At 74.3% G+C, this 57,671-nt stretch carries 46 protein-coding genes and 1 rRNA gene (1 of these 47 running past the window's edge); 11 read left to right on the top strand and 36 right to left on the bottom strand.

Going from position 1 to position 57,671, the window contains the following annotated elements; translation table 11 throughout:
* Positions 1 to 382, top strand: the 3' end of a protein-coding gene (locus tag PUR61_RS09045) for an APC family permease (protein WP_329877550.1). Its footprint begins 1,031 nt before the window's first position; only the last 382 of its 1,413 coding nucleotides appear in the window; its start codon lies off the left edge, out of view; its stop codon occupies positions 380 to 382.
* 91 nt (positions 383 to 473) lie between these two features.
* On the opposite strand, the gene PUR61_RS09040 is transcribed toward PUR61_RS09045, so the two are convergent.
* From PUR61_RS09040 to PUR61_RS09015, 6 genes are all read right to left on the bottom strand, one after another.
* Positions 474 to 1,733, bottom strand: coding sequence for a hypothetical protein (locus PUR61_RS09040; RefSeq protein ID WP_329877548.1), 1,260 nt, complete (start codon positions 1,731 to 1,733; stop codon positions 474 to 476).
* A 195-nt stretch (positions 1,734 to 1,928) separates the two neighbouring features.
* The gene (locus PUR61_RS09035) at positions 1,929 to 2,471 is read right to left on the bottom strand and encodes a SigE family RNA polymerase sigma factor (protein ID WP_329877546.1); all 543 of its coding nucleotides are present in this window, start codon (positions 2,469 to 2,471) and stop codon (positions 1,929 to 1,931) included.
* A gap of 96 nt (positions 2,472 to 2,567) precedes the next feature.
* Positions 2,568 to 3,824 carry a type VII secretion-associated serine protease mycosin gene (gene mycP / locus PUR61_RS09030; RefSeq protein WP_329877544.1) on the bottom strand — a complete coding sequence of 419 codons (1,257 nt, stop codon included), beginning with the start codon at positions 3,822 to 3,824 and terminating at the stop codon, positions 2,568 to 2,570.
* Between the two features lie 86 nt (positions 3,825 to 3,910).
* A complete protein-coding gene (locus tag PUR61_RS09025) occupies positions 3,911 to 4,204 on the bottom strand; it encodes a WXG100 family type VII secretion target (RefSeq protein WP_329877542.1) in 294 nt (97 codons plus the stop codon).
* 76 nt (positions 4,205 to 4,280) lie between these two features.
* Positions 4,281 to 4,580 carry a WXG100 family type VII secretion target gene (locus tag PUR61_RS09020; RefSeq protein WP_329877540.1) on the bottom strand — a complete coding sequence of 100 codons (300 nt, stop codon included), beginning with the start codon at positions 4,578 to 4,580 and terminating at the stop codon, positions 4,281 to 4,283.
* A gap of 186 nt (positions 4,581 to 4,766) precedes the next feature.
* Complete coding sequence (locus PUR61_RS09015; RefSeq protein ID WP_329877538.1) at positions 4,767 to 6,446, bottom strand: type VII secretion protein EccB; 1,680 nt, start codon at positions 6,444 to 6,446, stop codon at positions 4,767 to 4,769.
* A 170-nt stretch (positions 6,447 to 6,616) separates the two neighbouring features.
* Here PUR61_RS09015 and eccE point away from each other — a divergent pair, with 170 nt between their 5' ends.
* From eccE to PUR61_RS09000, 3 genes are all read left to right on the top strand, one after another.
* Positions 6,617 to 8,011, top strand: coding sequence for a type VII secretion protein EccE (eccE, locus tag PUR61_RS09010; protein ID WP_329877536.1), 1,395 nt, complete (start codon positions 6,617 to 6,619; stop codon positions 8,009 to 8,011).
* Positions 8,011 to 8,784, top strand: a complete 774-nt coding sequence (locus tag PUR61_RS09005; protein WP_329877534.1) for a hypothetical protein — start codon at positions 8,011 to 8,013, stop codon at positions 8,782 to 8,784. Before eccE ends, PUR61_RS09005 begins: the two co-directional genes overlap by 1 nt.
* A 78-nt stretch (positions 8,785 to 8,862) precedes the next feature.
* Positions 8,863 to 11,172, top strand: a complete 2,310-nt coding sequence (locus tag PUR61_RS09000; protein ID WP_443035138.1) for a MinD/ParA family ATP-binding protein — start codon at positions 8,863 to 8,865, stop codon at positions 11,170 to 11,172.
* Between the two features lie 76 nt (positions 11,173 to 11,248).
* Here the strand turns inward: PUR61_RS09000 and PUR61_RS08995 are convergent, their stop codons facing one another.
* The 10 genes from PUR61_RS08995 to rimP form a co-directional block, all read right to left on the bottom strand.
* Positions 11,249 to 12,193 carry a bifunctional riboflavin kinase/FAD synthetase gene (locus PUR61_RS08995; protein WP_329877530.1) on the bottom strand — a complete coding sequence of 315 codons (945 nt, stop codon included), beginning with the start codon at positions 12,191 to 12,193 and terminating at the stop codon, positions 11,249 to 11,251.
* Between the two features lie 66 nt (positions 12,194 to 12,259).
* A complete protein-coding gene (locus tag PUR61_RS08990; protein ID WP_329877528.1) occupies positions 12,260 to 16,063 on the bottom strand; it encodes a serine protease in 3,804 nt (1,267 codons plus the stop codon).
* A 313-nt stretch (positions 16,064 to 16,376) separates the two neighbouring features.
* Complete coding sequence (truB, locus tag PUR61_RS08985) at positions 16,377 to 17,315, bottom strand: tRNA pseudouridine(55) synthase TruB (protein ID WP_329877526.1); 939 nt, start codon at positions 17,313 to 17,315, stop codon at positions 16,377 to 16,379.
* A 119-nt stretch (positions 17,316 to 17,434) separates the two neighbouring features.
* Positions 17,435 to 18,550 (bottom strand): DHH family phosphoesterase, encoded by a 1,116-nt coding sequence (locus PUR61_RS08980; protein WP_329877524.1) that lies wholly within the window; start codon positions 18,548 to 18,550, stop codon positions 17,435 to 17,437.
* Between the two features lie 2 nt (positions 18,551 to 18,552).
* Entirely contained in the window at positions 18,553 to 18,996 is a 444-nt protein-coding gene (gene rbfA, locus PUR61_RS08975) for a 30S ribosome-binding factor RbfA (RefSeq protein ID WP_329877522.1), read from the bottom strand.
* Between the two features lie 153 nt (positions 18,997 to 19,149).
* Complete coding sequence (locus PUR61_RS08970; protein ID WP_030397729.1) at positions 19,150 to 19,446, bottom strand: DUF503 domain-containing protein; 297 nt, start codon at positions 19,444 to 19,446, stop codon at positions 19,150 to 19,152.
* A gap of 134 nt (positions 19,447 to 19,580) precedes the next feature.
* Positions 19,581 to 22,784, bottom strand: coding sequence for a translation initiation factor IF-2 (infB, locus tag PUR61_RS08965; RefSeq protein ID WP_329877516.1), 3,204 nt, complete (start codon positions 22,782 to 22,784; stop codon positions 19,581 to 19,583).
* Between the two features lie 251 nt (positions 22,785 to 23,035).
* A complete protein-coding gene (locus PUR61_RS08960) occupies positions 23,036 to 23,284 on the bottom strand; it encodes a YlxR family protein (RefSeq protein ID WP_329877514.1) in 249 nt (82 codons plus the stop codon).
* Between the two features lie 145 nt (positions 23,285 to 23,429).
* Complete coding sequence (gene nusA / locus PUR61_RS08955) at positions 23,430 to 24,449, bottom strand: transcription termination factor NusA (RefSeq protein ID WP_329877512.1); 1,020 nt, start codon at positions 24,447 to 24,449, stop codon at positions 23,430 to 23,432.
* Between the two features lie 57 nt (positions 24,450 to 24,506).
* Positions 24,507 to 25,082 carry a ribosome maturation factor RimP gene (gene rimP / locus PUR61_RS08950; protein WP_329877510.1) on the bottom strand — a complete coding sequence of 192 codons (576 nt, stop codon included), beginning with the start codon at positions 25,080 to 25,082 and terminating at the stop codon, positions 24,507 to 24,509.
* A gap of 837 nt (positions 25,083 to 25,919) precedes the next feature.
* Here rimP and PUR61_RS45245 point away from each other — a divergent pair.
* Positions 25,920 to 26,543 (top strand): ferritin-like domain-containing protein, encoded by a 624-nt coding sequence (locus tag PUR61_RS45245; protein ID WP_443035139.1) that lies wholly within the window; start codon positions 25,920 to 25,922, stop codon positions 26,541 to 26,543.
* Positions 26,544 to 26,754: 211 nt separating this feature from the next.
* Positions 26,755 to 27,678 carry an aminoglycoside phosphotransferase family protein gene (locus PUR61_RS08940; RefSeq protein WP_329877508.1) on the top strand — a complete coding sequence of 308 codons (924 nt, stop codon included), beginning with the start codon at positions 26,755 to 26,757 and terminating at the stop codon, positions 27,676 to 27,678.
* On the opposite strand, the gene PUR61_RS08935 is transcribed toward PUR61_RS08940, so the two are convergent.
* From PUR61_RS08935 to dxr, 5 genes are all read right to left on the bottom strand, one after another.
* A complete protein-coding gene (locus tag PUR61_RS08935) occupies positions 27,651 to 28,229 on the bottom strand; it encodes a GNAT family N-acetyltransferase (protein WP_329877506.1) in 579 nt (192 codons plus the stop codon). The two genes, PUR61_RS08940 and PUR61_RS08935, sit on opposite strands and share 28 nt — an antisense overlap.
* 88 nt (positions 28,230 to 28,317) lie before the next feature.
* On the bottom strand, positions 28,318 to 29,211 hold the full coding sequence (locus tag PUR61_RS08930) for a GNAT family N-acetyltransferase (RefSeq protein WP_329877503.1): 894 nt from the start codon (positions 29,209 to 29,211) through the stop codon (positions 28,318 to 28,320).
* A 134-nt stretch (positions 29,212 to 29,345) separates the two neighbouring features.
* Positions 29,346 to 30,506, bottom strand: a complete 1,161-nt coding sequence (gene ispG, locus PUR61_RS08925; protein WP_329877501.1) for a flavodoxin-dependent (E)-4-hydroxy-3-methylbut-2-enyl-diphosphate synthase — start codon at positions 30,504 to 30,506, stop codon at positions 29,346 to 29,348.
* 138 nt (positions 30,507 to 30,644) lie between these two features.
* Positions 30,645 to 31,949, bottom strand: a complete 1,305-nt coding sequence (locus PUR61_RS08920; protein ID WP_329877499.1) for a M50 family metallopeptidase — start codon at positions 31,947 to 31,949, stop codon at positions 30,645 to 30,647.
* Between the two features lie 92 nt (positions 31,950 to 32,041).
* On the bottom strand, positions 32,042 to 33,286 hold the full coding sequence (gene dxr / locus PUR61_RS08915; RefSeq protein WP_329877497.1) for a 1-deoxy-D-xylulose-5-phosphate reductoisomerase: 1,245 nt from the start codon (positions 33,284 to 33,286) through the stop codon (positions 32,042 to 32,044).
* 137 nt (positions 33,287 to 33,423) lie between these two features.
* On the opposite strand from dxr, the gene PUR61_RS08910 reads away from it, so the two are divergent.
* Complete coding sequence (locus PUR61_RS08910; RefSeq protein ID WP_329877495.1) at positions 33,424 to 34,089, top strand: NAD(P)H-binding protein; 666 nt, start codon at positions 33,424 to 33,426, stop codon at positions 34,087 to 34,089.
* 129 nt (positions 34,090 to 34,218) lie between these two features.
* Here the strand turns inward: PUR61_RS08910 and PUR61_RS08905 are convergent, their stop codons facing one another.
* The 3 genes from PUR61_RS08905 to PUR61_RS08895 form a co-directional block, all read right to left on the bottom strand.
* Positions 34,219 to 35,661, bottom strand: a complete 1,443-nt coding sequence (locus PUR61_RS08905; protein WP_329877493.1) for an aldehyde dehydrogenase family protein — start codon at positions 35,659 to 35,661, stop codon at positions 34,219 to 34,221.
* A 147-nt stretch (positions 35,662 to 35,808) separates the two neighbouring features.
* Positions 35,809 to 37,374, bottom strand: a complete 1,566-nt coding sequence (locus PUR61_RS08900) for a PucR family transcriptional regulator (RefSeq protein ID WP_329877492.1) — start codon at positions 37,372 to 37,374, stop codon at positions 35,809 to 35,811.
* A 147-nt stretch (positions 37,375 to 37,521) separates the two neighbouring features.
* A complete protein-coding gene (locus tag PUR61_RS08895; RefSeq protein ID WP_329877490.1) occupies positions 37,522 to 39,621 on the bottom strand; it encodes an ATP-binding protein in 2,100 nt (699 codons plus the stop codon).
* 239 nt (positions 39,622 to 39,860) lie between these two features.
* Between PUR61_RS08895 and gabT the strand changes: the two genes are divergently transcribed.
* Positions 39,861 to 41,201, top strand: a complete 1,341-nt coding sequence (gabT, locus tag PUR61_RS08890) for a 4-aminobutyrate--2-oxoglutarate transaminase (RefSeq protein ID WP_329877488.1) — start codon at positions 39,861 to 39,863, stop codon at positions 41,199 to 41,201.
* Positions 41,202 to 41,514: 313 nt separating this feature from the next.
* The gene (locus tag PUR61_RS08885; protein ID WP_329877486.1) at positions 41,515 to 42,378 is read left to right on the top strand and encodes a phosphatase PAP2 family protein; all 864 of its coding nucleotides are present in this window, start codon (positions 41,515 to 41,517) and stop codon (positions 42,376 to 42,378) included.
* 5 nt (positions 42,379 to 42,383) lie between these two features.
* Here PUR61_RS08885 and PUR61_RS08880 read toward each other — a convergent pair whose 3' ends face one another.
* A complete protein-coding gene (locus PUR61_RS08880; protein WP_329877485.1) occupies positions 42,384 to 42,722 on the bottom strand; it encodes a DUF2218 domain-containing protein in 339 nt (112 codons plus the stop codon).
* Positions 42,723 to 42,965: 243 nt separating this feature from the next.
* Here PUR61_RS08880 and PUR61_RS08875 point away from each other — a divergent pair, with 243 nt between their 5' ends.
* Positions 42,966 to 43,589 (top strand): MarR family winged helix-turn-helix transcriptional regulator, encoded by a 624-nt coding sequence (locus tag PUR61_RS08875; protein ID WP_329877482.1) that lies wholly within the window; start codon positions 42,966 to 42,968, stop codon positions 43,587 to 43,589.
* Here PUR61_RS08875 and PUR61_RS08870 read toward each other — a convergent pair.
* Positions 43,483 to 44,421, bottom strand: coding sequence for an EamA family transporter (locus PUR61_RS08870; protein WP_329877574.1), 939 nt, complete (start codon positions 44,419 to 44,421; stop codon positions 43,483 to 43,485). The genes PUR61_RS08875 and PUR61_RS08870 overlap by 107 nt on opposite strands.
* 119 nt (positions 44,422 to 44,540) lie before the next feature.
* Here PUR61_RS08870 and PUR61_RS08865 point away from each other — a divergent pair, with 119 nt between their 5' ends.
* Positions 44,541 to 45,467, top strand: coding sequence for a LysR family transcriptional regulator (locus tag PUR61_RS08865; RefSeq protein ID WP_329877480.1), 927 nt, complete (start codon positions 44,541 to 44,543; stop codon positions 45,465 to 45,467).
* A 54-nt stretch (positions 45,468 to 45,521) separates the two neighbouring features.
* Here the strand turns inward: PUR61_RS08865 and PUR61_RS08860 are convergent, their stop codons facing one another.
* The 10 genes from PUR61_RS08860 to rrf form a co-directional block, all read right to left on the bottom strand.
* The gene (locus PUR61_RS08860) at positions 45,522 to 46,286 is read right to left on the bottom strand and encodes a ZIP family metal transporter (RefSeq protein ID WP_380362144.1); all 765 of its coding nucleotides are present in this window, start codon (positions 46,284 to 46,286) and stop codon (positions 45,522 to 45,524) included.
* 272 nt (positions 46,287 to 46,558) lie between these two features.
* Positions 46,559 to 48,229 (bottom strand): restriction endonuclease, encoded by a 1,671-nt coding sequence (locus tag PUR61_RS08855; RefSeq protein WP_329877476.1) that lies wholly within the window; start codon positions 48,227 to 48,229, stop codon positions 46,559 to 46,561.
* A 113-nt stretch (positions 48,230 to 48,342) separates the two neighbouring features.
* Positions 48,343 to 50,286: a hypothetical protein gene (locus tag PUR61_RS08850; protein WP_329877474.1), complete on the bottom strand. Its 1,944-nt coding sequence runs from the start codon at positions 50,284 to 50,286 to the stop codon at positions 48,343 to 48,345.
* Positions 50,287 to 50,606: 320 nt separating this feature from the next.
* Positions 50,607 to 50,921: a cupin domain-containing protein gene (locus tag PUR61_RS08845; RefSeq protein ID WP_329877473.1), complete on the bottom strand. Its 315-nt coding sequence runs from the start codon at positions 50,919 to 50,921 to the stop codon at positions 50,607 to 50,609.
* Positions 50,922 to 51,129: 208 nt separating this feature from the next.
* Entirely contained in the window at positions 51,130 to 51,786 is a 657-nt protein-coding gene (locus PUR61_RS08840; RefSeq protein ID WP_329877572.1) for a YigZ family protein, read from the bottom strand.
* A gap of 128 nt (positions 51,787 to 51,914) precedes the next feature.
* On the bottom strand, positions 51,915 to 53,204 hold the full coding sequence (locus PUR61_RS08835) for a DUF6986 family protein (RefSeq protein WP_329877472.1): 1,290 nt from the start codon (positions 53,202 to 53,204) through the stop codon (positions 51,915 to 51,917).
* A 214-nt stretch (positions 53,205 to 53,418) separates the two neighbouring features.
* Positions 53,419 to 55,110: a DUF2637 domain-containing protein gene (locus PUR61_RS08830; RefSeq protein WP_329877471.1), complete on the bottom strand. Its 1,692-nt coding sequence runs from the start codon at positions 55,108 to 55,110 to the stop codon at positions 53,419 to 53,421.
* Between the two features lie 195 nt (positions 55,111 to 55,305).
* Complete coding sequence (locus PUR61_RS08825; protein ID WP_329877469.1) at positions 55,306 to 55,971, bottom strand: response regulator transcription factor; 666 nt, start codon at positions 55,969 to 55,971, stop codon at positions 55,306 to 55,308.
* Positions 55,923 to 57,326: a sensor histidine kinase gene (locus PUR61_RS08820; protein WP_329877467.1), complete on the bottom strand. Its 1,404-nt coding sequence runs from the start codon at positions 57,324 to 57,326 to the stop codon at positions 55,923 to 55,925. Before PUR61_RS08820 ends, PUR61_RS08825 begins: the two co-directional genes overlap by 49 nt.
* Positions 57,327 to 57,586: 260 nt before the next feature.
* A 5S ribosomal RNA gene (gene rrf / locus PUR61_RS08815) occupies positions 57,587 to 57,671 on the bottom strand; the annotation flags it as partial.

The raw sequence follows: 57,671 nt of genomic DNA, 5'->3' as shown, positions 1-57,671 counted from the left end.
CCTGGGCCGGTTCGGTTCCCCGTGGGTCGCCACCCTGGCCGTCGGCCTGCCGGGCGCCGCGCTCTGCTTCGTCGAGGGCGAGCTGCTCAGCGAGATCACCGGCGTCGCCGTCACCGGGATGTACCTGCTGGTCGCGATCGCCGCGCTGCTCTCCCGCCGCGACCGGCACAAGCACGCAGCCGCCTGGCGGATGCCGCTCTGGCCCGCCGTCCCGGTGGTCCTGATCGTCGTGCTGGTCTACATCATCACCCAGCTCGACACCGTGCCGCTGCTGTGGACCGGCGGCATCACCGCGGCCGCCACCCTCTACTGGCTGTTCTACCTGCGCCCCCGGCAGGACACCCGCTGGGTGATCAGCCTCCCCGAGGACCAGCAGGGCTGATCCGGCCGGAACCCGACCTCCCCCCTCCCCCACGCGGCAGTGCCCCGGGCCCCCCGGCCCGGGGCACTGCCGTGTCGTGGCCCGGCCGCCGCTACTTCTTGAGCTTCCACTGCGGGGCCGTGGCGACCGCCTTCAGCTGCTCGACGGTCAGCGCCGGGGTGGCCCGGGTGACCGGGGTGCGCAGGCCGGCGCTGTTGAAGGCGCTGATCACCACCCGCAGGCCGTCCGCGTGGAGGGTGTCGACCGTCCACATGCCGCCCTGCTTGAGGACGGTCACCCGGGTGCCGTCCGGGAGCCTCTCGGCGTTGCCGAACAACAGCTCGACCGCATTGTCATGGCTCCCGTCCTGCACGTTGACCTGCACCAGGGACTTGCCCTTGCCGTCGTCCACCACGAAGTCGGCGAAGCCCGGCTGGCCGCCGGTCTCGGTCTGCTTCAGACCGGCCGGCAGCAGCCCGGCGGTGATCGCCAGGATCTCGTCCTTGCCGTACTCCTCGGTGTCGCGCGGCTTCACCGGCGCCGGGAGGGGGATGCCCGCGACGATCCGGTCCCAGGACTTGCCGGTGACCACCGCCGTCAGCTGCTCGGGCGTCAGCGGCGGGGCGGGCCGGGAGACCGGCGCCCCCTTCGCGGCCGGGGCGTTCCACTCGGTCAGCTGGACCATCCGGCCGTCCTGGCCGACCAGCCGGGCGAACCACCGCTTGGTCTCGGCCCGGTTGTCGGGGTACTCGTAGCCCTGGAACACGGTCAGCGAGCCGCCGCCCGGCAGGGCGGTCGAGGTGCAGGCGTCGAACCGCATCGCCTTCCGGTCCGGGCAGCCGTTCTCCGTACGGCGTGCGTCGCCCTCCCCGTACCGGTCCAGCGAGAGGCTCAGCACGGACCCGCCCTTGCCGTCGTCGAAGAGCAGCGGCCCGGCGGCATCACCGGTGACCTTGCCCGCGGGCAGCAGGGTCCGGAGGACGGCGATCGCCTCGGGGACGGAGTAGGCGCGGGCCGGGGCCCCGTCCTGGCCTCCCTGGCCTCCCTGGTCGCTCTGGTCGCTCTGGTCGGTACCGGTGCCGGTGCCGGTGGCGCTCACGCTCGCGGTTCCGCCGCCCGCCGCGGGTGCGGTCTGCGGCGCGGTGGCCGGGGAGCCTCCGGTGCCGCCGGTGAGGTACATCGCGCCGGTGCCAACCAGGGCCAGCGCGACCGCGCCGCCCAGCGCCGCGGTGGCCGAGCGCCGGCGGCGGAGCCGGCGGCCCCGGGCCAGGCCACCGACCGCCAGCGCCTGCCGGCCCTCGCCTCCGAAGCCCTCACCCGTGCGGGTCATGGCGAAGAGAAGATCATCCTCGAACCTGTCCTGTTCGGACATGCGTGATCACCGTTTCAATAGGTGGCGGGTGGTGGCGGGTGGCACCGGGCGTCGGTGCGAGCGCGGGGCCGGGGGCGCCGGGCAGCGGTAGGGCGGGGGGCTCGGTGTGTGGTGTGCGGTGAGCTGTGTGCGGTGAGCTGTGTGCGGCGTGCGGTCAGGAGACGTCCGGAAGCGACAGGAAGCGTCAAGGATCGGTCATCGAACGGCGAGCTCGGCCAGCGTCTCCCCGAACTGCGCCCGCAGCCGGGCCAGCGCCCGCGTGGTCCGGGTCCGGACCGCTCCCGAGGAGACGCGCAGCACCTCGGCGGTCTCCTCGACACTGCGATCCTCCCAGTAGCGCAGCACCAGCACCGCCCGGTCCTTGGGCGGCAGCCCGCCGAGCGCGTCGAGCAGGGTCAGCCGCAGCGCGCGGTCCGCCTCCCGGCCCGCACGCTCGGGCAGCTCGCCGGTGGGCCGCTCCCCGCTGGAACGCCGGCGCTGCTGGGCGAGGAAGGTCCGCACCATGACGGTGTGGGCGTACGCGCCGGGGTTCTCGACCTGGTACCGCCCGCCGGTCCAGGCACTGCGGCGCCACAGCACGTACATCCGCCCGAGGGCCTCCTGGACGAGGTCCTCCGCGTAGTGGGTGTCCCCACTGGTGAGCAGGCACGCCGAGCGGTACAGCCGCCCCGTGTGGCCCGCCACGAGCTCCAGGAACTCCCCGTCCTTGGCCTCGCGCGTGCCCCCGGTCCGTCCCATCCGACGTGCCTCCCCCGCCCGCTCGCTCCCCCGACACGGGAGGGATGCGATGAGCGGGGCCGGATGTTACAACCCGACCGGAAAAGATTCCGGAACTCAGTCCGAGGGCCGGCGGCGGTGGTCGCGGAGCACCACGGCGCCGCCGATCACCAGGGCCACCAGCAGGGCGCCGACACCCAGCACATAGGTGGCGGTCCGGCCGTCCCGGTCGGCCCGGGTCTCGCCGAGGCCGGGCGGCCGCGGCACGATCGGGGCGGCGGCCAGCCGGACCGGCGGATCCTCGGTGGCCCGGTCCGGCGGCGCGACGGGCGCGGTGGCCACGGCCTTCACCGGGTCGACGACGCCCCACCCGACGTACTCGTTGGGCTTGTGGTCGGTACGCTGCGCGGTCTGCTCGATCCAGGCCCGCACCTGGCTCGGCCGCCAGTCCCCGTGCGCGCCGACCAGCAGCGCGGCCAGCCCGGCCACGTACGGCGCGGCGAAGCTGGTGCCGTTGTCCACGCACTGGCCGCCGCGCGGGACGGTGGAGAGCATGTCGACCCCGGGCGCCGCGACGTCCACGAAGTCGCCGTACTGGGAGAAGTAGGTCCGCTCGTTGTTTCGGTCCGAGGCGCCGACGGCGAGCACGGTCGGGAAGGCCGCCGGGTAGGTGTCGCCCTTCCTGCCGTCGTTGCCGCTGGAGGCCACCACCACCGCGCCCCGGCTCTCGGCATTCTCGATCGCGGCCTTCAGCTCGGCGTAGCCGACGAACCCGCTGTCGCCCGCGCCGCGCACGTCCTGGGAGATGTTGACGACCCTCGCGCCCTGCCGGACGGCCGAGTCGATCGCCTCGACCAGCGAGTGGACGTCCCCGTTGCCCTCCGCGTCGTTCTGCCGGATCGACAGGATGGTGGCGCCCGGGGCGATGCCGACGAAGCCGGTCTGCTCGCTGCGCCCGGCGGCGATGATGCCGGCGACCTTGGTGCCGTGCCCGACCAGGTCGTTCTTGCCGCCGCCCTCGATCCGGCGGCCCTCCTTGTCCTTCAGCAGCGATCCGCCGTCGATCACCCGGTGCGCGAGCTGCGGGTTCTGGTCGTCCACCCCGGTGTCGATGACCGCGACCAGCACCCCCGCGCCGGTGGTCGCGCCGCCCTGCCAGAGCTCGTCCAGCACCATCCGCTGCAGGGACCACGGCACGGCCTGCACGTTCGGCGCGGACCTGCCGCAGTCCCCGGCCGCGGCGATGCCCGGTCCGGCGGCGGCACCCGGTCCGGCGGCGACCGACGGGGCCACCGCCGGGCCGCCGAGCACCGCCAGCGACGCCAGCGCCACGGCCGCCGTCCGGTACCTGCCCGGCACCCTGCCACCCCTCATGTCGTCCACCCCGGTTGCGCGCCAGGGGCGGGTGCCCGCCGGGCAACCCGCCCCTCGTCGAGTCGTGCTCGGGCCGCAGCCCGCCGTCAGCCCGTCCAGAGGGTGGCGTTGCGGTTCTCGGTGTTCTGGTAGCTCTCGGCCGCCTTGTCCAGGGAGTTGGCGATCTGCGCCAGCACCTGCTGCAGGTGCGCGGCGCGCTCGTCCCACTTCGTCTGGTGGGCCTGGTAGCCCTGCTGGGCGACGCCCTCCCAACTGGTGGCGATTTTGGTGACACCCGCCTTCAGCTCCTCAAGCTGGGCGTTGACCGTCTGCGCGGTCCGCCGAACCTCGGAACTGGCGCTCTTGATGGTGCTGAAGTTGACGAGAATGTGTTCGGCCACGATGTCTCCTAGTCGAGGCTGCGAAGCACCCCATCACCCGAGGGGCGCGTCGCCGGGTGAGCGGACGGAACGGGGATCAGACCGTGCCGGCGCCGAAGGTCGCCTGCTGCTCCGCGTCGGCCTGCGCGTACTTCTGGGTCGTGAGCTCGATCGCTTCCTTGATCGCCACCAGCGACTTGTTGAGCTCCTGGGCGTCCGTGTTGAACTGGCCCTGGAGGTTCGTGTACGCCTGCGCGGCCTGCCCCTGCCAACCGCTGGTGATCGAGGTGACCAGGTTGTTGAGGCCGTTGATCTCGGTGTTGATCGCGCCGATGACCTCGTCCATGTGCTTGGCGAACGCCAGCATCTCCTGAGCGGTCGTCCTGAACTGACCCATGCTCCACCGTCCCCCACGAGACAGACCCTGTGTCCGGGGCGCCGGTTCCGAGCCCCCCGCGCATCACCGGTGTGATGTCCTGCAGCACTGTAGTCGGCACACGCAGCTCACCCAACCTCGCGCGGGGGCCGGTTACCAAGCCATGACATCACGTCAGTTTCCTTGCCCTGAAAGGCGATAGACCGATCATGCGTTCTGCTGCTGAGCTGCGCTCCTGGCATTGAGCGCCGGGCCGGCCGGCACCAGGTTCGACCACTGCCGGGGGACGGGGGCCGGCTGCAGGCCCTGGTAGCCGAGCCGGGCCTGGTTGCCGCCCGCCTCCTCCGGCCGGCCCGCCGCGGCCGGGGCCCCGGACTGTCCGGACGAGGCCGACGAGGCCGACGAGGCCGACGGGACCGGCTGGGCCGACGCCGCGGCCTGATCGCCCTTGCCGCTGTCGCCGCTGGCCGGCACCGCGTACCGCAGGCCCGTCTCGGTGATCAGGAAGTCGGTGCCGGAACCGTCCGTCCCGTTGTCCAGCGCCCGGTAGAACAGGCCGTGGCCGGGCGTCACGTGCGCCGACGCCGCCCCGTTGCCGTACCGCGCCGGATAGTCCGTGCCGGCCCAGACGCTGCGCCGCGGGGACCTGCCGTCCTCCGCCACCCCGTCGAAGGTGCTGCAGACCACGGCCCTCGCGCCCTTCTGCGCCTGCCAGTCGTTGACCGGGGCACCCGTCCTGGTGGGCCAGTCGGCGGCGCCGTCGGCCGTCAGCGGAGTGCTGCTGTTGAGCGCGGCGTGCTCGGCCGGGGTGATGTCCTCGATCCGCGGGTTCCGGTTGGCATCCTGGTCGTACAGCGGCTGCAACAGCGGGTTCTGCCTGATCAGTTCGGCCTGGAACGGGGTGATCAGCAGCAGCCGGCTCCTCCCCACCACGTAGTGCCGGTCACCGAACCGGACCAGCCGGCCCACCTTGCGGTTCTCCGGATTCTGCAACGCCACGGAGGAGTTGGGGGCCTTGGTGTCCGGCACCAGCCCGTCGATCCGCGGGAAGACGATGTCACTGCCCGGCGCCAGCGTGTCCAGCCAGTCCTTCTTCACCTTCTGCGGGTTGGCGGTCGCCCCGAAGACCGCCCCCATCAGCTGCGTCCGCGTGGCGTCCGAGTCCTCCGGACCGCCGATCGCGTGCCTCCGGCCCTTCGAGTCCACCAGGAACAGCCTCAACCGCCCCCCGCCCGCACCGGCCTGCCCGGAGCGGGCCGCCACCTGCGGGTCGTCCGCCTGCTGCACCAGCAGCGCCTGGTCGACGTCGAGCAGCCGGTCCGGAGCCTCCAGCGCCCGGGCGTCGGCGCCGCCCGCCACGAAGACCGCCTGGTTGACCGTGTTCCCCCCGTCGTCCGCGCCCGGACGGTCGCAGACCGACCACTTCATCGGCCGGCTCGCGTTCTCCCTCGACGGCAACTTGTCCGGGGCGTAGGGGATGCCGATCGTCGGGCCGTGGTTGGGGTACTTGTCGAGCACCCCGTCGGCGACCACCACCACCTTGGCGCCCACCGGCAGCACCAGCCGCGCCGACGACATGTTCAGCACCTGGTGCAACCGCTTGGTCCGGCCGTCCGGATCGGTCAGCACGACGTACCGGGTGGTGCTCTGCTTGCCCTGGACGATGAACCTGCCCTCGTCCCAGCCGAGCGGCGCGCTCGGCCGGAACACCCCCCAGAGCCCGAAGCCACCGACCACCAGCGCCCCGACGACCACGCTCGGCAGGACCGCCCTCACCGGACGCGGCGCGTCCTCGTCGCTCCCCCCGCCACCGGGCAGGAGGAAGGCTCCGACCGTGCGCCTGCGGGCGAAGGTGTAGGCGTTCAGCTCGTCCCGACGCGATGCCATGCTCGTCGTCCCCCCTGTCAGACCGACCTGCCCCGTGGTCCGCATCCGCCGGGCGAGAACGTGCTCGAACCTCTACGATGCGGCAGCAGACGGTGAGTACGGTACGGGCACGGATCGCGAACGTGCCAGCGGGACAAGACAACTGACTTAGCGAAAGGGGCCACCGGGGGATGCCAGGCCAGACCGCTCCAGGACGTCGCAGTACGGCACGGAACAGCGGACCACGCCGCCCCGGACCCCGCCCGCGACCCGGCCCCGGCACCTCCGCCGCCCCGACCCGCCCCGACCCGGCCGACGGCCCCGTCCCGGTCCGCATCCACCCCCGCCCCGGGCTCCTGGGCGGTCGCCTGGCGCTCCACCAACTGGTGCTCGTCGAGGTCGCGTCGGCACTGGCCGCAGTCGGCTGGACAATCAGCCGACCGGTCGCCGCCGCGTTCGGCGCGATCGCCCTGGCCCTGCTCGTGCTCGCGGTCGTCCCGGTCCGCGGCCGCACCGCCCCCGAGGCGCTGCGGGTCCGGGCCGCCCTGCGGGCCCGCCGGAAGCGCGCCCGGGCCGACGCACCGCCGGCCGGCACCGACCCGGCGCTCGCCCCCGCGCTGGAGCTGGAGCCCGCGCTGCGCACCTGCACCCACACCACCGAGGCGGCCTTCGGCGGCCGTCCGGTCCGCCGGGAGACCGGCATGGTCGGCGACGGCACCTTCCTGAGCACCGTCCTGCTCGTCCAGACCAAGGAGCGCCCGCTGCGCCCCGCCCGCACCGCCCGGCCGCTCCCCCTGGACGTCGTCTGCTCCGTGCTGCGGGTGGACGACATCACCCTGGAGTCGGTCCAGCTGGTCCAGCACACCCGGCCGGCGCCCGCGCCGCACCTGCCCGAACAGTCGCTGGCCGCCCGTGCCTACCGGGAGCTGCCGGACGGCGCAGCCACCCCCGGCCTGCGGCTCACCTGGGTGGCCCTCAAGCTCGACCCCGAACGGGCGGCCACCGCGGTGCGCGCCCGGGGCGGCGGCGAGGAGGGCGCCCGCAAGGCACTCCAGCGGGTCACCGACCAGCTCGCCGGGCGTCTGAACAGCGCGGGCTTCGACGCGACCGTGCTCGACGAGCGCGAGCTGGTCGCCGCGCTCTCCACCTCCGCGTGCGTCAACCCCCTGGCCACGGCCGGCCGCCAGGGCGCGGGCGGCGGCGGCAGCGGGCGGCGCACCCAGGAGGGCAACCGGTTCTGGCGGGTCGACGACCGCTGGCACAGCACCTACTGGATCTCCCGCTGGCCGCAACTCGGCCGCCCCGGCGGCGCCCCCGGCCGGATCGCCGTCCCCGACCTGGTGAACCTGGTCACCGGCGCACCCGCGCTGGCGAGCACCTTCAGCCTCACCGCCGGGCACGGCACCGGCGGCTCGGTGACACTCAGCGGCCACGTCCGGGTGACCGGGCGCAGCGAGAGCGAGGCCGTCCGGATCGGACGCCGGGTCGAGGCCCGCGCGCAGGGCGCCGGCCTGGGGCTGACCCGGCTCGACCTGGAGCAGGCCCCCGGCGTGCTCGCCACCCTCCCGCTGGGAGGTACCGCCTGATGGCGTACCAGGGCTACCGGCCGACCGGTGCGCCGACCGGAGCCGGGCGGCGGCCGAGGATCCCGTCCCGGCTGCTGCCCGGCTTCGGGCTTCGCGGCCCGCGGCGGGAGAAGCACGTGCTGGCCGTCGGGGATCTGGCCGCGCTGGCCTTCCCGGTCGGCGACGACGGCGTACTGATCGGCCAGGACGTGCACCGGGCGCAGCCCGCCGTGCTCGGACTGTTCCGGCCCGGCGCCTACGACCTGGTCCTGGTCGGCGGCGTCTGGACGGCTCAGGTCATCGCGCTGCGGGCGGCCGCCACCGGCGCCCGGGTCGCCGTGGAGACCGCCCGCGCCCACCTGTGGGGCCCGCTCGCTCAGGCCGCCGGCGGCGGTCAGCCGTGCGTCACCGTCCACCAGGTCGGCAGACTCGGCCCGCAGGGCGCCTCGGTCACCTCGCCGGTCCTGGTGGTGCGCGACCTCGGCGCCCGCCCGCCCGGCAGCCGGCTCTCCGCCACACCCTGGCAGACCACCCTGACCGTGCTGCCGTACCTGGGGCCGAACGCGGCCCGGGTGCTCAACGCGGCCGACCTGGTCGGGGTGCAACGGGTCTCGCCGCAGGAGGCGGAGCTGATCGGCCGGGTGCTGTCGCTCGGCCCGCCCGAGGTCGGGGCGCTGCCCACCCTCGCCGAGGACCTGACGCTCTGGACGACCCGGATGAGCCGGCAGTACGTACGGGTCGTCGCCGGGCAGGCGGAACGGCAGGTCCTGGGCGGCCCGCGGCGGATCGACTGACCCGGCCGATCCCGGTCGCGGCCCGGTCGGAGATGAGATACCGCCTTCAGTGGGGGGTGGCTCACGGCCTAGGCTGTGATGCGGCAACGGCACCGCGAACGTGCGGCGGCGAACACGAGGGAGCCTCAGGTGAGTAGCGATCGGGACGGCGTCTACGTCGGCGACAACGCGGCGGAGGACGACGACGACTGGTCCGACGCACCCGACTACACTCCCCCGTCCTGGTACGTACAGACGGACGCCCCGGGTGCTCCGGCGGCTCCCGGTCCGGCTCCGACGCCTGCCCCCGCCCCTGCCCCCGCCCCGACGGCAGCGGCTCCGGTGGCGCCGCCCGCTCCGGCTCCGGTGGCCCCCGCGCCGGTGGCGCCCGTTCCGGCCGCCGAGCCCGCTCCGCAACCCCAGCCGCCGGTCCAGCCCCAGTTCCAGCCGCAGCCGGCGCCCGCGCCGGCCGTCCCGGCCGCACCCACCGCCGGGATAGCGGCGCCGCACCCCCCGTTCGCCGCTCCGCCGACCCACCCGGCCGTGCCCGCGCCCGCCCCGGTTCCCGCCCCGTACGCGGAGCAGCCGCCGGCCGTCGCCCAGCCCTGGCCCGCGGCCGACCCGTCGGTGCAACCGCAGCCCTACCCCGGTGGACCCCACCCGCCTGCGCCCGCCCCGGCGCCGCTGCCGGCGCAGCCGGCCCTGCCGTACCCGGACCCGCAGCAGCAGGCCCAGGGGTACCCGCAGGCCCAGCCCCAGCCTCAGCCGTACTCCCAGCAGGCCCAGCAAGCCCAGCAGGTGCAGCAGTCGCAGGACCCGCAGGCCGCCGCCTGGGCCGCCGCGCAGCAGGCCGCCCAGCAGGCCCCGGCTCCGCAGCCCGGCCCGCAGGCCGGCCCGCAGGCCGCCGCCGACCCGCGCGCGGCCGGCTGGCCCCAGCCGAACGCCTACCAGCAGCAGCCCCCGCAGCCGGGCCCTGGCCTGCCCGCCCAGCCCTGGCAGCAGCAGCCCGACGCCCCGCAGGCGCCCGCCGCGATGCAGCAGTCCGGGGCCCCGCAGCAGACCGCGCACGGCGCCCCGCTCGGCTACACGGCCGCCGTCGAGCTCTCCTCGGACCGCCTGCTGCGCAGCCAGCCGAAGCAGCAGCGCCAGCAGCCGCGGTTCCAGTTCGGAGGCAAGGCCGCCGCCGCCGAGAAGTCCCGCAAGCTGGAGATCATCCGCACCCCGGTGCTCAGCTGCTACCGGATCGCCGTGATCAGCCTCAAGGGCGGCGTCGGCAAGACCACGACCACGACCGCCCTCGGCGCGACGCTGGCCAGCGAGCGCCAGGACAAGGTGATCGCGATCGACGCCAACCCGGACGCCGGCACGCTCGGCCGCCGGGTCAAGCGGCAGACCGGCGCGACCATCCGCGACCTGGTGACGGCCATCCCGCATCTGCGCAGCTACATGGACATCCGTCAGTTCACCTCGCAGGACCTGCACTCGGGCCTGGAGATCCTGGCGAACGATGTCGACCCGGCCGTCTCGACGACCTTCAACGACTCGGACTACCGGCAGGTCATCGACGTGCTGGGCCGCCAGTACCCGATCATCCTGACCGACTCCGGCACCGGCCTGCTGTACAGCGCGATGCGCGGGGTGCTGGACCTCGCCGACCAGCTGATCATCGTCTCCACCCCCAGCGTGGACGGCGCCTCGTCCGCCTCGACCACGCTGGACTGGCTCTCCGCGCACGGCTACGCCGATCTGGTGCAGCGTTCGATCACCGTGGTCTCCGGGGTCCGCGAGACCAGCAAGATGATCAAGGTCGAGGACATCGTCGCGCACTTCCGGACCCGCTGCCGGGGCGTGGTCGTGGTGCCGTTCGACGAGAGCCTGGCAGCCGGCGCCGAGGTCAACCTCGACATGATGCGGCCCAAGGTCCGCGAGGCGTACTTCGACCTCGCCGCGCTGGTCGCCGAGGACATCGTCCGCGCCCAGCAGGCCGCGGCCCAGCAGGCGAGCTGGCAGCACCCGGGCGCACAGCAGTACGCCGCCGCACCGCAGCCCTACGCCCCGCAGCAGCAGCCGGCCCAGCAGCCCGGCCCGCTCCACCCGGACCCGCAGCAGCAGCCGTACCCGCACCAGCAGCCGGTGCAACCGTGGCAGCAGCCGGGCCCCCAGCCCGTCCCCGGTGCTCCCTGGGCGCAGCCGGGCCAGACCCCGCCGCCGGCCGGCTACGGCTACCCGCCGCAGGGGCCGCCCCAGCCGGCGCCGGAGTGGCAGCAGCCGCAGCAGCCCGCGCCGCCGGGCGGTGGATACGGCTACCCCCAGCCCGACGGCGGCCAGCCGCCGCCGCCCGCCGGGTACGGCTACCCGCCGCCGCCCGCACCGCCCCAGCAACAGCAACAGCAACAGCAACAGCAGTAGAAGCAGTAGGAGAGCGCACCGCGCGCAAGGGCCCGCCGACCGGAGTCGGCGGGCCCTTGCGCGCGGATCCGGCGGGTCAGCCGGCGTCGGTCAGCTCGCGCGACCGCTTCACGTCGTCGGCCATCCGGTCCAGCAGCGCCTCGATCGAGTCGAACTTCTCCATCCCGCGCAGGTAGACGAGGAACTCGACGGCCACGTGCAGCCCGTAGAGGTCCAGCCCGACCCGGTCGATGGCGTACGCCTCGACGGTCCGGGCGGTGCCGTCGAAGGTCGGGTTGGTGCCGACCGAGATGGCCGCCGGCATCCGCTCGCCGTCGGCCGTCAGCCAGCCCGCGTACACCCCGTCGGCCGGGACGGCGCTGTGCGGCACGGTGTCCACGTTGGCGGTCGGGTAGCCCAGCTCACGGCCGCGCTGCGCGCCGCGCACCACCTCGCCCTCCACCCGGTGCGGGCGGCCCAGCACCTCGCCGGCCCCGGCCACGTCGCCCGCGGCGACCAGCCGGCGGGTCAGGGTCGAGGAGAACGGCTCGCCGTCGCCCGCCGCCCCGCGCACCCGGAGGTCGACGACCTCGACGCCGCAGTCGGCCGACCGGCCCAGTTCGGCCAGCAACGCGACGTTGCCGGCCGCCCGGTGGCCGAACCGGAAGTTCGGCCCCTCGACGACCAGGCACGCGTGCAGCGCGTCCACCAGCACCTGCCGGAAGAACTCCTCCGGGGACTCCTTCGAGAACTCGGTGGTGAACGGCAGCACCAGGACGGCGTCCACGCCGAGCGCCTCGATCAGCTCCGCGCGGCGCGGCTGCGGGGCCAGCAGCGCCGGATGGCTGCCCGGACGAACCACCTCGCTCGGGTGCGGGTCGAAGGTGACCACGACCGACCGGACCCCGAGCTCGCGGGCGCGCTCGACCGCCCGGCCGATGATCAGCTGGTGCCCACGGTGCACTCCGTCGAACGAACCGATGGTGACGACGCTGCGTCCCCAGTCACCGGGGATCTCCTCCAGGCCACGCCAGCGTTGCACCCTGACCGCTCCTTGTTCCGTACGACGCGTACCTTCTGTACGCTCAAACGCTCAAAACCCGAACCCCTATAGCGTGCCATGCGCCTGTCCCGAGTTCGGCACCGGAAGGCGGGTTGGACGCACCGCCGGGTGCCGGGCCCCGGTGCCGGGTGTACGAAGCGCCCCCGTCCCGGACCCCGGGCCGACCCCCCGCCCGGCCTCGGCAGCCGCGTCCCGCGGGTCCCGGCCCGCCGCCACCAGGTCGCGCAGCCGGTCCAGGCGGGGACCGGCGGGGCGGGCGGGCCTGCCGCCCGCCGGCCACCGTGCCAGCAGCAGCGCGAACGCCGCCGACCCGCCGGCGCAGCGGACCAGCAGCCCGTCCGCGTCCGGCAGCCCGGCCGCCGCCCGCACCAGGACGGCCCGGGCCCTGACCGGCCGCTCGGCCGCGCAGTGCTCGGCGAGCGCGGCCACGGCGGCGGCCAGCACCTCCGGATCGCCCTCGGTGGCCAGCAGGGTGTCCAGCAGCTCACAGCGCAGGGCGTCCGCCACCGGGTCGGCCACCGGACGGGACAGCACCTCGGCGAACGGCCGCCGGACGGCCACCGCCCGGGCCGCCAGACCACTGCTCAGGAGCACCCGGAGCTCCAGCCGGGCGGCCGCGCCCTCGACGGCCCCGCCCGCCAGCCTGCGGCCGAGGTAGTCGACCGCCACCGGCCCGGCCAGGGCCGGACGCTCGCGCAGCAACCGGGCCACCAGCTCGGCGCCCCGCCGGACGGCCAGGGGTGCCCGGGCGTCCGCCAGCACCCGGAGCGTCCCGGCGACCGGGGCCGGTCGGCCTGCCTCATCCGCCCGGCCTGCCGGACCCGTCCGACCCGCTGGCCCCTCCGGCCCGCCCAACCGGGCGGCGAGGGCGGCGAGGACCGGCTCCGGGTCGCTCTCCAGGGCCGGCGCCAGCACCGCCGCGGTGAGGAAGCGGTCCTCCCCTCGCCGGTACGCGGCCAGCGCCGCCGGGAGGTGGGCCGTCCGGGTCCGCCCGTCCCGGACCAGCAGGGCGAGCGCGGCGCCGTGCAGGGCCGGCTCGTCCTCCCGGGCCAGCAGGGTCAGCGCGGTGAACCGCAGCAGCTCCGGCCCGGCGCCGCTCGCGTGCGGGGCGGTGCGCAGCGCGTGCACGGCGGCGGCGACATGGCGCTCGGGGCGCCGGTCGTGGCTCCAGCGGTCCACCGCCCGGCAGAGCGCCGAGGGCTCCTCGACGGCCAGGACGGCGAGGAGCGCGTCCGCCCTCGGATGAGCGGCGCCGGCCAGCGCCTCGGTCAACTCGTCCAGGGCCAGGGCACGGTGGGAGTACAGCAGATCGTGGACGAGGTCCGCGACAGTGCTGCCGGGGCGGACGGGCAGGCCCCGCGGGTCGTCGAACCAGGCGCAGAGCAGCGGGAGGGTGCCCGCCGGGTCGGCACGCAGCCGGTCGGCCGTTGCCGCGAGGAAGCCCCGGTCGGGGCCGTCGGCGACCACCAGCCTTCGGTACAGCGCGAGTTCACGCTCGACGGGCAGGCGCAGGCCGGCCCAGAAGTCCGGGCCGAACCGGCCGAGCCCGGCCTCCGGAAGCCGCTCGAACCCGCCCTCGGCCGCAGCGCGTTCGACGATCCGGTCGGCCAGCTGGTCGAGCAGGGCGCGGTGCTCGGCGAGATCGGGGCTGGCGGCCAGACCGGCGATCAGCAACCGCCCGGCCCACCAGCCGGGTTCACTGCCGGGCGGGCGCAGGTCCAGCGCCCGCCAGATCCGGTGCAGCCACGGGTCCAGCGCCGGCGCGCCCCAGGTGTCGGCGATCCGCCGGAGCGCGGCGGCCACGGGACCGACCCGGGAGCGGGACACCGTCCGGGCCTCGCCGGCCGGGCGGGTGTCCTCGGTCTCGCCGAGCAGCAGCCGCAGTGCCTCGTCCAGGTCCAGGTGCCGCCCCTGCAGCCAGTCGGCGAACTCGCCGTGCGCGAACCGGTAGCCCGGTCCGGCCGGCACGAACAGCCCCTCCGCCAGCACCGCCGCCGCCCAGCCGCCGGCCACCGGGAACAGCTCCTCGAACACCGCCCGGCCCAGCCCGCCCTGCTCGGCGCCCAGCATCCGCCGGGCCGCCTCGTGCACCCGGCCGGCCACCGCCGCCGCCAGCCGCCGCACCCGCCCGTGCCCCGCCCGGCGGACGGCACCCCTGCGGTGGGCTCCCGACCGGCGGGGCCGCCCGTCCTCGGCGAGCCGCTGCGCCACCCGCAGGCAGCACAGGTCGAGACGGGCGCCGAAGAGCTCGCCCCGCCGGGCGGGCTCCCCCCGCAGGCCCTCGGCCCACAGTTCCCCGGCCAACCGGACCGCGAGCGGGTGACGGGCGTCCGCCTCCTCCGGCCACCCCGGCGGCAGCCCGTACCGCCGCCGGACCCGGTCCGCCGCCTCGGCCGGGAGCGGCCCCAGCCGGCGGACGGCGACCCGGACGGCGGGGGAGGACGGCGGCGACCCGCCGTACCGGGCCGCCGCTCCGCCCACCGGGACCAGGAAGTCCCCCGTTCCGCCGCCCGGCGCCAGCCGCTCCCATGCCTCGTCCCCGCAGGCCGTGAGCAACCGCGCGCCACAGGCCGCCAGCCACCGCGCGGTCACCCGCAGCCAGTCGGCGTCGAGCGGCACCGGCGCCTCCTCCGGCCCGTCCAGCACCACCAGCAACGGCCGCCCGGCCGCCGCGCAGAGCCCGGCCGCCGTGCCCGGTCCCGGCGGCGGTGTGCCCGGTTCGGCCGCCCCGGCGAACGCCCGCTCCACGGCCTCCGCGAGCGAGGCGTCCCCGGCGCCCAGATCGGCGCCGCGCAGCCACAGCGTGGGCCGGGGCCGTTCCCCGCCGCCGCGCCGCACGGCGAGGGCCGCCAGCTCGGTGCTCCGCCCCGACCCGGGCGCCCCGACCAGCGTGACGATCCCCGCCCCCGCCGGGCCCCCGGGTGGACCGGCCCACCCGTCCGGACCGTCACCGGCGGCGCCGCCGTCCTCGCCGTCACCGGGCCACTCCCCCAGCCCGTCCGGCCGGTCCACCCGGTCGGCCGCCAGCCCGGACACCCGGCCCGGCCCCGCGCCGGCGGCGGCCAGCTGGGCCGCGGCCAGCCGCAGCACCCCGGCCAGGTTGAGCGCGCCGCCGTAGGCGGGCACCCCGGCCGCGTTGCGGGCCAGTACCTCGGCCAACTCCGAGCCGCCGTACCCGGTGTCCGCTCCCGCACCCGCCGCACCCGGGCCGGATCCCGGCCCCGCCACCGGTACGGCGACGGGTGCCCCGGGCCGGCCGGGGGCCCGCAGCGCGGGGGCGACCACCGCGACCACCGCGCCGGTGCGGGCGTCCAGGACGGGCGCGCCGGCCGGCACCACCGCCGCGTCGCCGGGCGGCGGCACGTCGAGCAGCAGCGCGCCGGCGATCAGGTGACAGCCGCCCGCCCGCGCGTAGAGGGCCCCGGTGGTCTCGGCGACGCCGCAGCGCAGCAGCACCGTCCGCCCGTCGGGGCGGCCGTCCGCCCAGACCGGTACGGGCACCAGCAGGACGTCCCCGGCCTGCGCCGCGGGGGGCGCCGTGACCGGCAGCGGCGGCACGGGGACACCGCCGACCGCGTCGGTGCGCAGCAGGGCGAGGCCGTACCCGGGCAGCGCCCGGACGTGGTCCGGGCCGAGGACCCGGGTCTGGCCGCCGGGGGTGTGCAGAACGATCCGGTCGAGTCCCTCGACGGTCTCGTGGGCGGTGAGGACGGTGCCCTGCAGGTCGACCACGAAGCCGAGTCCGCGCGGGCGCCCGTCCCGGTCGCGGATCCGCAGCAGCCGGTGGCCGGTGTCGCCCGCCGCCCCGTCGTCCGCCGGCAAGCCCAGGAAGCCCAGCAGTCCCGGCATCGAGCAGCCCCTCCCGGCAGGGCCGGCCGGCCCCGGAGTGGACTCGTCGCGGCGACCTGTCCGCCGCCCGGGAGCCTGCCCGGCCCCGGTGCGGGCCGACCACACCCACGCCGTTCACGACTGCCGTTCGCCTCGCGCGCTCCCCCGTGCGGGTGAACTCCGGGCGGTACGAACCCCTGCGCGCCCCCGCCCGCCCCCTCCGCCCTCCGCCTCGCACGACCGGTCGCCGAGAGACCGTGGCCGGAAAGCACGGAACCCCGGAAGCCCCGAGCCCGAGGGCCCGGGGCTTCCGGGGCCCTGCCCCGGGCCGTCCTCAGCCCACGAAGACGGCGACCGGCCTGGCCTGGCCGCCCTTCTCCTCCACCAGCGCGAGGAACCCGCCGTCCGGCCCGAACACCGCGATCGGCCCGCCCACGTCCAGGCCCGGCGCCTTCAGCCGGGCGCCGTGCGACAGCTGCTTCGCCTGGTCGGCGTCCAGGTCCCAGCGCGGGAAGGCCGCCGCGGCGGCCTCCCCGATCGGCAACACCTCCAGCGGCGCGCCGGAGCCGTCGGAGCCCCCGGTGACCGCCTCCTCCAGCTCCTCCAGGGTCCGCGCCGACTCCACCCCGTACGGGCCGACCCGGGTGCGCCGCAGCGCGGTCAGGTGGCCTCCGACACCGAGCGCCGCGCCGAGGTCGCGGGCCAGCGCCCGGATGTAGGTGCCGGAGGAGCACTCCACGGTGACGTCCAGGTCGATCACCGGCGTGCCGTCCTCGGCGACGGCGGCGCGCTGCTCGTGGACCGTGAAGGAGTGGATCGTGGTCGGTCGGGCGGCCAGCTCGAAGTCCTCGCCCTCGCGCACGCGCGCGTACGACCGCTTGCCGTCGATCTTGATCGCACTGACCTTGGACGGCACCTGCATGATCTCGCCGGTGAGGGCGGCGATCCCGGAGTCGATGTCCTCCCGGCGCACCGCGTCGGCCGGGGCGGAGGCGGTGACGTCGCCCTCCCGGTCGTCGGTGACGGTGGTCTGACCGAGCCGGACGGTGGCCTCGTAGGTCTTGGCGGTGAGCATCAGGTGGCCGAGCAGCCGGGTGGCCCGTTCGACCCCGATCACCAGCACGCCGGTGGCCATCGGGTCGAGGGTGCCGGCGTGGCCGACCTTCCGCGTCCCGGCCAACCACCGCAGCTTGGCGACCACCCCGTGCGAGGTGATGCCCTCCGGCTTGTCGACGATGACCAGGCCGTCCGGACCGGTGCCTTTGCGCTTCATCAAGTTCTTTCTCTAAGGATGGTCAACTACACGGGACGGGCCGCGTCCGGGCCGGCCGAACGGGCCGGCCGTGCCGGACCGCCCCCCGGCGCCCCGCGCGCCGTCCCCACGGCGGCCGGTCACACGGGCCGCAGCGCGCCCCGGAACCGCTCCACCACCGCGGTGACATCCTCCCGGACGGAGAATCCGGCCGCGAAGGTGTGCCCGCCACCGCCGAGCGCGGTGCAGGCCGCCGCGACGTCCACCGCGCCCTTGGAGCGCGAGGAGCCGCGCAGCGTGCCGTCCGGGTCCTGCTTGAGCACCAGCGCCACCTCGGCCTCGGCCGGGCGGCGCAGGATGTCGATCAGGCCCTCGATCTCCTCGACGGTGACACTGAAGAGCACCAGGTCCTGGTAGGGCACCCAGGTCCACACCAGGCCGAGCCCGCCGGCCGCGGCCGGCTCGTAGACGGCCCGGTCGAGCGCACCGGCCAGCACCTTGAGGTAGCCGAAGGAGGAGGTGTCCCACAGCTGCCGCGAGATGAGGTCCTGCCGGATGCCGGTGGCCAGCAGCCGCGCGGCGAGTTCGTGGGTGGCGGGCGTGGTGGCCCGGTACTTGAACGAGCCGGTGTCGGTGGCGACCCCGGTGTAGAGGCAGGTGGCCAGGTCCTGGTCGAGTTCGACGCCGAGCCGGCGCAGCAGCTCGTCCACCAGGACGGCGGTGGCCGGGGCGCCCGGGTCGATCAACTGGTGGGTGCCGAACCCGGGGTTGGAGGCGTGGTGGTCGAAGACCACCAGCACGGGCGCCGCGAAGGCCTTCCCGTGCAGCAGCCCCAGCCGGCTCTCCGCGGCGACGTCGAAGCAGAGCACCAGGTCCGGGGCCTCGGGCACCTCGGAGGCCGGCACGATCAGTTCCCGGCCGGGCAGGAAGGCCAGCGACTCGGGCACGACCTGCGGGTCGTCACCGAAGGAGACCCGCACCTCCTTGCCGAGGCCGCGCAGCGCCAGCCCGGCCGCCAGGGCGGAACCGAGCGCGTCGCCGTCCGGGCAGATGTGGCAGATCAGGTCGACGGAGCGGGCCCGCCCGATCTCCGCGACCACCTGCTGCCACACCAGCTCGAAACCGCTCTCCTCGGCACGCGGTCCCGGAAGCACCGCGAGGGCACCCTCCACCGTGTCGGTGGAGGATGCCCCCGTGGCCGTACCGGCCGTGGCCGTACCGGTTGTCGAACCGGCCTCCGCCGGCTCACCCGCCATGACTACTCGTCCTCGTCGTCACGCTCGGACGCCGGAACCTTGTACGGGTCCGCGTCACCGGCGTAGACCGCGCCCGCGGCGGTGGTGCGCACCGCCGCGTCGATGGCCCTGGCCCGGTCGAGCAGGTCGTCGATGTTCCGGGCGTTCTCCGGCAGTGCGTCCGCGATGAAGGTCAGCGTCGGGGTGAAGCGCACCCCGGTCTGCTTGCCGACCTCGGAGCGGAGCACGCCCTTGGCGCTCTCCAGCGCGGCGGCCGTGGCCTCGCGCTCGGTGTCGTCACCGTAGACGGTGTAGAAGACGGTGGCCTCGCGCAGGTCGCCGGTCACCCGTGCGTCGGTGATGGTCACGAACCCCAGCCGGGGGTCCTTGATCCGCCGTTCCAGGGTCTGGGCGACGACCACCTGGATGCGGTCGGCGAGCTTGCGCGCCCTTGCGGTGTCGGTCACGTTGCCTCCTCGTGCAGTGGGCCGGGTGGTCGGGCATGTTGCGCGCCCGTCGGGGCCCCAGCCCCAAAGTACCGGCCCGCGCCCAGCCTTGTGGGCGCTCTCGGTCCTGATCTGTGTGAGAACGGCGACTCGCGCCGGTCTGCTCCGCAGATCTCATTCGTCGTCGTCGTTGTGGTAGCGCCTCCTGGCGGAGAGCAGCTGAACCTCGGGGCGGCCGGCGACCAACCGCTCACAGCTGTCCAGGATCTCGGTGACGTACCCGGCTTCGCCGGACACCACCGCGAGGCCGATCTCGGCCCTGCGGTGCAGATCCTGGTTCCCGGTCTCGGCAGCGCACACGCTGTACTTGCGCTGCAGTTCGGCCACGATGGGCCGTACGATCGACCGTTTCTCCTTGAGCGAGTGGACGTCGCCCAGCAGCAGGTCGAAGGTGAGTGTTCCCACGAACATGTGTGACAGGTCCAGCCGACCTGAAGGCCTCGGTGACAGCCCGGGAGCGGGCTGGTCTACGAGGACCCTACACAGCGAGACCGGGGCCGGTCGACGGGAATTCCACCCGCCGACCGGCCCCGGACACCACTCGCTTACGCGCGCGGCTTCTCGCGCATCTCGTAGGTCTCGATGACGTCCTCGACCTTGATGTCGTTGAACGAACCGAGCGTGACACCGGCCTCGAAGCCCTCGCGGACCTCGGTCGCGTCGTCCTTGAAGCGGCGCAGACCCTCGATGGTGAGGCTCTCCGCCACGACCTTGCCGTCGCGGATGAGGCGGGCCTTGGCGTTGCGGCGCAGCAGGCCCTCGCGGACCAGGACACCGGCGATGTTGCCGAACTTGGAGGAGCGGAACACCTCGCGGATCTCCGCGGAGCCGAGGCGAACCTCCTCGTACTCCGGCTTGAGCATGCCCTTGAGGGCGTTCTCGATCTCCTCGATCGCCTGGTAGATGACCGAGTAGTACCGGACGTCCACGCCTTCCTTGTCGGCCGCGGCGCGCGCACGACCCTCCGCGCGCACGTTGAAGCCGATGATGATGGCGTCCGAGCCCATCGCCAGGTCCACGTCGGACTCGGTGATGGCACCCACACCGCGGTGCAGGACCCGGAGCTCGACCTCCTCGCCGACGTCCAGCTTGACGAGGGCGTCCTCAAGAGCCTCGACCGAACCGGAGACGTCACCCTTGATGATGAGGTTGAGCTGCTCGATGGAGCCGGCGGCGATGGCCTTGTCCAGGTCCTCCAGGGACACCCGGACCCGACGCTGCGCGAAGGCGGCGTTGCGGTCACGGGCCGAGCGCTTCTCGGCGATCTGGCGGGCGGTGCGGTCCTCGTCGACGACGATGAAGCTGTCGCCGGCGCGGGGCACCGAGGTCAGACCGAGCAGCAGCACCGGGCGGGACGGGCCGGCCTCGGCGACGCTGTTGCCGTTCTCGTCCAGCATCGCGCGGACGCGGCCGTAGGCGTCGCCGACCACGATCGAGTCGCCGACGCGGAGGGTACCGCGCTGCACGAGCACGGTCGCCATGGCGCCGCGGCCCTTGTCGAGGTGGGCCTCGATGGCGATACCCTGCGCGTCCTGGTCGGGGTTGGCCCGCAGGTCGAGCGAGGCGTCCGCGGTGAGGACCACGGCCTCCAGCAGCTGGTCGATGTTGAGACCCTGGCGCGCGGAGATGTCGACGAACATGGTGTCGCCGCCGTACTCCTCGGCCACCAGGCCGAACTCGGTCAGCTGACCGCGGACCTTGGTCGGGTCGGCGCCGTCGACGTCGATCTTGTTGACGGCGACCACGATCGGCACACCCGCGGCCTTGGCGTGGTTGAGCGCCTCGACCGTCTGCGGCATGACACCGTCGTTGGCCGCGACCACCAGGATCGCGATGTCGGTGGACTTGGCACCACGGGCACGCATGGCGGAGAACGCCTCGTGACCCGGGGTGTCGAGGAAGGTGATCGGGCGCTCTTCGCCGTTCACCGTCGTCGCCACCTGGTAGGCACCGATGTGCTGGGTGATGCCACCGGCCTCGCCGGCCACCACGTTCGACTTGCGGATCGCGTCCAGCAGTCGGGTCTTACCGTGGTCGACGTGACCCATGACGGTGACGACCGGCGGGCGCGCGGCCAGCTGGTCCTCGTCGCCCTCGTCGGCACCGAAGTCGATGTCGAACGACTCCAGCAGCTCGCGGTCCTCGTCGTCCCGGCTGACGATCTCCAGGACGAAGCCCATCTCGTCCGCCAGCAGCTGCAGCGTGGCGTCGGAGACCGACTGGGTCGCGGTGACCATCTCACCGAGGTTGAACATGACGGAGACGAGCGCGGCCGGGTTGGCGTTGATCTTCTCCGCGAAGTCCATCAGCGAGGCGCCGCTCGACAGGCGAACGGTCTGACCGTTGCCGCGAGGCAGCATCACACCGCCGACGGACGGGGCCTGCATGGCCTCGTACTCCTGGCGCTTCGCCCGCTTCGACTTGCGACCACGGGCCGGACGGCCACCGGGGCCACGGCCGAAGGCACCCTGCGTGCCACCGCGGGCACCCGGGCCACCGGGACGGCCGCCGAAGCCACCCGGACGCGGGCCGAAACCGCCGCCGCCACCCGGGGCACCGCCACCGGGACGGGGGCCGCCGAAGCCGCCACCCGCCGGACGCGAGCCCGGACCTGCCGGACGACCGGCGAAACCGGGACGGGCGCCACCGGCACCACCCGGACCACCCGGACGGCCACCGGGGCCACCCGGACCACGGCCACCGGGGCCGGGACGCGGGCCCGGACCGGCCGGACGCTGCGGCATCATGCCCGGGTTCGGACGCGGCATGCCCGACGGGGTCGGACGCGGGCCGGCCGGACGCGGCATGCCGTCGGGACGCGGGGCGCCACCCGGACGGGGGGCACCGGCACCCGGGGCACCGGGAGCGCCACCGGGACGCTGCGGACGGTCGCCACCGGGGCGCGGGGCGCCACCGGCACCGGGAGCGCCACCGGGACGCTGCGGACGGTCGCCACCCGGACGAGGAGCGCCACCACCGGGAGCACCGGCACCCGGACGGGCCGGACGGTCGCCACCGGGACGCGGACGGTCGCCGCCCTGTCCACCCGGACCGGCCGGACGCGCACCGGGCGCGGCCGGACGACGGTCACCGGGGCGGGCCATGCCGGTCGCACTGCCCGAGGTGAACGGGTTGTTGCCCGGACGCGGGCCGGCCGGACGCGGGCCCGGACGGGCGCTGCCACCGGCGGGGGCGCTGCCGCCACCGGCCGGGGCACCCGCCGAACGCGGGGCCTGCGGGGCCTGCGAGGCCGGGCGCGGGGCCTGGGTCTCGCCGGACACCGGGGCGGGCGAGGAGAACTCGGCCGCCGGGGCGGCCGGGGCCGCGGGAGCGGCCGGACGCGCCGGGCGCGGGCCCGGAGCGGGGGCGCCGGCCGGCTTGGGCGCGGCGGCGGGGGTTGCGGGGGCGGCCGGGGCGGCGGGAGCCGCGGCGGCCGGGGCCGGACGGGGACCCGGGGTCGCGGCAGGGCGCGGTCCCGGGGTGGGCCCACCCGGCCTGGGTGCGGCCGCACCGGCGGCGGCGCCACCGGTGGGCTGGGGCGCCGCGGGCTTCCGCGGGCCCGGCTTGGCAGCGGAGCCCCCACCGGTGGGGGCCACTCCCAGCGCGTCAGTCAACTTGCGTACGACCGGCGCCTCGATGGTCGAGGACGCCGAACGGACGAACTCACCCAACTCGGTGAGCTTGGCCATCACGGCCTTGCTCTCCAAACCGAGCTCCTTGGCGAGTTCGTAAACCCGGACCTTAGCCACTTCACTCCTGATCTATGAGTCCGGGGTGTCTCGTCCGCCGGACCGTCGCTACTTCATGGGCGTACCCATCGCGTACTCATCGCGTACTCATCGAGTGCTCATCGCAATCTCGACCTACTTCCACATCGCGAGGTACCTGACTGGTGGCACGGCGTGCGGCTGCCCGCCCGCCGTGCTTGTTGCGGTGGTTCTCCGCCGCGCGAGCGGCGGCCGTGACGAGGGGGTGCCCCACCGGACCTGGCCTGGGAAGCTCAGGGCTCCGGGGTGTCGCCCGCCCGTTCCCCGAGGTACTCGCGGATCCGCTCGGTGTCGAGCGTGCCCTGGAGCCGGAAGGCCCGGGGGAACGCCCGTCTGCGGACCGCGAGGTCGAGGCAGGCCGGTTCGGGGTGCAGGTGAGCGCCCCGGCCCGGCAGTGCGCCACGGGGATCGGGGACGCAGACGCCCTCGACCGCCGTGACACGCAACAGCAGGTGCTTGGCCGCGCGCTTTCGGCAGCCCACGCAGGTGCGTTCCGGGCGTGCTCGGACGTGCGTCCGGCCAGACGAAGGCAAGTCTACCCCTCCGGAGGGACATGGCGCCGCCCCGCCGATCCGGGGAGGATCCGCAGGGGGCTCGTGCGGCACCGACCCGCCGGCAGAACCGCGGTCAGTCACCGGCCCGGTCGCCGGCCTCGGAACGGCCCTCGGGCTGGCCCTCGGTGTCCGGACGGATGTCGATCCGCCAGCCGGTGAGACGGGCGGCGAGGCGGGCGTTCTGCCCTTCCTTGCCGATCGCCAGCGACAGCTGGTAGTCCGGCACGATCACCCGTGCGGAGCGCTGCTGGAGGTCCACGATCTCCACGCTCGTCACCCGCGCGGGGGACAGCGCGGCGGCGACCATCTCGCGCGGGTCCTCCGACCAGTCGACGATGTCGATCTTCTCGCCGTGCAGCTCGCCCATCACCGCGCGCACCCGGGAGCCCATCGGGCCGATGCAGGCGCCCTTGGCGTTCAGGCCCTGGCGGCGCGACCAGACCGCGATCTTGGTGCGGTGGCCGGCCTCGCGGGCGATCGCCGCGATCTCCACGCTGCCGTCCGCGATCTCCGGGACCTCCAGCGCGAACAGCTTCTTGACCAGGCTCGGGTGGGTCCGGGACAGCGTCACCGACGCACCGCGGACGCCCCGGCGGACCGCCACGACGTAGCACTTGAGTCGGGTGCCGTGCCGGTAGTCCTCGCCCGGGACCTGCTCCTGCGGCGGCAGGATGGCCTCCAGCTTGCCGATGTCGACCAGCACGTTCTTCGGGTCGTTGCCCTGCTGGACAACACCGGTGACGATGTCGCCCTCCTTGCCGGCGTACTCACCGAACGTCTGGTCGTCGGCGGCGTCGCGCAGCCGCTGCAGCATCACCTGCATGCCGATGCTGGACGCGATCCGGCCGAAGCCGTTCGGGGTGTCGTCGAACTCCTTGGGCTCGACGCCCTCGTCCAGCTCCGCCGGGTCCTCGGTGGCCCACACGGTCACGTGGCCGGACCTGCGGTCCAGGTCGACCCGGGCCCGGCGGCGCGAGCCCTCGGTGCGGTGGTACGCGGTGAGGAGGGCCGACTCGATCGACTCGACCACCAGGTCGAAGGGGATGTTCTTCTCGCTGCTCAGCGCGCGCAGGGCACTCATGTCGATGTCCACGGCTACGCCTCCTCGTCTTTCGTCACGTTCATCATGGTGCGGTCGGTGCGAAGGTCGTCACTGCGCACCGTCGTCCCCCTCCTCCGAGGAGTCGCCCGCCAGGGCGTCGTCCGCGTCGTCCGCGAAATCCGGGGTCTCGTCGAGAAGCTGCTCGTCCTTGCGGTTGAACTCCACCTGGACGCGCGCCCGGTCGACCTCGGTGTACTCCAGACGGCGCTCCTTGGGCCGGCCGCGGCCCTTCACGGGCTGCACCTCGACCAGTGCGCCGTCCTCGTCGGCCGACAGCACCCGGGCGACGATCTCCCCGCCGTCGACCAGGTTGATCTTGGCCAGTCGGCCCTCGGCGCGGATCCAGTGCCGCGGTGCGCCCAGCGGACGCTCCGCACCCGGCGAACCGACCTCCAGCACGTACGCGCCGGCGCCCATCACGTCCGACTCGTCCAGGGCCTCGCCGACCACGCGGCTGAACTCCGCGATGGCGTCCAGGTCCACGCCGCCGTCGGCGTCCACGTCGATCTGGACCTGCCGGCGGTTGCCCGCCTGGGTGACCTTCACGTCCTCCAGGTCCAGGCCCGCCTGCGCGGCCAGCGGCTCCAGCAACGCACGCAGCCGGTCGGTGTGGGTGGTGCTCATCCGGGTGGACTCCTCGGCCGCGTGTGCTGTTGTCGGAAGGGCGCGCCGCCTTCCCGGGCGCCGGTCCGGCGCACGCCGGGTCTCGGCAGCTCGGCCCAAAGCGTAACCGGTGAAGCGCCCAACCACCGATTCCGGACCCGTGCGCCCGCCCGGCCCGCACCCGGTGCGAGCAAGGTCACACCGGCCCCGCGCCCCGACCGGCAACGCAATCCCCGCCCGGGGACGTGAGGATTCTGTAATCATTCACGCCAACGAGGGCAGGCGGGCAGGCCGTCCTCCCGTACACGCCCCGGAGTGACGCCGATGCAGCCGCCCAGCCGACGGACCTTCCTGGCCCTCGGGCTGCTCCTCGCCGCCGGCGGAGCCCTCACCGCCTGTACGGACGGGCCGGACGCCGGTACCGGCGGCACCGCCGGCGAGCACCGCCGCCCCGACCCGGACGAGCCCGTCCGGCTGCGCGCCGTCGCCGCCACCGACGCGCTGCTCGCCGGGTACGACGCGCTGCTCGCCGGGCCCGGCGCCGGGCAGGCGGCGCAGCTCCAGCCGTTGCGCGCCGAGGTCGTCCAGCACCGGGCCGCGCTGGCCGCCGGACTGCCGGAGACCTCGTCCAGTCCGTCCGGCCCGTCCGGTTCCGGGTCCGCCGTTCCCACGGCGTCCGCCTCCGCCTCCTCCGTCTCCCCCGGTGCGACCGGCACCACGGGCACCGCCGGCACCGCCGTGACCAGCGCCGCCGCGCTCGCCTCGCTGGAGCGGCAGACCGCCCAGGCCAGGCTGGCCGACCTCGGCGCCGCCTCCCCGCAGCTGGCCCGGCTGCTCGCCTCGGTCTCCACGGCCGGGGTGCTGCACGCCGTCGCCCTCGGGGACACCCCTCCGCCGACCGTCCCGGCCCCGGCGCCGACCGACCCGCCCACCGGGTCCGCCGCGACCGGGTCCGGCAGCCCCGAACCCGCCGCGACGGCTTCCGGCACGCCCGTCGCCACCGAGGCGGTCGCCGCGTTCCAGACCGCGCTCGGCGCCGAGCACGCCGCGATCTACGGCTACGGCGTCGTCGGCGCCCGCCTGCCCGACGACCAGCAGCGCGCCGACGCCCGTACCGCGCTCGCCGCACACCAGGCCCGGCGGGACGCCTGGCAGCGGCTGCTCGGCGCGGCCGGTGCCACCCCGAGTGCCGCGGCGGCCGGCTACCAGCTGCCGTTCGCCGTCACCGACGCGGCGGGCGCCGCCCGGCTGGCCGCCCACGTCGAGACCCGGCTCGCCGGCGTCTACGCCGACCTGGTCGCCGCCGTCGCCACCCCCCGGCGGGCCACCGCCACCGACGCGCTGCGCGAGTGCGCCCTCCGCGCCCGTCGCTGGGGCGCCGCGCCCACGGCGTTCCCCGGCATCCCCGAGACCGCCGGCACCGCGTCCCCGACGACCCCCGGGAACGCCTCCCCGACCGAGGCGGCCTCGCCCACCGCCTGACCCGCCCCGTCGTCCGGGCCCGTCCCCCGCCTGTCCCCACCTGTCCCCGCCGCACGCCGCCGTGCGTCGCCCCACCCCCGCCGACCTGCGCCTTCACCGCCGCCCGGACGGCTCCGGCCCGCCCCCGCCCGCATCACTGACCTGCGGTTTCGGCCCCATGGTCGACAATGGACGGGTAACACCACGGGGGAACGGCTACCGGAAGGCCAGCATGTCGGCAGCACCAGGGCAGATCACCGTCCCCGCGTGGCTGGCGCGGAGCGTCGTCGCCGGCCGGGGCGAGGAGGGACGGCGCTGGGTGGCGGAGCTGCCCGACCGGGTGGCGGCGCAACTCGCCCGCCGGGACCTCACGCTGGAGCGGATCCTCGACCCGGGCGGCAGCCTGAGCCTGGTCGCCTACGTCCACCGCGACGACCTCTCCCCCGCCGTCCTCAAGATCGGTCTCCGGACCCCCGAGACCGCCCGCGAACCCGACGCCCTCGCCGTGTGGGCCGGCCGCGGCGCCGTCCTGCTGCTGGAGGCCGACCCCGCCGAGGGGGTGCTCCTGCTGGAGCGGCTGCACGGCGAGATCCCGCTCCGCTCGCTGGCCGAACCGAAGGCGATGCTGGAGGCGACCAGCCTGCTGCACCGGCTCTGGGTGCCGCTCCCCGAGGGCCACCCCTTCCCGCTGCTCGCCGACCGGACGGCGGGCACCACCGAGGCCCTGCACCGGCACCGCGGGCTGCCCGGCGCCGGGGAGGCCGACACCCTCGTCACCGAGGCGCTGGAGACCGCCGAAGGGCTGACCGCCTCGGCCACCGAGGAGTTCCTGCTGCACGGCGACTTCCACCACGGCAACGTGCTCGCCGCCGACCGGGCCCCCTGGCTGACGATCGACCCGCGGCCACTGGCCGGCGAACGCGCCTACGACCTGGCCCGGCTGACGCTGGACCGGGCGGACACCCTGATCGGCTCGCCGGGCGTGCCGGCCGCCGTCCGGCGCCGGCTGCACCAGCTCGCCGACGCGCTGGAGGTCGACCGGGAGCGGCTGCGCGGCTGGACCCTCGTGCGTGCCGTCGAACTGGGGCTGGGAGCCCTGGCGGCCGACCGCCGGCCGGACGCCGAGCTCTACCTGGAGTTCGCGGGCGCGCTCTGAGCCGATCCGGTCGGTGCCTGCAACGGCAGCCGGGCGCCCATCACCGCATAGAGCCGGTCGGTGTTCGGGAAGTGCACCGCTCGGGCGAGGTCCCGGTAGCCGAGCGCGCGGTAGAGCCGGCGGGCGGGCGTCTCGGCGTCGATCGCGGAGAGGATGCTGCGGTCCAGCCCGGACCGCTCGCAGAGGGTGCGGATCAGCGCGGAGCCGACGCCGCGGCCCTGGAACTCCGGCAGCACGTGCAGCTCGGTGATGGCGAACACCCCGTCCAGCCAGTCGCCGTGGCCCCGGGCGACCAGGTAGGGCTCGATCACCGAACTCCACCAGTGCTCGCGCCGGTTGGGCATGCCGTACCCGAAGCCGACCAGCCGGCCGCCGCTCAGCGCGCCCAGCGCGACGACCCCGGGCTGCTGCGCGTGCCGGCCGACGATGTGCAGCCGGACCATGACCTCCTCGGGCGTCAGCCCGAACGCCACAGCCTGGACATCGAGCGCCTGCGGAGCCCACGCCGCAAGGTCGATGGCCTCGATCGTCACCCCGGTCAGCTGATCCATGACCCGGACGTTACTACCCGTCCGGCCCGCGCGCGGGCCGGGTCGGGGACGCCGGTCCGCCGGGCGGTTCCCGGTGCCACGGCGCCGGTCAGAACAGCACGCTCATGAACGCGCCGACCTCGCGGAAGCCGACCCGGCGGTAGGCCGCGCGGGCCCGCAGGTTGTAGTCGTTGACGTAGAGCGAGGCGACCGGGGCGATCTCGCGCAGGGCGATGTCGAGGACGGCCGCCATACCCGTCTCGGAGTGGCCGCGACCGCGGTGCCCGGGGGCCACCCAGACGCCCTGAATCTGGCAGGCGCCCTCGGTGACCGCTCCGATCTCGGCCTTGAACACCACCTCGCCGTCCTCGTCGAAGCGGGCGAAGGAGCGTCCCGAGGCGACGAGTTCACCGACCCGGGCCTGGTAGAGCAGCCCGCCGTCACCGGCCAGCGGGGAGACGCCGACCTCCTCCGTGAACATCGCCACGCAGGCCGGCATCAGCGTCTCGACCTCGTCCCGCCGCACCCGCCGCACCAGCGGGTCGGGGGCGATCTCGGCGGACGGCACGGCCGTGGCCAGCAGCGGCTGGTGGGCACGGACCTCCCGGGCCGGGCCCCAGCTGCGCTCCAGCAGGGCCCAGAGGGCGGCGGTGGGGCCGGCCGGGCCGACGACGGAGGAGCAGCGGCGGCCCTGGCGGCGGGCCCGCTCGGCGAACGCCTGGACGGCCTGCGGTCCGGCTTCGACCAGCACGAGGTTGGCCCCGGCGTAGCAGAGCGCGTCGAGTTCGCCGCGCTCGTCGTACCAGCCCCACATCTCGCCGCCGAGGCGCCAGGGATCGAGGCCGACCGTCTCCACCCGGGTGGCGACGAAGGCGTTGGCGACCGGGTCCCGGCGGAGCACCGCGAGAGCGTCGGCGAGGTCCGACGGCTCCAGTACGCGAGTGGTCGCCAGGGCGCGGGCGGCCTGGAACGAGCTGGGGAGCATCACACCTCGATCGAGCATCGAGACAGCACCTTACTGAGACGACTCTGGCCGCACCCTACTCCCCGGCCCCACCCGGCTACGGCCGCGGGGCCGTCCGCGCACGGACGGCCCCGCTTCCGGAAGAACGGCGAACTACCGGGCACCAGGGCCGGTCACTCTCCGGCGATGACGGTCGGCGCACCGGACTCGACGCCCGCGGCCTGCATCTGCTCGGCGAGCTTGAGGGCCTCCTCGATCAGGGTCTCCACGATCTTCGACTCGGGGACGGTCTTGATGACCTCGCCCTTGACGAAGATCTGGCCCTTGCCGTTGCCGGAGGCGACGCCGAGGTCGGCCTCGCGGGCCTCGCCCGGACCGTTGACGACGCAGCCCATGACGGCGACGCGCAGCGGCACCTCCATGCCCTCCAGGCCGGCGGTGACCTCCTCGGCGAGCTTGTAGACGTCCACCTGGGCGCGGCCGCAGGACGGGCAGGAGACGATCTCCAGGCCGCGCTCGCGCAGGCCGAGGGACTCCAGGATCTGGTTGCCGACCTTGATCTCCTCGGCCGGCGGGGCGGACAGCGAGACCCGGATGGTGTCGCCGATGCCCTCGGCGAGCAGCGCACCGAACGCGACCGCGGACTTGATGGTGCCCTGGAAGGCGGGGCCGGCCTCGGTGACGCCGAGGTGCAGCGGGTAGTCGCAGGCGGCCGCGAGCTGGCGGTAGGCGTTGATCATCACGACCGGGTCGTTGTGCTTGACCGAGATCTTGATGTCGCGGAAGTCGTGCTCCTCGAAGAGCGAGCACTCCCAGAGCGCGGACTCGACCAGCGCCTCGGGGGTGGCCCGGCCGTACTTCTCCAGCAGGCGCTTGTCGAGCGAGCCGGCGTTGACGCCGATCCGGATCGGCACGCCGGCGGCCCCGGCGGCCTTGGCGATCTCGCCGACCTTGTCGTCGAACGCCTTGATGTTGCCCGGGTTGACCCGCACCGCCGCACAGCCGGCGTCGATCGCGGCGAAGACGTACTTCGGCTGGAAGTGGATGTCGGCGATCACCGGGATCTGCGACTTCCTGGCGATGATCGGCAGGGCGTCCGCGTCGTCCTGCGACGGGACGGCGACCCGTACGATCTGGCAGCCGGAGGCGGTCAGCTCCGCGATCTGCTGCAGCGTGGCGTTGATGTCCGAGGTCAGGGTGGTGGTCATGGACTGCACCGAGACGGGAGCGTCGCCACCGACCGGTACGTTGCCGACCATGATCTGACGGGAGACACGGCGCTTGGCGAGCGGCTTGAGCGGCAGAGACGGAATACCGAGCGAGATCGCGGTCATGTGCGCAGGGTTCCCCGGGGTTGAGGTGTGGTCGGCCCGGTCGAAGACGGCCGAACCCGGGCGCGCCGACGATCGCACACCCGGGCTCCAACGGTACGGCACCGGGACCGGCACCCGTGCACCACCGGTCCCGGCGGGTTAACTGATCTTGACCGGGTTCACCAGGTCGGCGACCAGCACCAGCAGAGTGAACCCGATGAACACGCTGGCCACGACGTAGGCCAGCGGCATCAGCCGGGCCACGTCGAACGGACCCGGGTCGGGCCGCCGGAACACCTGTGCGAACCGGCGGCGGATCGACTCCCAGACCGCGCCCGCGATGTGACCGCCGTCCAGCGGCAGCAGCGGCAGCATGTTGAAGAGGAAGAGCGACAGGTTGATCCCGGCGAGCAGGTTCACGAAGTAGGCGACCCGCTGGGTGCCCGGGATGTCGAGCGCGAACACCTCACCACTCACCCGCGCCGCCCCGACCATGCCGATCGGCGAATCGACCTCGCGCGGCGTCCCGTCCACCACCGAGTGCCAGAGACCGGGGACCTTGCCGGGCAGCGCCGCCAGCGACTCCACCCCGTTCTCCGCCATGTCGTACATCCGGTCGAGGGACTGCCCGAAGCCCAACCGGACGATGCCGGAGGCCGGCGTGAAGCCGAGGAAGCCGGCCCGCACCGTCTCGCCCTTGACCGGCAGGCCCTCGGCGTCGTACTTCTGCACGTCGTTGACGGCGATGGTGGGGTTCAGGGTCAGCTCCTCGCCGTCCCGCTCCACCACCAGCTCCACCCGCTTGTCCGCCGACTTCCGGATGTCGGCCTGGAGCTGTTCGTAGTCGGTGATCCGGTTGCCGTCGAAGGAGATCACCTTGTCCCCCGGCTTCAGCCCCGCCTGGAACGCCGGCGCCGGCAGCGCGTCCGCCGGGCAGGTGTCGGTGGGCTGCCCCGCCTTCACCACGCACTCCGAGACGGTGCCGATGGTCGGCACGGACATCGGTACGCCGAAGCCCATCATCACCGTCAGGAAGAGCCCGAAGGCCAGGATCAGGTTCATGAACGGGCCGGCGAACATCACGATCACGCGCTTCCACGGCTTGCGCGTGTAGAAGAGCCGCGTCTCGTCGCCCTCCTTGACCTCCTCGTACGAGGCCTCCCGGGCGTCCTCGATCATCGTCCGCCAGGGCGAGGTACTGCGCTGGGTGATCCGCCCGTCCGCACCGGGCGGGAACATCCCGATCATCCGGATGTACCCGCCCAGCGGAACCGCCTTGAGGCCGTACTCGGTCTCGCCCCTGCGCCGCGACCAGATCGTCGGGCCGAAGCCGACCATGTACTGCGGCACGCGGATGCCGAACAGCTTGGCCGTGGAGAGGTGGCCGAGCTCGTGCCAGGCGATCGAGAACAGCAGCCCCAGTGCGAAGACCAGGATGCCGACCACCGTCATCACCGTTGCCACTGCTGCTCCTCCGTCATGCCACTCCGCTCATCCTGTCGTCGTACCGGTCGTCCCGGTCGGCCCGTCACCCGGGTCCGGTCCGGAGACCGGCGTCAGCCGGCCGCCAGCTCGCGGGCCCGGGCGCGCGCCCAGTCCTCCGCGTGCAGGACGTCCTCGACCGTCAGCGAAGTTCCCGTCGCCGGCCGTCCACCGTCGTACTGTCCGTGCTCCGCCACGACCTTCGCAACAGTGTCCACGATTCCGGTGAAGGCGAGACGGCCGCCCAGGAAGGCCTCCACACACTCCTCGTTCGCCGCGTTGAAGACCGCCGGGGCCGTCCCGCCCAGCGTCCCCACCTCGCGGGCCAGCTCGACCGCCGGGAAGGCCTCGTCGTCCAGCGGGAAGAACTCCCAGGTCGACGCCTTGGTCCAGTCACAGGCCGACGCCGCGTCCGGCACCCGGTCCGGCCAGCCCAGGCCCAGCGCGATCGGCATCCGCATGTCCGGCGGGCTCGCCTGGGCCAGCGTGGAACCGTCCGTGAACTCCACCATCGAGTGGACGACCGACTGCGGGTGGACCACGACCTCGATCCGGTCGAACGGCACGTCGTACAGCAGGTGCGCCTCGATCACCTCCAGGCCCTTGTTCACCAGGGTGGCCGAGTTGATCGTGACGACCGGGCCCATCGCCCAGGTCGGGTGCGCCAGCGCCTCCGACGGGGTGACACCCGCCAGCTCCGCACGGCTGCGGCTGCGGAACGGACCGCCGCTCGCCGTCACCACCAGCTTGCGGACCTCCGCCCGGGTGCCGCCGGCCAGCGCCTGGAACAGCGCGGCGTGCTCGGAGTCCACCGGGACGATCTGACCCGGCCGGGCCACCGCCTTCACCAGCGGACCGCCGACGATCAGCGACTCCTTGTTGGCCAGCACCAGCACCCGGCCGGCCCGCAGCGCCGCCAGCGTCGGACGCAGGCCGATCGAACCGGTGATGCCGTTCAGCACCGAGTGGCACTCCACGCCCGCCAGCTCGGTCGCCGCGTCCGGACCGGCCAGCACGGCCGGCAGCGGACGGCCCGCCGCCTTCGCGGCCAGGGCCTCGCGCAGCGCCGGCTCGGCCGCCGGATCGGCCACCGCCACGGTGTGCACGCCCAGCTCCAGGGCCTGCTCGGCGAGCAGTTCCACCCGGCCGCCGGCCGCCGACAGGGCGACCACCCGGAACCGGTCCGGGTTGCGGCGCACCACGTCGATGGCCTGGGTACCGATCGAACCGGTGGAACCGAGGATCACCAGCTCCCGGGGGCCGGAGGGGTCGTTCACCTCGGGGGTGAACCGCAGCTGCGGGTGGGCGAGCGAAGTCATGCGCCCATTGTGTCCTGCCCGGCCGTCTCCCCCGGACGCCGGGCCGTCCCCGCGCGGCTCCGGAGCTCCCGGCCGCCCGGGGATCCCCCCGACGGCTCCCCGGGCACCGGACGGGCTCCCGGGCTACCGTCGGAACCATGCGTACCGTCATCGCCGGAGGCCACGGACAGATCGCGCTCCGGCTCGAACGGCTGCTCGCCGACCACGGCGACCGGCCCGCCGGCATCATCCGCCGCCCCGAACAGGCCGAGGACCTGGCCGCCGCCGGGGCCGAACCCCTGCTGCTCGACCTGGAGACCGCCACCCCCGCCGCCCTCGCCGACCTGCTCACCGGCGCCGACGCGGTGGTCTTCGCGGCCGGCGCCGGACCGGGCAGCGGAGCCGACCGCAAACTCACCGTCGACCGGGACGCCGCCGTCCTGCTCGCCGACGCCGCCGAACTCGCGGGCGTCCGCCGCTACCTGATCGTCTCCTCGATGGGCGCCGACGCCGGGGCGGCGTACCCCGACGACGAGGTCTTCGAGACCTACCTGCGGGCCAAGGGCGCCGCCGACGACGCCGTCCGGACGCGCACCGCGCTGGACTGGACGGTGCTGCGCCCCGGGCGGCTCACCGACGGCCCGGGCACCGGCCTGGTCCGGCTCGCCCCCTCGACCGGCCGCGGCGCGATCGACCGGCAGGACGTCGCCGCCGTCCTCGCCGCCCTGCTGCACGAACCGGCGACCGCCGGGCAGACCCTCGAACTGACCGCCGGCGACGCGACCGTCGCGGAGGCCGTCGCCGCCGCCGCCGGCCGCGGCTGACCACGCCGTTACCCCTTCTTCCCCGGACGTGCGAGGGGCCCGACAGCACAAGGCTGTCGGGCCCCTCGCACGTCCGGACCGGACCGGTCGGTCAGGTCAGGTCGTCAGGTCAAGTCAGGTCAGGTCAAGTCAGAGGTCGAGACCGGTGAGGACCATGACCTTCTCGACGGTGTAGTCGTCCATCGCGTACTTGACGCCCTCACGGCCGACGCCGGAGTCCTTGACGCCCCCGTACGGCATCTGGTCGGCGCGGTAGGACGGCGCGTCGCCGATGATCACACCGCCGACCTCCAGCTCCCGGTGGGCCCGGAAGGCGGTCTGCAGGTCATGGGTGAACACACCCGCCTGCAGGCCGAACAGCGAGTCGTTGACGGCGGCGAACGCCTCGTCGGTGCCCTCCACCCGGTGCAGCGACAGGACCGGGCCGAACACCTCGGCCTTGGCCAGGATCGCGTCGGCCGGCATCTCCGCCAGCACGGTCGGGGCGTACGTCGCGCCCTCACGGGTGCCGCCGACGAGCAGCTTGGCCCCCTTGGCGACCGCGTCGTCCACCCAGGACTCGACCCGCCGGGCCGCGTTCTCGTCGACCAGCGGACCGACGTCGGTCGCGTCGTCGTTCGGGTCACCGGTGACCTGCGCCGCGACCTTGGCGACGACCTTCTCCACCAGCGCGTCGTAGACGGACGCGTCGGCGATCACCCGCTGCACCGAGATGCAGGACTGGCCGCCCTGGTAGTTCGCGAACATCGCGATCCGGGTGGCCGCCCAGTCCAGGTCCGCCTCGGAGGACCAGTCGGCGAGCACCACGGCCGCCGCGTTGCCGCCCAGCTCCAGGGTGGTGTGCTTGCGCGGCACCGAGTCCATGATCTGGTAGCCGACCGTGTCCGAACCGGTGAACGAGATCACCGGCAGGCGCGGGTCCTGCACCAGCGCCGGCATCCGGTCGTTCGGCACCGGCAGAACGCTCCAGGAACCGGCCGGCAGGTCGGTCTCGGCCAGGATCTCGCCCAGCACCATCGCGGAGAGCGGGGTCGCCGGGGCCGGCTTGAGGATGATCGGCGCGCCGACCGCGATCGCCGGGGCCACCTTGTGCGCCACCAGGTTCAGCGGGAAGTTGAACGGCGCGATGCCCAGCACCACACCGCGCGGGAAGCGGCGCACCACCGCGAAACGGCCCACGCCGCCCGGGTCGGTGTCCAGCCGCATGGTCTCGCCGTTGGTGCGGCGGGCCTCCTCGGCGGCCCAGCGGAAGACGGAGACGGCGCGGCCGACCTCACCACGGGCCCACTTGATCGGCTTGCCGTTCTCGGCGGTGATCAGCTGGGCGATCTCCTCCGTACGCTCGGCCAGCCGCCGGGCCACGTGGTCCAGCGCGGCGGACCGCACGTGCGCGGGGGTCGCGGCGAACACCGGCAGCGCGGCCACGGCGGCGTCCAGCGCCTCCTCGACCTGCGCCTCGGTGGGGATGCTCACCTTGCCGACCAGACGGCCGTCCCAGCTGTTGTGCACCTCGAAGTCGGCGTCGCCGCTCGCCCGGCGGCCGGCCAGCCAGAAATCGTACGTGGTGGTCACCGTGGTACCGGCCCTTCCCTCGTCATCCTCAGGGCCCCACGGACGTGGAGCCAGAATCGAGGGTAGGGGCGGGGGCGCGCCGACCGGATTGGCCACGGCGTAGCGTTCACCCCCGCGGCCACTCCACCGCGTCCAGCGGCGCCGCGGCTACTCCTCGCCCGAGCGAAGCGCCAGCCAGAGCTCCATCCGGACGTCCGTGTCGTCCAGCGACCGCCCGAGCAGCTCCTCGACCCGCCGCATCCGGTACCGCAGCGTGTGCCGGTGCACACCGAGATCGGCCGCCGCCGCGTCCCACTGCCCGTGCCGGGACAGCCAGGCCCGCAACGAGGCCACCAGATCACCGCGCGCCGTCCGGTCGTGATCGCGCAACGGCCGCAACAGGCCCTCCGCGAAAGCCGTCACGGCGTCCTCCCCGAGCAGCGGCAGCAGCGACCCCGCGCCGACCTCCTCGTGGTCCACCGAACGCCGCCCACCCCGCAACGCCACCGCCAGCGCCCGCTCCGCCTGCGCGTGCGCCGTCCCCGCGTCCTCCAGCGCGGCCGGCGCCGAAACGCCCAGCGACAGGCCCTCGTGCTCCTCCACCGTGCCCAGGCACGCCCGGTGCACCGCGCCGTTGTCCAGCGCCAGCACCATCAGCCGAGACCCGTGCGCCCCCTCCTCCCGCGCCACCAGCAGTTTCTCCGCCACCCGCGCCCCGGCCTGCTCCGCCCGGTCCCCCAGCTCGCCCAGCGCCTCCCCGGCGTCCACCCCCTGGCCGGCCCCGGCCACCAGCACCCGGACCGTCCCCTCCGGCAGTCCGCCGAACAGCCCCGCCGCCACCTGCCGGGCGGTCGTCACCTCGCCGGCCAGCACCATCCGCAGCAGCGCCGCGCCCATCTTCTCCTCGGCCTGCCGCAGCTCCCGCGACCGCTCCAGGGTCAGCGTCAGCAACGCCACCGCCGCGTTCAGCACGTAACGCTCGGTCGGCGTGATCCGGTCCTCGGTCCCCACCGCCAGGAACCCGCGCGCCCGCCGGTCCGCACCCAGCGACTGGACCACCACGTAGTCCTCGTCCGCCGTGTCGATCCCCGGCGACCGCCCCTGCAGAGCCGCACTCGACGGCGCCGGCCGCCGCCGCAGCCGGTCCACCTCGGCCGCCAGCCGGCCCGCGCGGCGCGCAGCCCAGTCCGGCGCCACCACCGACAGCGCACCCGACCCGTCGTACAGCGCCGCCCAGCCACCCAGCCGGGCCGCCAGGCGCCGCACCACCGCGGTCGTACCGTCCTTGCCCAGCGCCGCCCGGGTCAGTTCCTCCTGCGCCTCGAAGCTGGTGGTCACCGCCTCGTACTGCTCCGCAGCCAGCGCCGCCGAGACCACCTTGCTGATCGCGATGAACGGCGTCGGCTCCGGCACCCGCAACAGCGGCAGCCCGCGCTGCGCGGCCGCCTCCACCAGCGGCTGCGGCACCTCGGCGTGCGACAACCCGACACCGAGCCCCAGCCCCACCACCCCGGCGTCCGCCAGACGGTGCACGTACGCCTGCAACCGGGCGGCGGTCCGGCCCAGCTTGATACCGGTGGTGAGCAGCAGCTCGCCACCCTCCAGGAACGGCGTCGGGTCGTCCAGCTCGCTGGTGTGCACCCAGCGGACCGGCCGCTCCAGGTGGTCCGCACCGGCGAGGACCGTCAGATGGAGCGAGGTGTTGCGAACGACGGAGGCAAGTGTGGGGGGCATGGCACCTTCGGGGGAACGACCCGACCGCGCCGTTGCGGCCGGGCGAGAAGAGGGCTGAGGGTTCTCGGGAACTCCCTCCTCTCATTATGGACGCCCCGGACAAGCCGCACTGCCGAATCCTCCTCGAAGGCGAGCTTCATCCCCACTTCACCCCCGCAGATCCACCAGCAGCGGTGGCACCTGCTCCCCCGACACCGCCGTCAGTGACACCACCGCGTGCCCCGCCGGCAGCGCGTGCGCCAGATCCGACGGCGACCACCGCAACCGCTCCACTTCCCGCGTCGTCACCGACTCGGTCTGCGCCGTCGTCCCCGACAGCGCCTTCCGCCCCAACCGCCCGGCCCGCCGAACCGCACCGCCCTCCGTTTGCGGGGAATGCGTGACGACCCGTTCATGGATCACGTGAGTACCCCAGGCTTCGGAGAAGAACTTCCCGTCCCATGGCGCAATGCCGGGGAAGACCATCCGACAGCCGACCGCGCCAAACAAGGGGGCCCGAAGTGCCTCCGGCAAGTCCATCAACGTCCGGAGCAGCAGCACTGCTCCGGCATTGGCTCCGCGCATCCGCTGCAGGCCACGAACGGTATTGGCGTCCAAAGCCGCGGAGGCGTCGTCCACTACCAGACCGGCGAACAGTGAACGGTCCTGGCGGGAGATCGCCGCCAAGACGAACTGACCGACCACCAGCCGGGACAAGATCCGCGCCGCCTCCGGGTGGCTGCGCTCAGGAAGCTTCACCCGCACTCGCAGCGGGTGGTCAAGGGCCCTCATTGCAAAAGGCGGCCGCCCGGTACCGTCGGTCAGGAAGGCGCCTTCGAAGGCTGGACGGTCCAGCAGTGCCAACCGGTCGGCCAGTAGTGCTCCCGGGTCCTCCGCCCGACCCTGCTGCTGCCTGCGATGTTCGAGATCGCGTTCGTAAGTCGCGAGTCGGCCGGCTTCCCGCAATGCCTTGGTCAATGCCTTGGTCGCGTCCACGTCGCCCGTAAGCAGCGATCGCAGTTCGTGCACCCCGGGGTAACGGCCATAGGCCGCGTGGAATGGCCCGACAACCTGCTGGAGGGCCATCCTGGCGCTCTCCGCCCGGGCGATCAGTTCGTCCGGAAGGAGCGCGTCCGCCAACCTGGCCGCGGCCTCGTCGGGATCCTGAGTGGCCCCGTAAAGGTCAAGTCCATAGGTGCTCCCCGGGTCGCCCGGTGCGATCACCACGTCGTACCAGGAGTCGGGGCCGAGTTCGGAATCCGCGGCCCCGATCACCACGGCACAGGCTGTCCCCGCGAGTGCTTGAAGGCACAACGCCTCAGCTGCCGGCCGGGCCAGCCTCGTCGTCTTGCCGGTACCAGCGGGGCCAACGGCGAGAAGTGACGAGCCCAGCACGGTCGGGTCCAGGGCAAAGCCCGTGGCACGAAACACCTGGGGATTCTTCGGCACATCCTGCGTCGTGCCCAGCCGCACCTGCTGCAGCAGCAGGTCGTGCCTGGCCGCGCGGCCAGGCAGGTCGCGATTTTCCGAGGGGTGGCTGAACGCCGCCGCTCCCCGCTCCATCACCTGTTCCACAAAAGCCGGAACATAGGCGGGATCCGCCTGAGCCGATTCCCAGGCCCGCTGAATCCGCACGAAGTCGACGTCGCCCACCATCGCTCGGTCCAACCGCTCAGCAGCCGCCACGGCACCACTCACTCGCTGAACGGCCCAGGGATCGGCCGTGGGCAGCGGCCCGGCCTCGTCGACGGACTTGACCGGCCCGGACCCCTCGTGTGTGACAGCGCGGGCGAGTACCGGGGCGATGTTCTGGCGCCAGCCTGCTCGGGTGAGGAATCGCCGTCCCACCTCCTGCCATCGCCCTGTCCGCCAGAAGACCGCAGCCGCACAGCCGATGGTGACGATATTGATGAGTATTTGGACCACATCGAACTGCTCCGGCGATGTCCCGTCGAACCAGCGGAGGAAGAACCCCGCCGCATACATCAACACCACGGTGCCGACGTAGTAGGTGATGACCGTCGCAACGACGTTCAACAACGCCCGCCACAACAAAGGCCCAGTGGGTACCTTCGCCACTTCCGCCCGTTCGGGGTCGAGCTGCCGGTGCCCCTGGCGGAAGATGCCCGGGGCGGCTTCGGGGCGGGGGGCGGCGACCCAGGTGGGGAGGTCGAAGGGGAGCTGGGCCGGGGGCCGTGGGCGGGGCATGGGGGTGAAGGGGGTGGCGGTGGTCCGCTCGCCGTGGTTCTGTGCCCCGTCCGGTCCCATGTACGGCCCCGCTCCCTCGCCCGCCGGCCCGACCGCCGTCGGTGCCGCCATACCCATGCCGCCGCCCCGGCGACACGCCCGCGCTCAATGTAGTGGAGTGCGGGCCGCCGGTAGTCGCGTCGCCCGCGCTGGCCGCGCCGGACAAGTCGGACGGCGCAGTGCTACCGAGTGGCGCATGCCCGGCCGGGGAGGCCCGCCGTAGCCTGCGAAGCACCGAGCCGAGAAGTCTGGAGAAACCCATGAGCGCCGCAACGCCGCTCCCGCAGGAGCGCCGCCTGGTCACCGCGATCCCCGGTCCGAAGTCGCAGGAGCTGCAGGCCCGCAAGCTGGGTGCGGTGGCGGCCGGCGTCGGCACCACCCTGCCGGTGTACGTGTCCCGTGCCAACGGTGGCGTGCTGGAGGACGTGGACGGCAACTCGCTGATCGACTTCGGCTCCGGTATCGCCGTGACCAACGTCGGCAACAGCGCCGAGGCCGTGGTGGCCAAGGCGTCCGAGCAGCTGGCCGCCTTCACGCACACCTGTTTCATGGTGACCCCGTACGAGGGCTACGTCGCCGTGGCCGAGCAGCTCAACGAGCTGACCCCGGGCGACCACGACAAGCGCACCGCGCTGTTCAACTCGGGTGCCGAGGCCGTCGAGAACGCGGTGAAGATCGCCCGCGCGTACACCAAGCGCACCGCCGTCGTGGTGTTCGACCACGGTTACCACGGCCGCACCAACCTGACCATGGGTCTGACGGCGAAGAACATGCCGTACAAGCAGGGCTTCGGCCCGTTCGCCCCGGAGATCTACCGGGTGCCGGTGGCCTACCCGTACCGCTGGCTGACCGGTGCCGAGAACTGCGCCGCCGAGGCGGCCGCGCAGGCGATCGAGATCATCACCAAGCAGATCGGTGCCGAGAACGTCGCCGCGATCATCATCGAGCCGATCCAGGGCGAGGGCGGCTTCATCGAGCCGGCCAAGGGTTTCCTGCCGGCGATCGTGGAGTTCGCCAAGGACAACGGCATCGTCTTCGTCGCGGACGAGATCCAGACCGGCTTCTGCCGCACCGGCCAGTGGTTCGCGTGTGACGACGAGGGCATCGTCCCGGACCTGATCACCACCGCGAAGGGCATCGCCGGCGGTCTGCCGCTGGCCGCGGTGACCGGTCGCGCCGAGATCATGGACGCCGCGCACGCGGGTGGCCTGGGCGGCACCTACGGCGGCAACCCGGTGGCCTGCGCCGCCGCGCTGGGCGCCATCGAGACCATGAAGGAGCAGGACCTCAACGGCAAGGCGCAGCGGATCGGCGAGATCATGCTGGGCCGCCTGCGGGCGATGCAGGAGAAGTTCGACGTCATCGGCGAGGTCCGCGGTCGCGGCGCGATGGTCGCGGTCGAGCTGGTGAAGCCGGGCACCAAGGAGGCGAACGCCGAGGTCACCGCAGCCGTCGCCAAGGCGTGCCACGCGGAGGGCCTGGTGGTGCTGACCGCCGGCACCTACGGCAACGTGCTGCGTTTCCTGCCGCCGCTGGTCATGCCGGAGCACCTGCTGAACGAGGGCCTGGACATCATCGAGGGCGCTTTCGCCGCCGTCTGAGGTTCTCGCCGTCGACGGCACCGCAGTGCCCCGGGCGCCGTACAGGGGCGCCGCACGATACCCGCCGGAGGGATGTCCGGACAGCGCTGATCGGCCCGTGGGGACGCCCGTCCCCACGGGCCGTTCGGTTTCGCAGGACGGGCCGGTCGAGCAGGCATCCGGGCTCGGCGCCGCCTCGCGCGACCCCGGTGCGTCCCCGGTTCGAACGGCGATGCGGACCCCGTGTGGCGCCGGCTGCGGGGCGGTGAAGATGGTGTGCGGAATCGCTGAAGCTCCTCGGCCGTGCAAGGACCTTGACGTAGTGTCATCACAGATGGACAGCGAGCCCCAGCCACTGGCGGTTCCGTACGCCGGCCGCGAGGACAACCAGGCCGTCCCCCGCGGGGCGGCACACACCGAAGGCCGATCGACCGACCGTCCGACCCACACCCCCCGGGACGCACGGAACGGCGATCATCAGAGCCGCCCCGGAGCTCTCCCCCCTGCTCCGGGGCGGCTGTCCCGCGTCCTCGGCCGTCCGGCGGTGCCGGTGCTGCTCGCGGTGGTGCTGGTGGCGGTGTCCTGGCAGGTGGCGGTGGACGGCCCGCTGCTCGGACTGGACCGCTGGGCGCGGAGCGCCGTCCGGGAGACCCGGCACGAGCTGCACAGCGCCCTGCTCAACCATCTCGGCAAGGCACTGTCCGACCTGGGCGGCGGCGCCGTGGCGGTGCCGGTGCTGTTCCTCGGCGGGGCCGTGGCCGCCTGGCGGGATCGCCTCGCGGGGGTGTCACGCTGGTGGTTGCCGGGCGTGGTCGCGGTGCTGACGGCCGGGCTGATTCCGCTGCTGGTGGTCCCGGCGAAGGCGTGGTTCGCGCGGCCCGGCCCGTTCGGGCTGCCGCTGGCGGCCGACCAGTGGGGCTGGTACCCGTCCGGGCACACCGCCACCGCGACGCTCGCGTACGGGGTGGCGGCGCTGCTGCTGGCCCGGACGGCCGGGCCCCGCTCGCGGCGCCGACTGGCGGAGGGGGCGGCTCTCCTGTCGGCGGGCGTGGGGCTGGGGCTGGTGTGGAGCGACTATCACTGGCTGCTGGACGTGGTGGCCAGCTGGTGTCTGGGCGGGCTGGTCCTCCTGGCCCTCGCCCGCTGGCTCCCGGCCCGCCGTCGACCGGGTGGTCCCGGCTTCCCGGCGGGCCGCTGACGGGCTCAGCTCTCGGCCGGCTCCTCGTCGTTCCGGTGGACGAGGCCGGTCTCGCCGTTGTCGCGCCGCCACTCGACGACCAGCTCGTCGCGGGCGCCGAAGCGGACCAGGTGGCGTCCGACCACGTCCTCCAGGCCCGGAAGGTTCGCGGTCTCGCCCTCGACCGCGAGCAGCAGTGCGTCGGGGGTGGCCTCCAGCGTGGCGGTGCCCAGACCGAAGGTGAGGGTGCCGCGGCCGGTCTCCTCGGACCAGTCGGCCTGGATCTTGCGGCCCATGTGGGCGGCGAGCTGCTTGGCGTAGCGGGCGGAACGGTCGGTGGCGACGCGTGCTTCGGAGCGGGGCATTGGCTCTCCAAGGTGCGGGGAGGGAACTTAGGTCGCCCTCACTCGGGCTACGCTAACCCAGATACTGAGCCTGGCTCAACATTTTTCGGCCCGCGGTCCGCAACCGGCTGCCGACCTGCCCTCGAACGGCTCCCGCCCGGCTCCGGAGCGACCCTCGGTCCTGGCCCCGGCCTCCTTCGACCCCGGTCCCGCGCCCGAGGCGGCCGATACCCTTGGCCGAACACCTGCCGAGGAGATCCGCCCATGACCACCACGCCGACCGACGACGCGGCGAGCTCCTCCCCCGTTCCGAACACCGGCGCGAGTCCCGAGGAAACGAAGCGCGAGGAGGCGCTCCCCGGGGAAGCGGGCTCCGGCGAGGCGAACGCCACCGAAGCGCGTGCCGCCGACACCGCCGCCGAGCTGGCCGACGCGATGACCCGGGCGATCAAGCGGATCCGCCGCCGCACCAGCGAGCGGCTGGAGCCCTACGGCATCACCCCCGGCCAGGGCCGCGCCCTGCGGGCCCTGGCGCACGCGCCCGGCTGTGAGCTGCCCGGCCGGGCGATGCGCCTGAGCGATCTCGCCGACCGGCTGCACATCGCCCCTCGCTCGGCCACCACCGTGGTCGACGCGCTGGAGGAGGCGGGAATGGTCGAGCGGGCCCCGGACCCCGCCGACCGCCGTGCCGTACGGATCGTGCTGACCGCGGCCGGCCGGTCGGCGGTGGAGCAGATCGGCCAGGTCCGGCACGAGGTGGCCCAGGAGTATTTCGGTCCGGTCAGCCCCGCCGACCAGGACGTGCTGCTGCGGGCACTGCGGACCGCCGAGGCCGCGTACGCGGCCACCACGCCGCCGTGCCGACCGTCCCCGGGCGCAGGGCGGTGATCCCGATCCCGGCGATCACCAGCAGCGCGGCGGCGCCGGCCAGGGGGCTGACCGGTTCTCCGAGCAGCAGCCAGGCCGAGGACATCCCGAACACCGGCACCAGCAGCGAGTAGGGCGCGACCGCGGTGGCGTCGTAGCTGCGCAGGAGGTAGCTCCAGGCGACGAACCCGAACAGGGTGGAGACCAGCCCGACGTAGCCGATCGCGCCCAGTCCGGCCGGGGTGATCTCGCGCAGCGCGCGCAGGTCGGCCTCCGGTCCCTCGACCAGCAGCGAGAGGCCGAGCAGTGGCAGCGGCGGGACGGCGCTGACCCAGACCATCCAGCGCAGCGCGTCCGGCGGGGCGGCCTTGCGGGTCAGCACGTTGGAGAGGCCCCAGGCGGTCGCGGCGAGGACGACCAGGACGAACGCGCCGACCGGTCCGCCGACGCCGCGGTCGACGGCGCTCAGTCCGATCCCGGCGAGCGCGACCGCCAGCCCGGTCAGCCGCCGCCCGCCGGGCCGCTCGCCCAGCAGGACGGCGGCGAACAGCGCGGTGAAGACGGCCTGCCCCTGGAGCACGAGGGAGGAGAGGCCGGCCGGCATCCCGGCGTGCATGCCCAGGAAGAGCAGACCGAACTTGACCACCCCGAGCACCAGGCCGACGGCGAGCACCCACCGCACGGCGACCCTGGGCGGGCCGATGAAGAAGATCGCCGGGACGGCGACCACGGCGAACCGCAGCGCGCAGAAGAGCAGGGGCGGGAAGTTCTGCAGGCCGACGTGGATGAGGACGAAGTTGAGGCCCCAGACGGCGGCCACCAGGACGGCCAGGGCGATGTGACGCGGGCTCATGCCGGCGCCGGGGACGGCCTGCGGGGTTGCGCTCATGGATCGAGGATGACCGCCGCCATCGTTCAGCACCAGCGATGAATACTGAAGGCCGTGCTTAAGCGTTGCTGCATGATGGACCCATGATGGATCTGGGGCGCCTGCGGGCGCTGTACGCGGTGGCCGTGCACGGTTCGGTCGGCGGGGCGGCGGCGGCTCTCGGGTTCACCCCGTCCGCCGTCTCGCAGCAGATCGCCAAGCTGGAGCGGGAGACCAGGACGGTGCTGCTGGAACGTCAGGGCCGCGGGGTGGTGCTGACGGACGCCGCGCGCGAGCTGGCCGCCACCGCACAGGCGGTGCTGGGCCTGGTGGAACGGGCCGAGGTGCGGCTGGAGGAGCAGCGCGGCCAGGCGGTCGGGCGGCTGACGGTGGCCGCGTTCGCCACCGGCGCCCGGGGGCTGATGCCAGGGGTGCTGACCGATCTGCGCACGCGGTGCCCGGATCTGGACGTGCGGCTGCTGGAGAGCGATCCCTACCCGGCCGCCGATCTGGTGGCCCGCGGCGAGGTGGACCTGGCGCTGGTCCAGGACTGGCCGACGGTGCCGTTGCCGGTGCAGGAGGGACTCTCCCGGCTGGATCTCGGCCCCGACCCGGTGGACCTGCTGCTTCCCGCCGGCCATCCGCTGGCCGGACTCTCGGTGGTGCCGGTGGGCCGGCTCCGCGAGCAGCGCTGGATCAGCGTGCCGCCCGGCAACATCTGCCACGACTGGCTGGTCCGGACGCTGCGGGAGGCCGGTGAGGAGCCCGACGTCCACTACCGGGTCGGCGAGTTCGAGACCCAGATCGCGCTGATCGCGGCGGGGCTCGGCGTCGGTCTGGTGCCCCGACTGGGCCGGGGCGTGCTGCCGTCGGGCGTGGTCGCACGGCCGGTGGTCCCGGAGCCTGCCCGGCGGGTGTTCGCGCTCTGGCGCTCGCAGGCCTCGCGGCGCCCGGCGATCACCGAGGCCCTGGGCGCGCTGCAGGCGCGGTGGGCCGCCCGCCACCGAGAAGTGACCGCGGCCGAGAAGTGACCGCGACCGGGAGGTGACGGCCTGACGGGCACCCTGGCACCGGCGGCCCCGCCGTCAGCCGGCGAAGCCGATCACCAGCCACATGAAGCCCACACCGACGAGGGTGCAGAGCAGCGTGGAGCGCGAGGGGTGCGGGCTGTGTGCCTCGGGGAGGATGTCGGAGGTCGCCAGGTAGAGCAGGAAGCCGGCGAAGAACCCGAGGTAGAGGCCGAGCACGTGCTCGGAGATGGTGAACAGCAGGGTGATCGCCGCCCCCGTCACCGGCGCGATCGCGTCCGCCGCGAGCAGCGTCAGCGCCCGCCGTCGGTCGTTCCCGTAGAGCCGGGTCAGCGTGTAGGTGTTGAAGCCGTCGGCGAAGTCGTGCGCGACCACGGCGATCGCCACCACCGTCCCGACCGTGGTGCCGGCCTGGAAGGCCGCGCCGATCGCGAAGCCGTCCATCAGGCTGTGGCCGACCAGGGCGAGCGCCGCGGTGAGGCCCACGCCCTGCTGTCCGTCGAGGCCGGACCGGGTGCGGCCGTGGGAGTGGCCGTGCGCGTGGCCGGACACGGACCGCTGGCCGTGGGTGTGCTCGGCGTACTCGTCCTCGTGGCCGCGGTGAATGGCGACCGCCCGCTCGACGATGTGGATGGTCAGGAAGCCTGCCGCGAACATCAGCAGCGCCTGCGGCACCCCGTGGAACTCCTCGGGCGCCTGGTGCAGCGCCTCCGGGAGCAGGTCGAAGGCCACCACGCCGAGCATCAGCCCGGCGGCGAAGCCGAGCACCAGGTGGCGGCGGTCCCCGGTGCGCTGGGCGACCCAGCCGCCCAGCAGCGTCATCAGGAACGCCCCCGCCGCGACCAGGATCGCGGTCACCGCTCCTCCGCCGTGGCGGACCGTCTGTCCATTCCCTCTCCCCCGTGTCCCGCCCGTCCCCGGGCCGACCGCCGGCCGGTGCCGGTCGGTCTCGCGAACCCGTCCGACGCCGGGTGCCGCCATTCGGCCGGGCCCCGGTTCACCCGGACGCCCGTGCCCCCAGCCTCACGCGGGCCACCGGGCGGCGCCCGCCGGACGGTCCGTCAGGGTGAGCCGCCGTGCGGGGTCCGTTCCGCTCAGAGCCCCGCGGCGAGCGGCAGGCCGAGGTGGGTGCGGGCCAGCTCGCGGACGCCCTCGCCGTCGACCAGGTGGATGTGCCGGTGCCCGTCCTCACCCGTGAGGTCGAGCGCGCCGTCGGTGAACCGGCCGGTGGTCAGCCGGAGCCCGCGCTCGGCCGACTCCTCCCGGACCGCTTCCGCCAGCGTCCGGATCTCCTCCTCACCCACCGCGTCCGCGCTGCGGGAGGCCCAGACCACCCAGCGGCCGGGCAGCGCGCTGCCGGCCGGTCCCTCACCGGTGGCGACCAGCCCGGCCCGGCCGCGCAGCCGGACGCTCCACTGCGCCAGCCCGCCCCGGGTGAGCAGTTCACGGACCAGCTGGGCGAACTCGTTGCCCGAGAGGTCCGGTGCGGCCGGCACGGCGGCGGCCGCCAGTGCGGCCGGTTCGACGACCACCCGGGCGTACGGGTCGGGGGTGACGGACGCGCCCAGCCTGCGCAACCGGACGAGGGCCTCGTCCTGTTCGGCGTCCGCGTAGACGCCCTCGCCGTCCGGTTCCTCGTCGGGATCGGCCGGCGGCAGCAGCCTGGTGCGGGCCAGCGCGTCCCGGTCGGCGTCCACGCTCAGCAGGCAGTGCGGCTCGCCCGTACCCGGCTCGCGCAGCCAGCCGTTGAGCACGACGCCGGCCAGTATCTCGTCGGTGTCGACCGCGTCGGCGGCCTGGAGCGCGCGCAGCGCCAGCCTGGCGACCAGGCGCAGGTAGTCGGCGGCCCGGTCGGCGGGCGGGCGCGGCACCGGGAGGATCTCGCCGTCGGCACCGAGCCGGTAGCCGGCCAGCGAGGGCGCGACGTCGAGGGACGGCAGGTCGAGGTCGAGCACGGCGGTCCGGGTCAGCGGACGGTAGACGGCCCGGCAGGGCGCGGGCAGGTCCTGGGTCGCGGTCTCGGCCGAGGCGAGCGCCCGCTCCAGCAGCGACTCGACGGCGGCCGGCTCGGCCAGCCGGTACGCCCGGCGGCACTCCTCCAGCGACTCGTTGTACTCGCGGACCGCGCGCGCCCGGGCCTGCTCGGACTCCTCGTGGGCCCGCCGCTGCCCGTCCACGGCCGGGCTGCCGGACTCGGCCCGCCGGGTACGCCACTCGCGCAGGGTGCGCTGATGGGTGAGCCGGGCCTGGGCCAGCTCACGCTGGTAGCCGGAGTCCAGCAGCCGGCGGGACGGGGCCTCGTCGGGGTCGGCGGCCGGCGGTCCGGCGGGGGCGAAGTCCTCCCAGCGCGGTTCCGGGTCCTCGCCCGGCCCGGCCGCAGGACCGTCGGAGGGGTAGGGCCGCGGCTCGTAGCGGCGCAGCTGGCTCTCGAAGTCCATGGCCGAGACGGGCAGGGCGGCCCGCCGCAGCAGGTCGGCCAGCCGCTCGTGCTCGGCCTGGACGGTGAGCGTGCGGTGGTGCGTCAGCGCGGCGGCGCGGGCGTGCGCGGCGACGGCCTCGTCACCGCCCGCGCCGTACGGGTCGTCAGGTGCGGGGCCCGGCGGCGCACCGCCCGGCCCCGTGTCGGCGGCGGCACCGGCGGGGCTGTCGGGCCGACCGTCCCCGTCCGGCCCGTCAACCCCGAGGTCGCGGAAGACCGAGGCCAGGAAGCCCGGTCGGGGGGCCGTGAGCGCACCGTCGGACTGGCCGTCTGCTGAGTACTGCATCGGTGGTCGTTCCCCCATGCTCGTCCGGCGCCTGCCCGGGGCCTCCGGCGACCCCGAGGTCGGCCCCTGCCGGACATTGTCCACCGAACGGACGCACCGGTCAGCCAAGCCTCTCAGTTGGTGCGGGTGTTGGTCAGGTGCAGGCCGATGTAGCCGACATAGATCCGGCCACTGCCCGAGCAGTCGTCGAGGTAGTGCAGCCTGGGCGCGGTGCGACCGCCGCCGATCCGCAGGTGGGCACCCATGAACGCGCGCCGCGACGCGTCGACGCACTCGGGCACCGGCAGCATCCGTTCGCGTTTCCACTTGGTGTGACTGAACACCGTCCGGGACTCCCCGCGCACCGCCTTGCGGGGCGGGAAGCGGTGACAGCCGGCCGGGGTGCGCTCGCACCACTGCTTGAAGTCACCGCCGGCCCGGCCGCGTACGGCGGCCTCGGCGTACTCCTGGAGCGCCGTCAGGCCGTCCCAGGTGAGCCGGGCCCAGCCGGTGCCGGTGCAGCGCAGTTCGTCCAGGGCGATGGCGGCCTTCTGGTCGCCGGTGAAGGTGAGCAGCGGGAACTCGCCCAGCCGGGCCATCAGCTCGGTGAAGGTGGCGGGGGTGTCGGTCGGCGCGGCCCGTCGGCCGGAGCGCCGCCCGGCGCCGGAGGGAGCGGGCGGCGGGCACCCGCGTGAAGTCGGTGAACCGGCACCCGCGGCGACCGGCGCCGGTCCGGCCGCTCCGCCGGGAATGGTGGGGAAGGTACAGAGGCGGCCGGACGGCGCACGCCCCCGGCCTGCGCGACGGCGCTCGCGGCGCAGGCTGTGCCGGACCCGCTCCAGTTCGTCGGCCCGGGCCTGCTGCTCGGCGAGGTCCTGCCGCTCCTCGTGGGCGAGGGCCGCCGACTCGGCCCCGGCGACGGCGTCCGGGCCGGCAGCGACCCGGTCCGACGAGGTTCCGGACGAGGAGCCGGAGGGGTGTCCCGGCGACCCCGTCGGGGCCGGGGCCGAGCACGACGCCGGAGCCTGGTTCTCGGTCCGGCTCCGGGTGGCGGGTCGGGGCGAGGACGGGACGACCCTGAGGACCGGGACGGCGGCCAGGACGGGTGGCAGCGGCAGCTCGGCGGCGATCCGGCGAGGCTCGCGGGCCAGCAGTCCCGCGGCCCGGCGGAGGTCCTCCTCGATCCGGCGCCTCGCCAGTACGAGGTGCCGCGCGCCGTCCTGCCGGGAGGCCGGGTCGACCTCGGGCAGGTAGGTGCGCACCGCGCCGCCGTAGACGGCGTGGTGCTCCAGCGCGACGTTGAACCTGGTCCGGGCGCCCGGGTCGAGGACGTACACGGTGGCCAGCCCCGGCAACTGGTCACTGAGCGGGCCGACCACCTCCGCCATCCACTCGCCGACGGAGTGGCCGACCGGGACGCTGGCCACCACGGTGGGCATCCGGCGGTCGGGGTCGCAGAGTTCGTCGATCAGGTCGTCGACCCCTGTCACGGTGAGTACCCGTGGCACGGTCTGGACGGCGACCGGCCCGTCGGCGGCGTCCAGGAGCGGAAGCAGGGTGCGGGCGAGTTCGGGCACGGGCACCCGGCAGGGCGTCCGTACACCGCTGTCGGTGGTGTGCGTCTCGGCCTCCAGCCGGACCCAGGTCGGTCCTGCGGGGCCGGTCGCGACGGTGAGGGTGAGCTGGCCGGTCCCGTGCGGAGCGGGTGTGCGGAGCCGTCGGCGGTCGTAACGGCCGGTGTCCGGGTCCCGGCCCGGGCCCGCCCCGCGGCCGGCGGCCGGGAGGAATCCGGGGCGGAGCGAGCCGCTGTCCCGGTCGAGCAGGACGCGGTCGCCGAGCCGGAGGCGTTCGGCCACCGGGCCGCGCCCGGGTCTGTCCGCGGCGGGTAGGTCGGTCGAGGCGGGTACGTCGGGTGAGAGGACGGGCGGACGGGCGGAGAAGGTGGCCGACGGAGTCACGACGGGCGTGGGTGCGACGGACGGGGGTTCCTCGCACCCCTCCTGTTTCAGCCAGTCGGCGAGGTGCCGGTCGGCCAGGGCAACGGCTTCGGCGTGCGGGAGCGCGGTGGTGACGGTCATCCGGTAGGGCGTCGCGGGGCCTCTGGAGCCGGGGGGACCGGCATGGGCGGGCGACGACGGAAAGCGGTCCGAGGTCATGCGCGTACCTCCGTGAAGGCGGTGGTGGGGTCCGGTGTCCTCCATCGATGGGTCATTGGTCCGGTTCGCCGGACCTTGCCCAGGAAACGCCATGACCCGGAGCGGAAGTTCCGACTCCGGGCCACGTCAATACGTTCGAGTGAATCTGCTCAAGCCGCCCCGCATGGTCGGCGGCGATCTGCTCCAGTCCCGACGACTCCTCCGGCCTGGCGTCCGGCCGGGTTTCGGTGAGGTCTCCGGGCTCAGTCCTCGCAGCACTCCGCTCCGCTCCGGGTCCACTCCGGCTCCGTGACCGGCACGGCCAGCGGGCACCCCTCCGGCGCCTCGTAGGTGGCGACCAGGACGACGGGCACCGTCCCGCGGTTGTGACCGACGTGGATGTACGCGGGCCCGCCCGGCTCGACCAGCGAGTCCCCGGCGTGGCTGACCTCGATCCGGCCGTCGTGCAGGGTACGGGTGAGCGTCCCGGAGAGCACCACGACGTCGACCCGGCCCGGGTGGAAGTGCCAGCCGGTGCCGTCCCCCGGGGCCAGTGTGATGGTCTGGACGACGGGCATCGCGGCCTCGGTTCCCTGGTCGGCGGATCCGACCAGGCTAGACAGGGCGCACCGGGCTCGAAACCGGTCGTTCCGGATCTGTCCGAAAACTCGTCCGGAACCGGCACGACCGCACAGCCCGGCCCGTCGGGGGTGTGCGAGGGCGCACCGCACGCCGGATGCGTGCCCCGCCGCTCCCCCGCTCCGCTGCCCTCCCGGGATCAGCGGCTCAGACCGGCACCTCGACGAACGTCCGGCCAGCCGCCACCGCGACCGCCGTGCCGCCGGTCGCCTCGGCCAGCCAGGTGTGGAACGCCCCGACCTCCGGTTCCGGCACACCGACCTCGATCCGCACCCCGGCCGCCCCGTAGCCGAGGTCGCTCACCGTGTAACCGGCCGCCCGCAGGTCGTTCTCGACCCGCCCGGCCCGGGTGTGGTCGGCCGTCACCGCCAGCAGCGCGACCGGCCGCCGCTCCAGCAGTCCGACCTCGTCCAGCGCCTCCGACACCGCGCTGCCGTATGCCCGCACCAGACCGCCGGCGCCCAGCTTGATCCCGCCGAAGTACCTGGTCACGACGGCGGCCGTGTCGGTGACCCCGCGCCGGCGCAACACCTCCAGCATCGGCACACCGGCCGTCCCGCCGGGCTCGCCGTCGTCGCTGGAGCGCTCGCGGCGCTGCTCCTCGCCGACGACGAAGGCGGTGCAGTTGTGCCGGGCGTCCCAGTACTGCCGACGGATGCCGGCGATGAACGCCTGGGCCTCCTCCTCGTCGGCGACCCGGGCGAGGTGGCAGATGAACCGCGACTTCTTGATCTCGGTCTCGTGGCTGCCCGCGCCCCGGACGGTGAGGTACTGCCTGGGGGTCGGCTCCGGCGTGGCGGACATGGCGCGGTGGTTCTCCCGGAGGACGACGAGGCTGGCGGGCATCCCGGACGAGCGGTCCGGGCGGCTCAGCCAGCCTAACCCCCGGCCACCGGCCGGCCACCTCGTCCCCGGGCCCGGGCCGGGCCCGGTCAGCGGCCGGCCAGCGCCTCCAGCCGGGCCCGGTCCAGGCCGGTCGCCGCGGCGACCTCGACGAGGTCGACCGCACCGCAGTCCAGCCCTCGCAGCAGGTGGCCGCTGAGGGCCCGCGCGGTGGCCGGCTCGTCCATCACGTCGCCGCCCGCCTTGGCGACGTAGGCGGCCAACCGGGCACCGGCGGCGGCCACCCCCTCGCGGTAGAAGGAGTAGACGGCGGCGTAGCGGGTCGGCAGGTGCGCCGGGTGCATGTCCCAGCCCTGGTAGTAGGCCCGGGCCAGCGATCGGCGGACCAGGTCGTGGTGGAGCTTCCAGGCGGCGTGCACCTGTGCGGTGGAGCCGGTCGGGATCACGTTGGTGGACCCGTCCGAGAGCCGGACCCCGGTACCGGCGGCGGCCACCTGCATCACCGCCTTGGCGTGGTCGGCGACCGGGTGGTCCAGGCTCTGGTACGCGGCGCCGACCCCGCAGGAGGCGCTGTAGTCGAAGGTCCCGTAGTGCAGGCCGGTGGCCCGGCCACCGGCCGCCTCGATCATCCGGGCGACGGTGGCCCGCCCGTCCGGGCCGAGGATCGCCTGGGTGGTCTCGATCTGGATCTCGAAGCCGATCCGCCCGGCCGGCAGTCCGGCGGCGTGCTCGAAGTCGGCCAGCAGTCGGACCAGGGCGGTGACCTGCTCGGCGTAGGTCGCCTTGGGCAGGGTCAGCACCAGCCCCTCGGGCAGGCCGCCGTGCGCGAGCAGGGTGCCGAGGAAGAGCTCCAGCGTGCGGATCCCCCGGTCGCGGACGGCCGCTTCCATGCACTTGATCCGGATGCCGACGTACGGCGGTGCGCTTCCGTCCGCCACCGCCGCGGCGACCAGCTGGGCGGCCCGGACGGCGGCGGCGTCCTCCTCCGCGTCGGGGCGTGCGCCGTAGCCGTCCTCGAAGTCGATCCGCAGGTCCTCGACCGGCTCGCGTTCCAGCTTGGCCCGGACCCGGGCGTGCACGTCGGCGAGCAGCGCGTCGTCCGCCGCACCGAGCGCCCGGGCCAGCTCGGCCGGGGTACCGGCGTGGGTGTCGAAGACCTCCAGCGCCTGCCGGCCCCACGTCCGCACGGTGTCGGCGGCGAAGGCGTCGGCCGGGACGTAGACGGTGTGGACCGGCTGACGGGTGCCCGGGTCACCCGGGTAGCGGCGGGCCAGGTCGGCGTCGACCGGGGCGAGCAACGCTTCCACCGCGGTGCGGGCGGCGGCGGAGAACGCGGCTCCGCCCGTCGGCCCGGTACCGCCCACCTCGACCTGCGACATCCGTACTCCTCACGCCGGCATGCGCGCGGGGCCCGTGCCAGGCCGGCGCTTCAACAGTTTGTTGAGGTGAAGGTAGACCGGCCCGGGTCGGGCGTCAATGGCCGACCGGACGGCGGACCGGCGATCGGGTGACGGGGAACGGGGAACGGGGAACGGGGAGTGGGAGTGGGAGTGGGGGACTCGCCTCGTGGGAGGCGGGCGGCCTGCGGCGGGGTCAGTCCCGCCCCGAGGCCGCGTAGCGGTCACGCAGCTCCGGGATGAGCTCGGCGACCTCCTTCGGGTGCACCGACCCGTCCGCACGGTTGCCGATCACGCCGTACTCCCTGGTCAGCCAGTCGGCGAGCCGCTGCGGATCGGGCTGGTTCTCGAAGGTGTCGATGTAGCTGACCAGGGCCGCGTACACGACCTCCGGGTCCAGCCGGTACGAGCCCGGACGCGGCACGGGGCCGATCGGAGGCTCCGCCGGCCCGTCGAAGGCGGAATCCTCCTGGAACTCCGGCGCATAGCCCTGCTCCGCGACGCTCTCCGCGTACTCGGCCTGCTCGACGTAGCCGTCCTGCTCGGGGTACTCGGCCTCGTCGGCGTAACCGGGCAGGCCGGCCTGCCCGGCGTACGGCGCCGCGGCCGACCCACCCAGCGCGGCGGCGGCCGGCTGCGGCTCCGGCTCGGACTCCGTCGGACGCGGCGGCTTGAACCACGGCGAGGCCTGGCCGGGCACCCGGCCGCCCGGCGCGCCGTCGTCCTGGTGACCCGTGGTCCGCACCGCCCGCTCGGTCCAGACGTTCAGCTCCTCACGGGGCTGCGGCGGGGTCTGCTGCTCCTCCCCCTCCGGTTCCTGAACCGCCCGCAACCGCACCGCGGCGAGCTTGGCCAGCATCGGCGCGGCCACCTCCGCCGGCATCGGCGCCACCCCGGAAGGGGCCGCCGAGACCGGGGCCGCCACGGGCTCGGCCTGCGGCCTGGCCTCCTGGGCCTGCTGCTGCGGCGCCCGCTGCACCCCGGCCCGACCGGGCTGCTCCGGCTGCGGGTCGTGTGCCTGCGGTTGCGGCGCCGCCGGCACCGCGGCCTGCGGTCCGGCAGGAGCCCCGCCCCGGAGCCCGGCCGACGCGTCCGCCTGCGGCCCGTTCTGGACGGCGGCCGGCGCGAGCGCACCCGCCGCGCGGCCGTCGTGGACCTCGTGGACCTCGTGGACCTCTCGGGACGCCGGCACCTCGCTCACCGTCCGCCCCTCCTCGTCCAACCCGTCGAGCACCGCCAGATCGAGCGGAACCCCGTACTTGGCCAGCTTGAGCGGCAGCAGTGCCTGGATCGGCGCCGAGCGGCGCCAGCCGCGCCCGTACCGGAAGCGCAGCTGTGCCCGGTAGACGAGCCGGTTCTGCTCCAACCGCACGACCTCGTCGTACGAGCGCAGCTCCCAGAGCTTCATCCGACGCCAGAGCCGGAAGGTCGGCACCGGGGAGAGCACCCAGCGCATCAGCCGGACCGACTCCATGTGCCGGTCCGCGGTGATCGCGGCGATCCGCCCGACGGCGTGCCGGGAGGCCTCGACCACGACGACGAACAGCACCGGGATGACCGCGTGCATCCCCATGCCGAGCGGGTCGCCCCAGGAGGCGGCGGCGTTGAAAGCGATGGTGGCGACGGTCAGCAGCCAGGCGGTCTGCCGCAGCAGGGGGAAGGGTATGCGCAGCCAGGTCAGCACCAGGTCCAGCGCGAGCAGGACCACGATGCCGGCGTCCACACCGATCGGGAACGCGTAGGAGAAGCTGCCGAAGCCCTTCTCCGCGGCCAGGTCCCGCACGGCGCTGTACGACCCGGCGAAGCCGATGCCGGAGATGAGGCAGGCCCCGGCGGCCACGACGCCGAGCAGGCCACGGTGGGCCTTGGTGAGCGATGGGCGTGCCATAACGTCAATCAACCCCTGGATGTCGGCTGCGGCCGTACGCTGCCCCGGCTACCGGTTCCCGCTTGTCGGGGTGCCGGGGCTGAGCAACCTCCGGGCTCGGCCCACCGGAGTTTACTCGTACACCTGTTTCAGCGTTTCCGCAGCCCGGAGTGTCACCTCCGGCACCGGCTCGCGTCCGGGGGAACGGGCGATCTGTCAGCCGGTCCGCTCGGCCGACCCGTTGAGGTAGGCGAGCACCGCCATGACCCGGCGGTTGGCGTCCTCGGCCGGGGCGAGCTCCAGCTTGGTGAAGATGTTGGCGATGTGCTTCGCCACCGCACCGTCGCTCACCACCAGCCGGGCCGCGATGGCGGAGTTCGAACAGCCCTCCGCCATCAGCTCCAGCACCTCGCGCTCCCGCGGCGAGAGCCGCTGGAGCGGACCCGGCCGCCGGGACGTGCTCTGCATCAGCTTGGCGATGACGTCCGGGTCCATCGCCGTACCGCCGGCGGCCACCCGTCGGACCCCGTCGATGAACTGGTCGGCGTTGAAGACCCGGTCCTTCAGCAGGTAGCCGATCCCGCCGGTGCCGTCCGCCAGCAACTCCCGCGCGTACAGCTGCTGGACGTGCTGCGACAGCACCAGCACCGGCAGACCCGGGATCCGCTTCCTCGCCTGGAGCGCCGCCTGAAGTCCCTCGTCGGTGAGCGTCGGCGGCAGCCGGACGTCGACCACGGCGACGTCCGGGCGGTGCGTCAGCAGGGCGTCCAGCAGTTCCGGGCCGGTCTCGACGGCCGCCGCGATGGTGAAGCCGTGCGCTTCCAGCAGCCGGATCAGACCTTCGCGAAGGAGGTAGAGGTCCTCGGCGAGGACAACTCGCACGGCAGCTCCAGGGTGATGGTGGTCGGACCGCCCGACGTGCTGTCGATGGCGAGGACACCGTCGAAGGTACCCAATCGGCGCTCGATCCCGCGCAGCCCGGTCCCCCTCCCCGGATCCGCCACACCGACCCCGTCGTCCGTCACGGTCACCCGCAGCCGCCCGGCCCGGTACATGATGTCCACCCACACCTGTTCCGCACCCGAATGCTTGGCCGCGTTGGCCAGCAACTCGCAGATGCTGAAGTACGCCGTCGCCTCCACCGGCGCCGGCGGGCGGTCCGGCAGGCTGACGCAGACCTCGGTCGGCAGCGCGGAGTCCAGTGCCAGCGCACGGACCGCGTCACCCAGGCCGCGCTCGGCAAGCACCGGCGGGTGGATGCCGCGGACCAGGTCCCGCAGTTCCTGGAGCGCCCTGGCCGAGGACTGCCTGGCCTCGGAGAGGAGCTCCCGCGCCGCCTTCGGATCGGTCTCCATCAGGTGCTCGATCGTGCCCAGCGTCATCCCGATCGCCACCAGCCGGGCCTGCGCACCGTCGTGCAGGTCCTGCTCGATCCGGCGCAGTTCGGCCGCCTGGCTGCCGACGGCGTCGGCCCGGGTCTCGGTCAGCTCCGCCACCCGCTTGGTCAGCTGGGCGTGCGAGGCCCGTCCGTCCTGGTCCAGGACCCGGCGTGCGAGCTCCGCGTAGGCCCGCACCGCGTACGGCGACGCCACCACGGCCAGGCCGATCAGTGCCAGCCCGATCAGGACCGACGCCAGCACCGTGCCGGTGGGCACCGGCCCGTAGTCCTGGTAGCCGTCCACCGCGTTGATCAGGTACGCCACCCCGGCGACCAGCAGTCCGGACACCATCGCCGCCATGGCACCGACCGCGAGCGGGCCGACCAGCAGCCAGAGGATCTCCGACCGCGTCGCCCGGTCCCGCGCCGACCAGTGCAGCAACTGCGCCAGCCTCGCCACGGAGTGGGACCGGTGGTACGAGTAGCCCGTCCACCAGTGGCCGCGCTCGTCCGCCTCCAGCGCCGGCCGGGGGCTGTACTCGACCGGCAGCCGGATCCCGTACCACCGGACGAGCTGGGCCCGCGTTCGGTCCGCGCACCGGCGGACGAAGAGGCCCGCCACCGTGGCACCCGCCGTCAGCCCTGCGACCAGTGCGAAGAGAGCCCCGGGGTAGTAGTTCTCCATGGCCCAGGCGGCGGTGCCACCCGCGAAGAACGCCCCCAGGACCGGCAGCACGACGACCGGCGCCATGCCCAGGACCAGCCCCGAGAGCCGCGCCAGCCCGCGGCCGCCCGACGCCAGCGCAGTCTCGGCCTGGGCGCGCACGGTGCCGCCGCTGAATCGACTCTCTGCTGTCACGGGTACTCCTGGTGCTGGTGCTGGTCCTGATGTCGCCGGCCTACTCCGACCGCCGTGGTCAAGTCTTCCGTCCCAGCGCCGGCCGGGCACTGGCCGTCCTACCCCGAATCCGGGGTGGTGCTAGGTCCACCCCTGGTGGTGGGGGGTGACGACCCGTCCGTCGCCGCAATTCCCGTCGACTTCTCTCGATTTCTCTCGATTTCTCCGGAAACGCAAAGAACCCCCGTCCGTATCCCGGACGGGGGTTCTTCACAATGATTGTTCGGCGGCGTCCTACTCTCCCACAGGGTCCCCCCTGCAGTACCATCGGCGCTGTGAGGCTTAGCTTCCGGGTTCGGAATGTAA

The organism is Streptomyces sp. BE20, assembly GCF_036322525.1.
Classification (GTDB): Bacteria; Actinomycetota; Actinomycetes; order Streptomycetales; family Streptomycetaceae; genus Kitasatospora.
The sequence above is the reverse complement of the archived record's forward strand: the minus strand, read 5'-3'. Positions and strand labels throughout refer to the sequence as shown.

Coding starts and splice junctions, on each gene's coding strand:
- PUR61_RS09040 (WP_329877548.1), bottom strand. CDS start 1,733: ATGTCCGAACAGGACAGGTTCGAGGATGATCTTCTCTTCGCCATGACC.
- PUR61_RS09035 (WP_329877546.1), bottom strand. CDS start 2,471: ATGGGACGGACCGGGGGCACGCGCGAGGCCAAGGACGGGGAGTTCCTG.
- mycP (WP_329877544.1), bottom strand. CDS start 3,824: ATGAGGGGTGGCAGGGTGCCGGGCAGGTACCGGACGGCGGCCGTGGCG.
- PUR61_RS09020 (WP_329877540.1), bottom strand. CDS start 4,580: ATGGGTCAGTTCAGGACGACCGCTCAGGAGATGCTGGCGTTCGCCAAG.
- PUR61_RS09015 (WP_329877538.1), bottom strand. CDS start 6,446: ATGGCATCGCGTCGGGACGAGCTGAACGCCTACACCTTCGCCCGCAGG.
- eccE (WP_329877536.1), top strand. CDS start 6,617: ATGCCAGGCCAGACCGCTCCAGGACGTCGCAGTACGGCACGGAACAGC.
- PUR61_RS09005 (WP_329877534.1), top strand. CDS start 8,011: ATGGCGTACCAGGGCTACCGGCCGACCGGTGCGCCGACCGGAGCCGGG.
- PUR61_RS09000 (WP_443035138.1), top strand. CDS start 8,863: ATGCGGCAACGGCACCGCGAACGTGCGGCGGCGAACACGAGGGAGCCT.
- PUR61_RS08990 (WP_329877528.1), bottom strand. CDS start 16,063: ATGCCGGGACTGCTGGGCTTCCTGGGCTTGCCGGCGGACGACGGGGCG.
- truB (WP_329877526.1), bottom strand. CDS start 17,315: ATGAAGCGCAAAGGCACCGGTCCGGACGGCCTGGTCATCGTCGACAAG.
- PUR61_RS08980 (WP_329877524.1), bottom strand. CDS start 18,550: ATGGCGGGTGAGCCGGCGGAGGCCGGTTCGACAACCGGTACGGCCACG.
- PUR61_RS08970 (WP_030397729.1), bottom strand. CDS start 19,446: ATGTTCGTGGGAACACTCACCTTCGACCTGCTGCTGGGCGACGTCCAC.
- rimP (WP_329877510.1), bottom strand. CDS start 25,082: ATGAGCACCACCCACACCGACCGGCTGCGTGCGTTGCTGGAGCCGCTG.
- PUR61_RS08940 (WP_329877508.1), top strand. CDS start 26,755: ATGTCGGCAGCACCAGGGCAGATCACCGTCCCCGCGTGGCTGGCGCGG.
- PUR61_RS08935 (WP_329877506.1), bottom strand. CDS start 28,229: ATGGATCAGCTGACCGGGGTGACGATCGAGGCCATCGACCTTGCGGCG.
- PUR61_RS08930 (WP_329877503.1), bottom strand. CDS start 29,211: ATGCTCGATCGAGGTGTGATGCTCCCCAGCTCGTTCCAGGCCGCCCGC.
- ispG (WP_329877501.1), bottom strand. CDS start 30,506: ATGACCGCGATCTCGCTCGGTATTCCGTCTCTGCCGCTCAAGCCGCTC.
- dxr (WP_329877497.1), bottom strand. CDS start 33,286: ATGACTTCGCTCGCCCACCCGCAGCTGCGGTTCACCCCCGAGGTGAAC.
- PUR61_RS08910 (WP_329877495.1), top strand. CDS start 33,424: ATGCGTACCGTCATCGCCGGAGGCCACGGACAGATCGCGCTCCGGCTC.
- PUR61_RS08900 (WP_329877492.1), bottom strand. CDS start 37,374: ATGCCCCCCACACTTGCCTCCGTCGTTCGCAACACCTCGCTCCATCTG.
- PUR61_RS08895 (WP_329877490.1), bottom strand. CDS start 39,621: ATGGGACCGGACGGGGCACAGAACCACGGCGAGCGGACCACCGCCACC.
- gabT (WP_329877488.1), top strand. CDS start 39,861: ATGAGCGCCGCAACGCCGCTCCCGCAGGAGCGCCGCCTGGTCACCGCG.
- PUR61_RS08885 (WP_329877486.1), top strand. CDS start 41,515: ATGGACAGCGAGCCCCAGCCACTGGCGGTTCCGTACGCCGGCCGCGAG.
- PUR61_RS08880 (WP_329877485.1), bottom strand. CDS start 42,722: ATGCCCCGCTCCGAAGCACGCGTCGCCACCGACCGTTCCGCCCGCTAC.
- PUR61_RS08875 (WP_329877482.1), top strand. CDS start 42,966: ATGACCACCACGCCGACCGACGACGCGGCGAGCTCCTCCCCCGTTCCG.
- PUR61_RS08870 (WP_329877574.1), bottom strand. CDS start 44,421: ATGAGCCCGCGTCACATCGCCCTGGCCGTCCTGGTGGCCGCCGTCTGG.
- PUR61_RS08865 (WP_329877480.1), top strand. CDS start 44,541: ATGATGGATCTGGGGCGCCTGCGGGCGCTGTACGCGGTGGCCGTGCAC.
- PUR61_RS08860 (WP_380362144.1), bottom strand. CDS start 46,286: ATGACGCTGCTGGGCGGCTGGGTCGCCCAGCGCACCGGGGACCGCCGC.
- PUR61_RS08855 (WP_329877476.1), bottom strand. CDS start 48,229: ATGCAGTACTCAGCAGACGGCCAGTCCGACGGTGCGCTCACGGCCCCC.
- PUR61_RS08850 (WP_329877474.1), bottom strand. CDS start 50,286: ATGACCGTCACCACCGCGCTCCCGCACGCCGAAGCCGTTGCCCTGGCC.
- PUR61_RS08845 (WP_329877473.1), bottom strand. CDS start 50,921: ATGCCCGTCGTCCAGACCATCACACTGGCCCCGGGGGACGGCACCGGC.
- PUR61_RS08840 (WP_329877572.1), bottom strand. CDS start 51,786: ATGTCCGCCACGCCGGAGCCGACCCCCAGGCAGTACCTCACCGTCCGG.
- PUR61_RS08835 (WP_329877472.1), bottom strand. CDS start 53,204: ATGTCGCAGGTCGAGGTGGGCGGTACCGGGCCGACGGGCGGAGCCGCG.
- PUR61_RS08830 (WP_329877471.1), bottom strand. CDS start 55,110: ATGGCACGCCCATCGCTCACCAAGGCCCACCGTGGCCTGCTCGGCGTC.